We start from the raw sequence: 49,702 nt of genomic DNA, 5'->3' as shown, positions 1-49,702 counted from the left end.
CACTGGTACTAAGCCACCAGCGGACAGCAGACGCACGAAATCGCCCGGCCGGGACCTACCGGCCGGGCGATCGTGCGTATACGGCCGCCTCGCTCGCCACCACGCGAATGAAAATCTTGTCGCCGTACAACCGTGCGCGGTTCTTGTGGGTCCAACGTGTTGATCAACAAGATCCAACGGGGGAAAGGGAACCGCCACATGGGCGTACATGCCCGCAAGCAAGGCCGACTGGCCGCTGCCGTGTCGGCCGTCGCGCTGATCGTTTCCGGGGGCGCCGTCGCCCCCCTGCTCACCGCCGGGACGGCTCATGCCGCGCCGCTGCCGCCCTGGAACGAGCTCGTGAGTGTGGGAGGCGACGAGCACACGGCCCACGACACGGAGCTGGTCGAGCTCCCCGACGGTTCGGCGGTCGCCCTGTGGCGCGAGTACGCCACCGTGCAGGCGGCCGTACGCCCGGCCGACAGCGACCAGTGGGGCCGGCCCCACCAGCTGGGCACGGACACGAGCCCGCGCATCACGGTGCGCCTGGTCGCCGGTGCGGACGGCGTGACCACCGCCCTGTGGGCGGAGTCCGCCGAGGCCGCGCCGGGAGGACCGGCCCCGGCGACCCGCCTGATGACCGCCGCCCTCCGGACGGGCCTCTGGTCGCAGCCGAAGGAACTCCTCGGCATCGATGACGCGGCCCTCGTCGAAAACGCCCAGGTAGCCGCCGGACCGCAGGGAACGGCGACCGCCGTCTGGACCGCGCGCCCCCTGGGCTCCGACGACTCGGCCGTCTACGCCACCACCCGCGGCTCCGACGGCAACTGGTCCGAGCCGGTGCCGGTGGCCGCGGCCACCGCCGAGGGCGAGGCCGTGGACGGGGCGGACGTGGCCGTGGACACCCAGGGCACCGCGGTGATCGCTTACCGCCACAGCACCCCGCACGGCCTGGCCGGGGTCAAGACCGTCACCCGGGCGGGGCTCGACCCCGCCTGGGGCGCGCCCGTCCCGGTGGCCGCGCCGACGAACGGCGTCGAGGCACCGAACATCGGTGCGGGCCCGGACGGCTCGCTGGCGCTGACCTGGCCCGTGACGGACGTGGCGGACGAGGGCACCGAGCAGCTGTTCGCGTCCGTACGGAAGGCCGGCACGGCGGGCTGGAGCACGCCGGCGCCCGTGCCGATCGTCCGCAACGAGACGACGATCCCGGCACCGGAGCCGCTCATCGCCCCGGACGGTGATCTGACGCTGGTCTGGTGGGAGTGGCGCGACCGCGGGGACGACACCGGCGAGGACCTCGTCTCCGCAACCCTGGCCGCGGGCGGCACCTGGAACCGGCAGCAGATCAGCACCGACAAGGTGCGCCGCGAGCACGACGTGTCCATCGGCCCCGACGGCACGGTCCGCGTGCTGTGGACGGCCCAGAGGTCCGGGCAGGGGCGGACCTGGGAGGCGCTGGCCACGGCTGCCCGCACCCCCGACGACAACGCCTGGTCCGCGCCGGCCTGGATCCCGCACGACTGGGCCCAGGGCCCGGCCCTGTATCCGGGACAGGGCCCGGGACAGATCGCGGCCGGACCCGCCCGGTCGGCGGCGGTGCTGTGGAACGCGAGGAACGGCGAGGGCCCGCTGTCCGCCCGGACCGCCTTCCTCCAGCCGCTCGCCGTCACCTCGTCCACCGTGCCCAAGGCGGCCGCGCTGGCCGACACCACCGGCACGAGCGTGGTCTGGGCACCGGCCTGGCAGCTGAACCGGCAGGCGGGCTCCTGGCGGCTGACCCTGAGCGACCCGGCCGGGCGCGTCTTCAAGACCTTCACCGGCCGGTCCACGACCACGATCACACCGAAGTGGAACGGCCGCAGCGACAAGGACCCGAGCGCCCTCGCCCCGAACGGCCCGCTCAGGTGGACGCTCGAAGCCACCGCGGTCGGCGCCCCCGCCGAGGTCGAACTGGCCACGGGCAAAGTGGCGGTGACGGGAGGCGCGGCCGTACGCCGGGACTTCGGCTCCCGCGCCGGCACCCCCGACGGCACGGGCGACATCATGGCCGTGACCGGCACCACCCTGCGCACCGCCTTCGGCAGCACGGCGATCGGCAACTTCAGCGGCTCGGCCGCCAGTACGGGCTGGCCGGCCGGCTTCCGCCCGGTGCCGATGGGCGACATGAACGGCGACCGCTGCAACGACACCCTGGTGCGCCTGGCCACCGGCGAGATGCGCCGCTACACCCCCGCCTGCGGGACAGCGCTGAAGCCCACGAGCCCGTACAAGGTCCTGGGCAAGGGCTGGAACGTCTACGACGTCCTCACCAGCCCCGGCGACGTGAACAAGGACGGCCGCCCCGACCTGATCGCCCGCGAGCCCAGGACCGGCGGCCTGTACCTCTACACGACCACCAGCACCGGGATCCTGAGCGCGCGCATCGAGCTCAGCACGGCCTTCAAGAACTACAAGAAGATCGTCGGCGCCGGCGACCTCAACGGCGACGGCATCGGCGACCTGCTCCTGCACGACAGCGGGAACGAGCTGTGGCGCATCACCGGCACCGGCACCGGCAGGTTCACCGCCAAAACGCTTCTTGCCACCGACTTCAGCGCCTCCTACAACACCCTCGTCGGTGTCGGCGACTTCACCGGCGACGGCCGCGCCGACCTCATCGCCCGCGACACCAGCGGGAACATGTGGCGGTGGCACGGCACCGGCAAGGGCACGTTCACCGCCCGCACCAAGATCGCCACGGGCTGGCAGGTCTACACCGGCGGCCTCCACTGACCGGCGCCTCCTGACCCGGCGGGAGCGGTACTTCGGGGAACACCGCTCCCGGCGGGGCACCCCGCGCTCTGGTCAGCGTGCGCGCTCGTCGATGAGTGCGGCCAAGCCGGCCAGGATGCGTGCAGGCCGAACTCCCATGCCTGATCCCGCTCGTCCCGGGCGGCTGATGCGGGGCCCCGTGAGTGCGGGGAACCGCTCGCCTGTGCCTGCATCAGATCGGCAAGCGCGGTGCCGAGCTGTGCTTCGGGATCGCCTGCGGGGCCGCTGCGCGGGCTTGTTGGGTGATACCGCGTACGTGGCTCACCAGCAGCACGGCCGCGTCCATCCGCTCGGCGCCGCGTATCCAGACCGGCGGCAGCCCGCCGTGCTTCGTCGACAAGCGCGGCGGGACACTGCTCCGTCTGCCGGCCGAGTTCGCCGGCGGTGAGACGGAAGTGCTCCGCGGAGACCTGGTCCGAGTGCTGCACGAACTCACCCTCCCCTACACCGAGTACGTCTTCGGCGACTCGATCGCCGGCCTGACCGGGACCGCTTCCGGCGTGCGGGGCGACTTCCAACGCGGAGCCCCGCGCGAGCGACCTCGTCATCGGCGCGGACGGGCTGCACTCCGACGTCCGTCGCCTCGCCTTCGGCCCGGAAGAGGACTACGTGCCCCACCTCGGCTGCTACGCCGCCGCCTGGCAGCTGTCCAACGATCTGGGACTGGGGAAGGACTCGATCGGCTACAACGTCCCGGGGCGGTCCGCCTCCGTCGGTGCAGACCACCGGGATCCGGCGAAGGCAGGGGCGTTCTTCGTGTTCGCCGCGCCCGAGTTGCAAGGGACTGCCCAGGCCGGACGGCAGAGGCCGCCCGGCCTGGGCGGGCGGGTCAGTGTCCGGTGGACGACCAGTGGTTCTTGTCAGCGGATGCCGGCGAGAAGTGGATCACGCCGTAGGTGCGGCCCACCGCGATGAGCTTGGTGTTCAGGCCGTTGCGCGGGGTGGTGGCGATGGTCACCCGGGTTCCGGAGCGGTTGGTGACCACGATGCTGCGCGCCGACCAGGTGGTGCTCATGTCGATCGCCAGCCTCGGCGTGTGCAGCGTGTTCAGCGACGGTGCCACCTTGTTGCCCGGGTCGATGCCCAGAGCGTCGACGAGGCGCTGCGCGGCGGCCACCGAGGCGGCGGAGTCGAAGGCGCCGTTCGCCTTCGTGTGCTGCCAGCAGATACCGACCTGGGACTGGCCCCTCGCGGGTTTGAAGGCCGGCACCTTGTCGGCGGACACCTTCTTCTTCGCGATCAGCCAGGAGTAGTGCATCATGTACGCCCGCTCCGCCGGCCGGTACGTCGTGACCGGATTGACGGAGATCCCGCCGGCGCGCATGGCCAGGACGAACGAGGTGACCTTCTCGCGGAAGCCCGGTGCCAGGTCCTCCAGCCGCCTGCTGGAGGGGAACTGCCTCGCCCAGGCCGCCCCGCTCAGCGACTTGGTGCTGCAGGTACGGCGGAAGCCGAGGGTGTCCGAGCTGGGGTAGCAGGTGCCCGTCGGGACGGTGACCGACCAGGTGATGCCGTAGGTCTTCGGTGCGACGAAGGGGTTCGGCTTCTTGTACGTGTGGTCCACCGGCGCCAGGACGGTTCCGTCAGGGCCGCCGCTGAACTCGCGGGTGCTGGTGGTGCCGTCGCCCCAGGTGGTCTTCAGCGCGAAGGTGCACCTGCTGGTGTCGCCCCGGCTGACGAGCTGGAACGCCACCTTCGGGTCCGGGCTCACGCAGTTCGGGTACGACTTCTTGAAGCAGGACGCGTCGGCTGCCGGCAGACGGAGGTTGCCGCTGCCCAGAGCGACGGTGCCCGGCTCGGCGCCCGGACGCGCGTCGGCGGATGCGGTCCCGCCGGCGACGACGACGGCACCCGCCGCCACCGCCGCGGCCCACCGGCGCCACGGCGCGCGGCGCGAGGTCCGGTCCTCGCGACGCAGGGTTGATCGAACGATCAAAGGAATCTCCCCCTCTTCTTCGTACGTGCGCAGGCGCCCCAAGGGCTTCACCAACCCCCCAACGGCGGCGAAATCCGGCCAACCGGAGCCCGCAGGGAGCGTACTGGCGTCCCCCCGCCCGCGTCGCCGTAGGCGGGAGATCCGGCGTCCGTACGTGCGCCCCCGCCCGGCCGTGCGCCGCTGTCCCCGCCCACCGGGGTCCGGCGCACGCGCGGAACGGCTCCGACGACCCGGGGGCAGAAAGCGCTGCTGAGCGCGATGGCAGCCGATTGCCCCGACGCCCGGCCGCGCCCGCCGCCGGGCCCGGTGCCTCGGCCGTCTCGCCCATCGGCACGAGGCGGGCACGCACGACCGGGCGGGACGGACTACGGCAAAGCACGTACGGGGCATCGCGCTTCAGCCCCTCGGCCGCACCGTGCCCGTCCAGGCACGGCTGCCCGGATGCACCAGACCCCTCGCCCGGGCACCGGACTACGCCCGACCTGGTCCAGGCGGCTCGGGCCCGGCCGGCGTGCCTCGGGCGGCGCGACGGCCGTCACCGTGGCCGCGACGGTCCTGGCGGTGGCCGGGGCGCCGGCCCTGGTACCGCTGGCCCGCGCGCACGGGCGGTCCGCGGCCGTCGTCCCCGAACCGCCCCGGTGGACGATCAGGGCACGATGCCGCGTTGCGGTCACCCACTGCCTGGTTGGCCCGTTCGCCTGCGACGAATGGCGTAGGCCGAAAGCGGACCGTAACGTAACAAAAAGTGCGCGATCTGTAGCGCGCTGCGACCGACGCGTCCCTCGACACACCCGCGTCGGCGAACGGAGCATTTCATGAACGAGACCATCATGCCCGCGGACATACCGGCTGACGGACGCGGACGACCCCCCGTCCCGGCCGGCGACAAGACGAGTACCGACTCTCTCGACACCCTGCTGCGGACCGTGGCCACACAGCGTCCACTGGAGCAGGTCACCGCTCTCGTGGCCCTGCTGAACCAGGGCGACCAGCACCCCGACCTCGTGCACCAGGCACTGCGGACCGCCGCCGTGGACCGGCCGGTCCACGAGGTGGAGCAGTTGATCGAGCTCCTCAGGACGTCCCCCCGGAAGATGGGCGAGGACGAGATCGCACTGCTGGCGGCCGCGGCCGAGCGGCCCATCGAGGACATCGCCGTACTGGCCGGCATCCTCGCAGGGAAGGCACAGGAGCAGCCCGCCGCGATGGACGGCGCGCAGGACGAGGGGCCGCCGGAGCCACCCGAACCACCGGGACGCCCGCGCCCCCTCGGGATCGGCGGGCCGGGAAAGCCGCTCGAGTGTGACGACGACCTCGAGGCGCGTGCCCCGGCCGGACCGGCGCGGGAGCCGGGTACCGGATCGTCGCCGGCGACGGCACTCCGGCACGGCCTGCGCCTGCCCGTCGTCGCCCTGCTCCTGGTCGCCGCCGTGCTGCAACTGCCTGCGGACACGGCGGCGCTGACGGGAGTGACCGCCGCCGCGCCCGGTCACGTGCTCGCCGTCCTCACCGGCGTCCTGTGTCTGGGGCTGGGCCTGCTGCTGGCGGCCCGGGACACCGCGGCGGTGTGGCGGACGGCCGCGTGCGCAGCTCTCGCCGTCGTCGTCCTGCACGTCCTGGGATACGCGGCCCACGTCGACGCTCTCGCGCGCTGCCTCGGGCACTCCGTGCCCGCAGGGGCGGCGATCGTGACGCTGTGCGCCGCGGCCGCGGCGGTCCTCGCCGCACTGCCGCTGCGCACCGCGGCGAAGCGGCAGAGCGCCTCCGGCTGCTGAACGGCGAGCAGCCAGAGCGGAAAGCCCGGCCGGTGGCGGCATCTGCCCGCCACCGGCCGGGCCCTTGCGCCGCGCGCCCCCTCCCCCGGCCTCCTCGCGTCCCTGGCAGGCACAGCCCCACCCGCGGCGCAAACGCTCCCGAGAATCAGCCGAACGGGTCGGCAGCCGTGCACCGAGGGGGCGGGGATCGCTAGCCTAGGGCCCCGCATCTGCGCGCGGAGGCACGTATGGACGGGGCACGGGATCTGTCGCCCGACGACGCCGGAAGGGCCGGGGGTACGGAGGAGGACGGCGGTTCTCCCGGGGATTTCGGGGCCGCGCTGCGGCGCTCGAGAACGGCCGCCGGTCTGTCGCTGTCCGCTCTCGCACAACTCGTCCACTACAGCAAGGGCTACCTCAGCAAGATCGAGAACGGGACCAAGCCGCCCACGCCCGACCTGGCCCGCCGCTGCGACGACGCCCTGCGGGCAGGCGGTGCGCTCGCCGCGCTGGCCGGGGGCTTGCCCCAGCCGCGGCAGCCGGAGGCCGGGGCTCCCCCGTGCCCGTACCGGGGCCTCGCCGCCTTCGGCTCCGGGGACGCCGCATGGTTCTTCGGGCGCGAGCGGGCCACCTCCGCGCTGCTGGAGCGGCTCGCGGAACGGGCGGGCAGGGGTCCCCTGGCGGTGGTGGCACCCTCCGGCGCGGGCAAGTCGTCCCTGCTGCGGGCGGGCCTGACGGCGGCCCTGCGGCGCGGCGACACCGGGCCGCTCGGTCCGTGGAGCGGGCCGGTGGCGGTGTGCGCGCCGACCGCCTGGCCGCTGACCGAACTGCTGGGCGTCGTCGAGAAGGTGACCGGTCTTCAGTCGCTGCCGACACCTCAGGAGCTGGTCGGCGAGCCGGAGCTGCTGGCGTCCGCGCTGCGTTCCGCGCGGGATGCCGGCCGGCTGGTCCTGGTGGTCGACCAGTTCGAGGAGCTCTTCACGCTCTGCCGGGACGAAGCCGAGCGGCGCGCCTACCTCGCCGCCCTCACGGCGGTCGCCGGCGGCGGCGTGGACGCGCCCGCGCTGGTGGTGCTCGGACTGCGGGCGGACTTCAGCGGCCGCTGCCTGGCGTACCCCGAGCTGGCCGCCGTGTTCACCCACGGGCTGTTCGTCCTCACCCCCATGACGCCGGAGGAGCTGCGCGCGGCGGTGACGCGGCCCGCCGAACGCGCCGGACTGGTCCTGGAACCAGGGCTGGTGGAACTGCTCGCGCGGGACGCGGGCGCCGAGGGCGAGCCTGCGGACGGCAGGGGCGCGGACGGCGGGGCTGCAGACGGCAGGACTGCGGACGGCCACGCCTCCCTCGCCTCCGCGGGTCCGGTGGCGGCCTCCGCGGGGGCTCTGCCCCTGCTGTCACACGCACTGCTCGTCACCTGGGGCGCGCGGGCGGGCCGTACGCTCACCGTTGCCGCGTACGAGGCGACCGGCGGCCTCCGCGGTGCGGTGGCCCGGACCGCGGAGCAGGTCTTCACCGGACTCGACCGGGCCGGTCAGGACGCGGCCCGGCGCATGCTGTTGCGGCTGGTGCACCTCGGTGACGGGGACGTGGTGACGCGGCGCAGGACGGCACCGGACGAGCTGACGGCCGGCCTTCCGGACCCCCGGCGGGCGGCGGCCGCACTCGATGCCTTCGTACGGGCCAGGCTGGTCACGGCCGGGGAAACCGCGGTGCAGATCACCCACGAGGCACTGCTGCGGGCGTGGCCGCGGCTGCGGGAGTGGATCCACACCGACCGTGCGGGGCTCCTGCTGCGGCAGCAGCTCGCCGACGCGGCGGCCGCCTGGGTCCGCGAGGGCCGCGACGCCGGACTCCTCTACCGGAGCAGCCGGCTGGCCGCGGCCGAGGAGTGGGCGGAGCAGCAGGACGGGCGTGATCCGCTCGGTCCGCGGGAGGCGGAGTTCCTGGAGGCGAGCCGTGCCGAGGAGCACGGCAGGCGGCAGCGTGCGGTACGGCAGGCCAGGACGCGCCGGCGGCTGCTGGTGACGCTCGCCGTCCTGCTGGCCGTGGCGGTGGGCGCGAGCGGTGTGGCGTTCCACCAGCGCTCGCGGGCGGTCGAGGAGGGGCGCGTGGCACAGTCGCAGGCCTTGGCCGTGCGGTCCGGCGCGATGGCGGCGGGGCAGCCCGAGGCGTCGATGCTGCTCGCGGTGCAGGCGTACCGGACGGCTGCGACGACCGAGGCGCGCGGTGCGCTGCTGAGCACGCAGGCGCAGGCTTTCGCGGGCAGGCTGTCCGGGCACACGGGTGCGGTGAACGGCGTGGCGTTCGCCCCGGACGGCCGGCTGCTCGCCACGGCCAGCAGCGACGCCACCGTACGGCTGTGGGACGGGCCGGGGCACCGGTCGGCGGTGGCGGTGCTCACCGGCCACGGGGGTCCGGTGCTCGGTGTGGCGTTCGGGCGCGGCGGCCGGCTGCTGGCGTCGGCGAGCACGGACGGCACGGTCAGATTGTGGCGCCTGCCGGAACGCCAGCTGGTGGGCACGCTGTACGGGCACAGCGGCGGGGTGCGTTCCGTGGCCTTCTCCCCCGACGGCCGGTCCGTGGTGTCGGGCGGCATGGACGGGACGGTGCGGCTGTGGGCGGTGGCGGCCCGGCGGCTGACGGCCACGCTGCGGGGGCACACCGACGCCGTGCACGGGGTGGCGTTCGCCCCGGACGGCCGTACGGTCGTCTCGGGTGCGGCGGACCGGACCGTCAGGCTCTGGGAGGCCGGCCGCGGGGTCGGCGCCGACTCCGGCTCCGGCTCCGGCTCCGGCTCCGGCGCGCGGCTCTCGGCGACCCTCGAAGGGCACGGGGACGGCGTCCTGGGGGTGGCGTTCGCACCCGACGGGCGCAGTGTCGCGTCGGGCGGCGCCGACCGGACGGTCCGGATCTGGCAGGCCTCCCCCGGCGGCGTTCGGGCGCATCCGGTCGTGCTCCGGGGGCACAGCGACGACGTCAACTCCGTCGCCTACACCCGGGACGGCACCGCGGTCGTGAGCACCAGCGGGGACGGGACGGCGAAGCTGTGGGACACGGTGAGCCACCGGGTCACCGAGACCCTCGCGGGTCACACCGACTACGTGCTCTCCGTGGCGGTCGGGCCGGACGACGTCCTGGCCACGGGGAGTTTCGACCAGTCGGCCGTGCTGTGGGACCCGGGCCGCAGCTCACTGGTCACGCGGCCGTTCGCAGAGGTGTGGCAGTCGGCGTTCGCTCCCGGCGCGCGGCTGCTGGCGTCGGCCGGCGCCGACCGTACGGTACGGCTGTGGGACCCGGGCAAACACCGGCACACCGGCTCCCTGACGGGGCACCAGGGCTCGGTGTTCTCGGTGGCGTTCTCGCCCGACGGACGGACCCTGGCATCGGCGAGCGCGGACCGGTCCGTGAAGCTGTGGGACGTCTCGCGGCGCAGGCTCCTCGCCACCCTCGTCGGCCACGGCGGGTCGGTGTTCTCGGTGGCGTTCTCGCCCGACGGGCAGACCCTGGCATCGGCGAGCGCGGACCGGACGGTCAAGCTGTGGAGCGTCGGCCGGCGGAGCCTGCTCACCTCGCTCACGGCGCACCAGGACTTCGTGAACGGGGTGGTGTTCAGTCCGGACGGGGGGTTGCTGGCGTCCGGCAGCGACGATCTGACGGTCCGGCTGTGGGACGTCCGGGCGCGTTCCGTGCGCAGTGTGCTGCACGGGCACGTGGGTGCGGTACGGAGCGTGTCGTTCAGCCCGGACGGGAAGCGCCTGGCCAGCAGTGGCAATGACGGCACGGTCCGGGTGTGGGACGTGGCTTCGGGGCGTTCCGGCGCGAGCCTGACGGGTCATACGGGGGCGGTGCGTGCGGTGGTGTTCGGACCGGACGGCCGGACGCTGGCGACGGGCGGGATCGACGGGACGGTCCGTCTGTGGGACGCCGTGCGGCACCGGCCGACCGCCGCGCTGAGCGGCCACGTCGGGGCCGTGTGGGGGGTGGTCTTCGAGCCGGTCGGGGGGCGGGTGGTGAGCAGCGGTACGGACGGCAGGATCCGCCTGTGGTCGCTTGCGCCGGGCCGGCGTACCGCCGGGATCTGCGCGCTGGTCGGCGACGTGGGGCCGGTGCTGTGGCAGCGTCTGCTGCCCGGGCAGCCGTACCGGCCGCAGTGCCGTACCGCGGGCGGTCCCCGGTCGTGAGGGCGTTCTCCACGACTCCGGTGTGTGCTTCACAGTCGTGAGGATGTGAAGCACCGCGGCGGGCGGCGCGCCCCTGCGCCCATCCCCGCCGAGCTGCGGTGACGGCCTTTCAAGAGTGCTGCGGGGCGGGGTTTCCCAGGGGGTTTCCCGTTTCCCGTCGCGATGGGCGACGCGTGTCCCCTCGACTTCCCGGGGCGCCGCGGACGAATCTCGAAGGGCCGGACCAGCCGGTGAACGACCGGTGGTGTCGACCGACACGGGGAGCGGGGAACGGGGATGTACCAGGTGCTGGAGAGGCTGCGGCGGCCGGGGAGAACGGCAACGGGGGGCGGCCGCCGCCGGTGGCGGGTGACCGCCGCGATCGGGGCGGTGGCGGTGGCCGGGTGGGGGAACGTTCTCGCGTCCCCGGCGACCGCGGCCGTCTCGCCTCCGCTCACCGCGGCGGTGCTCGCCGCCGCGCCGGAAGCGGCGGACTCGGGGGCGTGCGGAGTGCTGGCGCCCGGTGCGTCGGCCGCGGCGGAGGCCGCGGTACGGGCGGCCTGCGAGCAGGTCGGCGTCTGGTACACCTGGGGCGGCGGTCACGGGCCGCAGCCGGGACCGACGTACGGCCAGGTCGATCCGAGCGACCCGGCCAGCGAGCACGACCCCGAGCGGCTCGGGTTCGACTGCTCGGGCCTGGTGCGGTACGCGTACGCCCGGGCCGTCGGCGGGGACCCGCTGCCGGGCAACGCCTACCACCAGTTCAACTCCCCGCGGGTCACGGCTCGGTTCGCGGCCTCGCAGGGTACGGCTCCGCTGCTGCCCGGCGATCTGCTGGCCTGGGGGTCGGGGGGCTCCGTCCACCACATCGCCGTGTACCTCGGGGCGGGCAAGATGGTCGAGGCCCGCCAGTCCGGCACCCGCATCATGGTCAGTGACGTACGCCTGGGCGGGGATTACGCCGGTGCGGTCCGCATCGGCGGCGCGGCGACGCAGCCGGGCACGTTCAGCACCTGGGGCACGGACGTGTGGACCCACACGGAGCCGTCGACGGGCAGCCCGCGGGTGCACAGGTTCGCCGGCCCGACCGTGGTGCGCATCCAGTGCCAGAAGCACGCGGAGACCGTGACGGCGGAGGGCTACACCAACGACGCCTGGTCCTACCTGCCCGAGTACGGCGCGTGGATCACCAACATCTACATCAAGGGACCCGCCTGGCTGGACGGCGTGCCCACCTGCCCCTGAGCGGGAGCCGCTGCGCCTCGTCCGCACCACACCACCGGTCACGTCCGACCGGTCGTCCACCATCCGGCCCGATCAGGGCCGCTTCCAAGGAGGAACCATGTCCGCACGCAAGTCGATCGCCCTGGGCTTCGCCACCGTTCTGACCGCAGGGCTCGCCGCCGTCACGGGGCCGGCCGCAGCGGTCCCGTCCACCGGAACGACCGCCGCCGCCGAATGCGGAGTCCGCTCCGACGGCAGGCTCTGGTGCGGCAACCGCTCCGGTGCCAAGGGCTACGCGCACCGCTCCTACAGCTCCGCGGTCCGGGGGCCGCTGAACACCGGCTTCAGCTGGTTCCAGTGCTGGGGGCGCGGCGACAGCCACTCCGGCGGCAACAACGTCTGGTACTGGACCCAGCTGGACAACGGCCAGTGGGGCAACGTCCCGGCCGTGGACGTCCACACGCCGGTCGACCCCGCACCGGGCCTGCGCGAGTGCTGACGCACGCACGCGCGCGCTGACCGCCGGGCCGCTCCCTCCTCCACGGGGAAGCGGCCCGGTCGCGCGGTCCCGGGCCCCGTGCGAGCGTAGTGACGGGACGGGAGGCTGGGAGCATGGGGCCAAAACGGCGAATATCCAGGCGCCGGGCGAGGGACCAGGCCGTCACGACGAGTGCGGCCGTCGTACTGTTCTCCGTACTCGCCTCCGGCTGCGGCAGCGGCGCGGATCCGGCCCGGTCCGCAGCGCGCTCCCCTACGCACGCCGCAAGCAGCCCCGCCACACCGGGCGCCCGCTCCACCACGCCCGCCGCCGGCTCCACCACCCCCGACGCCGCCGCGCCCACGCCGTCCGGCCCGGCCGCCTTGTCCGCCGCCCCGCTCACGGTCCCCGCGGTGCGCCGGCACACCCCGGCCCGCGGCCCGGGATGGCGCCCGGCGCCCGGGGCCCAGGTGGTGGTCGACGCAGGAAGTCCCGTGCTCGCCGACGAGGGAAAGCTGCTGGCCCGCGAGCTGAAGCTCGCTTACGGCGGCACCGGCGCACCCGGACCGGGCGATGTCCGGCTGGCCCTCGCCAAGGGCCGGGGCGACGGGCCGGAGTCGTACACCCTCACCGTCCGCGGCGGGCAGGTCGAGATCGCCGGGCCCGACGAGGCGGGCGTCTTCTACGGAACCCGCACCCTCAAGCAGACCGTGCGCACGGCGGGAACGATGCCCGAGGGCGTCGTCGCGGACCGGCCGGCCAAGCCGCAGCGCGGCCTCAACCTCGACATCGCGCGCAAGTTCTTCACCGCCGCGTGGATCGAGGCCCGGCTGCGCGAGATGGCCGACCTCAAGCTCAACGAGCTGGGCCTGCACTTCTCGGACGACCAGGCGTTCCGCATCGAATCCACGACGCACCCGGAGATCGTCTCCACCCCGCACCTCACCAAGGCGGAGGTCCGCAGGATCACCGCCCTGGCCGCTTCGCTGCACATCGACGTGGTCCCCGAGATCGACTCGCCGGGCCACCTGGGGGCGGTGCTGCGGGCCCACCCGGAGCTGCGGCTGCGCGACGTGAACGGCACGGTGGTGCCGGGTGCGGTGGACATCGCGAACCCGGCCTCCGGCGCCCTGATCGACGACCTGCTCCGGGAGTACATGGCGCTGTTCCCGGCGGGCGCGTGGCACCTGGGCGGCGACGAGTACCAGGCGCTGGTACGCCGCGATCCGGAGAGTTCCTTCCCGCAGCTCGCCAGTGCCGCCCGGGAGCGGTACGACGATCCCGCGGCCCGGGTCCAGGATCTGGCCACCGGCTGGCTCAACGACCGGGCGGACGTCGTGAGGCCGTCCGGCCGGGAGCTCAAGGCGTGGAACGACGGCTTCTACCGCGGCGGGGTGACCCGTGCCGCCCCGGACATCCAGGCCGAGTACTGGACCGGCAAGGAAATCGGCGCCCGGCCGCCGGAGGAGTACCTCGACGAAGGGCGCGAGGTCGTCAACCTCAACGACGAGTACCTGTACTACGTCCTGGGAGAGCCGAACCAGTTCACCTATCCGACCGGCCGCCGGATCTACGAGCAGTGGACGCCGCTGGTGCTGAGGGGCGACGAGGCGGTCCCGGCCCGTCACCAGGACAAGATCTTGGGCGCCCGGCTGGCCGTCTGGTGCGATCTTTCCCAGGCACAGACCCCGCAGCAGGTGGCCGACGGCATCCGGATGCCGCTGGCGGCCCTGGCCCAGAAGGTGTGGGACGAGCGGGCGCCGAAGCTCTCCTGGAGCGACTTCAGCGCCCTGGCGCGCCGCGCCGCGCCCGGCGCCGGGGCCTGACCGGGCGCCTGACCGGGCGCCTGACCGGGCGCCTGACCGGGCGCCTGACCGGGGCGTCAGCAGTGGACGAGGGCCACCACGCGGTTGTCGTGCGGACCGTGCCCGGGGAACGTCGCGTACGCCGACCCGGGCACGGTCCGGCAGTCCGTCCCGGTGCCGTCGCGGTAGAGCACCCGCAGGCCGTACGCCGCGCCGCAGCCGTTGCGGACCGACGTGTAGCGCCAGCTCTCGGACCACTCGATGCACGTCGGCGCCGTGCCGGAGGCAGGCGTACCGGCGGTCGTCCGGAAGGTGTCGTGCGCCGTGAACGAGGATCCCGAGCGCGCCACGAAGAGGCGGTTCGCGCCTGCTTCCCAGGTCAGCGTGCCGTCGGACTTCCTCACGACGTACTTGTACTCGACCGGGGTGTCGACGGCCACGGACGTCCCGGCGGACCAGGTCGGATAGCCGGCGGCGTCCAGCGGCACCGCACGCGCCGGATCCCACGAGCCGAGCGCCGGGACGCTTCCTACGACCAACACCCCGTCTCCCCACTGGGTGACCGCCCCGACATCGAAGCGGACCGGCACGTCCGGCACGTCCGGGAGTTCCGCAGCGAGCGCCGGTGAGCCTCCCGCGCAGAGCAGAACGGCCGGTGCAACCGCCGTGCCGACGACGCGCAGCCACCTCTGAGCACGCAAGAACCCCATGTACGACACCCCTTCACCCCACGGCCAACGCAAGCGACAACGGGAGCATAGCCAGGCCCTGCAAGAACTTGCAGAACTTTTCAGAAAGTTCTTGCCCGTCCCGGCGCTGATCCGACCGGAGGAACATGCTCGGCCCATCGGCCCAAAGGCGCTTCCCGGTTCACGCCCCCCGCCGCCGCCGGTGGTTGCGTGAACCCTCCCTCAGGATGCGCACGCACTGGCGGCTCGCCGACGAGCGGCAGTCGGCCGGAGGTGCACGGCACGCGCCGGAGGCGGACACCCCCTACGGACCGCGGTCCCCCCTCCCCGCCGGTGACGCCCCCGCAGCCGGCGGCGGAGCCGCCCGGCCCGGGGACGGCCGCCCGTGACCGCCGATCTCATCGCCGGCCTCGCCCCCGTCCATGCCGGCTCCGGTTGCGGCTCGTCACCACCCGGACCCTGACCGGACCGGGGACCACTGCCCGCTCAGTCGTGCCGGGCGAGCTTGGCCGCGGCCACGAGCAGGATCACGGCCAGGAGGGGGATGAGGACCAGATCCGGGAAGACGCCGAGGAGCAGCCCGCCCAGCACTGCGCCCGCGATCGAGCCTGCGGCCATGACCGCGGCGAAGCGGAGGTTCGAGCGGAGGACCGCGAAGCTTCCGTCGCGGCTGTAGCGCGCGAAGGCGACCAGCATGGTCGGCAGCGATACCAGCAGGGAGAGGCTTCCGGCGGTTTTGACGTCCTCCCCGAACAGCAGCACGATCGTGGGGATCAGCAGCTCACCGCCGGCCACGCCCATGATCGCCGCAACGACCCCGATGCCGAACCCGGCCACGACGCCGGCAGGCACCTGCGCCCACAGGGGCAGGTCGAGCGTGCCCAGGGGCGTGGTGTGCGTGACCACCAGGGCCGCCGCCATGAGCACCATCAGAGCGGCCAGCACCTTGTAGAGGGTGGCCGAGCGCATGCGTACCGCCCAGGAGGCCCCGGCCCAGGCACCCAGCAGGCTGCCGGCCAGCAGGTTGACGGCGACCGGCCATCGTCCGGCCACCTCCGCGGCCGGGACCGCTGCCATCCTGGCCGGCAGTGCGACCAGGACCACCACCAGGCTCATCGCCTTGTTCAGGATGACGGCGGAGAGCGCGGCGAACCCGAAGAGGCCGATCAGCAGCGGCAGCCGGAACTCCGCGCCGCCCAAGCCGATCATGCCGCCGAGAACGCCGATGGCCGCTCCCGCACCGAACACCACGGACGGCGAGTGGGTCGATCGGAGGGGAAGGAGGTCCTGGTCGGCGGTCACGACCGGCATCCTCGCCGATGGCTGCACCGGCCTGCTACGGCACGGCCCCGGCTTCGGGGGAAGGCACCGGGCCCCCGCGCACGTTTCGTCCGGTCCTCCGAACCGCCCCGCCTGCGCACCTATCCTTCCTGCATGACATGTCGAATCAGCGAGATCGTCATCGACGCAGAGGACCCTGGCCGGCTGGCCGCATTCTGGTGCGATGTCCTCGGTTACGCCGAGCTGGGCCGAGAAGACGACGGCAGCATCCAGATCGGCCCGCCCGGCGCCGGATTCGGCGGAGCGCAGCCCGCCCTCGTCTTCAACGCGGGCCGCGACCCCCGGGTGGGGAAGCTCCCGCTGCACATCGACGTCAACGCCACCGACCGCGACCAGGACGCCGAGCTGGACCGGCTGCTCGCACTGGGTGCCGTGCCCGTCGACGTCGGCCAGACCGGAGAGGAGAGCTGGCACGTCCTGGCCGACCCCGAGGGCAACGAATTCTGTCTCCTGCGCACTCGGCTGCAGCCCGTCTGACGTCCTGGCGGGGCCCGGTCAGCCGGCCGGGACCGTCCACTTCTGATGGGCGGCCCCGGTGCAGGTCCACAGTTGCAGCCGCGTCCCGTTGGCGGAGTTGCCGCCGGTGACGTCGAGGCACTTGTTCGCCTGCGGGTTCACGATGTCCCGGGCCCCGGACACCGCCCAGCGCTGGGCGCCGGTGCCGTTGCACTCGTAGAGCTGGACCGGGGTCCCGTCGGCAGTGCCGCCGCTCGCGACGTCGAGGCATTTGCCGAGCGCCCGCAGTGTCCCGTCGGAGGCGCGGGTCCACCGCTGGGCACCGGTGCCGTTGCAGTCGTAGAGCTGGACCGGGGTGCCGTTGGCCGGGTTCGCCCCGGCCACGTCGACGCACTTGCCCGCGAGCCCGCTGATCTGGCCGGACTGACCGCCGGGACCGCCGTCGTACGAGGTGACGCGGACGTGGTCGACGACCAGCTGCCGGGGGAAGACCGTGCTGCCGTCGGGGTCGCCCGGCCAGTAGCCGCCGACCGCGAGGTTGAGGATCAGGAAGAACGGCTTGTTGAAGGCCCAGCTGCGCCCGCCCAGATCGGCGGGGGTCCGCCGCTGGTAGACGACGCCGTCGACGGACCAGCTGACGGAGTCGGGACCCCAGTCGACGGCGAAGGTGTGGAAGGCGTCGGCGAAGGCCTGGCCGCCGGGGAGGGAGTACGCCGCCCCGATGCCGCCGGAGCCGGAGTAGCCCGGCCCGTGGAGGGTGCCGTGCACGGTCGACGGTTCGAAGCCGACGTTCTCCATCACGTCGATCTCGCCGGAGTCCGGCCAGCCGACCTGGCCGATGTCGTTGCCGAGCATCCAGAAGGCGGGCCACATGCCCTGACCCCGCGGCACCTTGAGCCTCGCCTCGACGTGTCCGTACGTCTGCGTGAAGCGGCCGGCGGTGTTCAGGCGGGCCGACGTGTACTCGCAGCGGCCGTACCAGCAGGTGTAGTCGGCCGGGTTCTCCCGGCGGGCGGTGATGACCAGGTGGCCCTGCCCGTCGAGGGCGGCATTGCGGTTGCCCGCCGTGTAGTACTGCCGCTCGTGGTTGTTGACGTTGTCACCGGTCTCGATCTGCCATTTTCCGGGGTCGACGGCAGCTCCGGCCGGGCCGTCGAAGTCGTCGGAGAAGGTCACGGCCGCCGCGCCCGCCGCAGGTCTGGGGGCGGGCTCGGCGGCGCCGGTGGCCGGGGCGGCCAGGCCGCCCCAGCAGACGAGTGCGAGGGCGAGGACGCATAAGTGCGCGCGCCGGCGCCGGGTGGGGTGCACGGTCATCACATCGATTCGGCTGTGGGGAGACATGCATTCAAAGGCATGGGCATGACAACCTGCCACCACGGAATGAACGCGGAAGCGGGCCGTCCGGGCCCCTTTGTTCACTACTTGATTGAAGGCGCACGGTACGGCCCCGTCAAGATGCCCGCACCCTCCGGCGTGCCCAGATCCCGCGCCGACGGGCTCGCCGGTGCCATGGGTGTGACCCACACTGGTACCGGCACCGCTCGCGCTTCGGCGGTGCCCTCCGGATCCCGGCGAGCGGGAGGCAGACCATGGTCATCACGCACCACATCACCGAGGGCACCCTGCACGTCACGCTTCCCCGGGAGCTGGACATCACCAACCGGGCCGCGGCCGCCCTCCAGATCGAGGCCCTCGTCCACGCACACCGCCCCCGGCAGGTCACGATCGAGCTGCCGACGCACGACCCCTCCCCCATGACCTTCAGCGCCCTGGCCCGCGCCCACCGCATGTGCCAGAGCCTCGGCATCCCCCTCACCACGACGGGGCCCGGCGGGCAACCACCGCTCGACCCCCTCGGCGACACCGCCCGCGCCGCCCCGCCACAGCAGCTGGAGCACGGCGCGCGACACGACCACTGACTTCCCACCGGGTCATCGAGGGCTTGCCGCGGGGCGGACGACGATCTCGTTGACGTCGACCTCCGGCGGCTGGGAGAGCGCGTAGGCGATGGCGTCCGCGATGGCGGAGGCGGGCAGCGCCACGGCCCGGGCCCTGGCCCTGCTCCGTCCCGGCGACGGGTGAGTCCGCGGCCGGTTCCGTACGCTGGCGTCATGCGCATGCGCCCCACACTGAGCTGGACGCCTCCCGAGGACCTGCGGCCCGGCACCACGGATCCGGAGCCGGTCGCGGATGCGCTGAGGACCGGTGGTGTGCTGGTGCTCAGCGGGGCGGGCATATCCACGGAGTCGGGCATCCCCGACTACCGGGGTGACGGCGGGAGCCTGAGTCGGCATACCCCGATGACGTACCAGGAGTTCACCGCCAGTGCTCAGGCCCGGCGGCGGTACTGGGCGCGCAGTCACCTCGGCTGGCGGACGTTCGGCCGAGCCCGGCCCAATGCCGGGCACCGGGCCGTGGCGGCGTTCGGGCGGCACGGTCTGCTGTCGGGTGTGATCACCCAGAACGTCGACGGCCTGCACCAGGCCGCCGGCAGCGACGGCGTGGTGGAACTCCACGGAAGCCTGGACCGGGTCGTGTGCCTGTCGTGCGGCGCCTTCAGCTCGCGCCGGGAACTCGCCCGGCGGCTGGAGGAGGCCAATGCGGGCTTCGAGCCGGTGGCCGCCGGACTGAACCCGGACGGTGACGCCGACCTCAACGACGAGCAGGTCGGGGACTTCTCCGTGGTTCCCTGCTCGGGGTGCGGCGGCATCCTCAAGCCGGACGTGGTGTTCTTCGGTGAGGCCGTTCCGCCGCGGCGGGTCGAGCAGTGCCGCGAACTGGTCGGCGGGGCGACCTCGCTGCTGGTCCTGGGCTCCTCGCTGACGGTGATGTCCGGGCTCCGGTTCGTACGCCAGGCTGCCCAGGCCGGGAAGCGCGTCCTGATCGTGAACCGGGACCCGACCCGGGGCGACCAGCACGCCGTCACCCGGGTCGCGCTCCCCCTCGGGACGACCCTCACCAGCGTGGCCGACCTCCTGGACATCCCGGTGGGCGGCCGGGTGGCGACCGAAGCTGGCAGCGACTGAGGCGGCCGCCTGAGCGGGCCCGCTCAGGCGGCCGTCGGGTCCGCGGGGATCTGGTGCACTTCGACCGGGTCGTTGCCGGGCTTCCCGCCCGGTCCGGGGCAGGCCGACGCCCGTGCGGCGATCTCGATGGCCCGGTCCTCGCTCTCGACGTCGACCACCCAGTACCCGGCCAGGATGTGTCCCGCCTGTCCCGGCCCGTCGGTCACCTGCGGCCGTCCGTCGCTTCCGGCCCGCACCGTCTTGACCAGGGAGGGACCGCCGAGGCCCTCCCCCTCGACCCATTCGCCTTTGGAAGTGAGGTCGTCGTTGAGGGCGCCCATGTGGGCGAACATGGCCTCCATGTCGTCCTTGGAGAACGACGACATGATGGCGTCCCACTCGGCGGCGGGGACGTTCATCTGGATCATGTACTTCATGTTCCTCACCCTTCCGGGGCGGCTGCTCGTCTGCTCGGGCTTACGAAGAGGTAGACAGCCGGGCGCCGCGGAACTCATCGCCGCCCCCAGCACCGTATCGCCGGGACCGGCGGAGGGGCGACCGGAGGGCGGGGCCCGACTCGCGCCGAGCCGCGTCAGGGGCCGTGGTGGGGGCCTGTGAGGAAGGCCGCGATGCGCAGTCCCCAGGTGCGCACGTCGGCGCGGGTACGGGAAAGGTGGAACTCGGCGTCGGGCAGGCAGTCGGCGAGGGCGGCGGCCGTCGACAGGGGGTGGCCGGGGTCGTCCGCCCAGGTCAGGATCAGGGCAGGGCACCGCAGCGCGGCGAGCGTGGCGGGTGGGGGCAGGTCGGAGCGGGCCAGGCCGCGCAGGACGGACGGCAGGATCGGCTCCGGCGGCGTGGGCGGGAACGCGGGGACGTCGGCGACGACGGCGGGACGGTGCGGGTCGCCGGGGTCGCCCCGGGCGGCGAGCCAGTCCCCCGCCCCTTCCCGTTCGATCGTGTCGGCGGCGGCCAGGTTGGCCCGGGCGTATGGCTCCCGGGTCGCCCAGGCGGTCGGCGGGAGCAGCAGGACCAGCCGGGAGAAGCGGTCCGGCGCCCGGACGGCGGCGTGGAGGCAGGTGCCGCAGCCCATCGACGCGCCGATCGCGTCGACGGCCTCCGCCGTGCCCAGGTGGTCGAGCAGGCTCAGCAGGTCGTCGGCGAGCGCGGCGTAGGTGTAGTCCTCATCGACGGGCCGGCCGGTGGAGCGGCCGTGTGCGCGTGCGTCGTAGCGGACCAGGCGCCGCCCCGCCCGGAGGACCGGTGCCCAGTCGAACAGGTCCATCCGCTGCTCGACGGCCTGGCTGACGAACCCGCCGTGTGCGTAGACCGCCAGGGGGCCCGTGCCGGCGTCGTCGTACACCAGCTCGGCCCCGCGGTGGCGGAACCGGCCCTCTGTGACCGGCCGCGTTCCCGGTGTCCTCACAGGGAAGCGCCTTCCCGCCCTCCCGGTCCCCATGCCCGGGCATGGGTGGGCACGGGGTCCGCGCTGCGTCGAGAGGTTCCCTCGTCGTTGTCGACGACCTTGACGCTGCCATTTCGTTCTTCGTCGAACTCGGCATGGAGCTGGAGGGCCGGATGCCCGTCGAGGGACGGTGGGTGGAGCGTGTCATCGGGCTCGACGACGTGCGTCAGGACATCGCGACGCTGCGGGCCCCGGACGGCCTCGTCCGGATCGGCGCCCCCGACGCCGGCCCCGGCCTCAGCGCGCCGAACTGCGCCGGGAGCGGGAGCGGGATATCAAGGAGCGTGACGGCGATCGCGAGGCCCGGCGGTCGCCACCCCTCGGCTGAGGAGCGTCTTGTGGAGTTCGAGGTCAACGGCGCCCGGCGCGCGGTGGACGTGGATGACGACCCGGCCGCCGTGGAGGTGGTGCGCGATCGGCTGGGGCTGACCGGCACCAAGCTGGTGTGCGCGGCCGGGGTGTGCGGGGCGTGCACGATCCAGGTCGACGGTGAGCCCCGGGTGTCCTGCCTGACGCCGGCGGTCCTACTGGCCGGTCGGCGCGTGACGACGGTGGAGGGCCTGTCCGGCCACCCGGTGACGCGTGCCTTCGCGGGCGAGGACGCCCTCCAGTGCGGCTACTGCACCCCGGGGTTCGTGGTCGGGGCGGCGGCGTTCTTCGAGCGGTGGCGGGCGGAGCACGGCCGGTCCCGGCCGGGGCGCGCGCAGATCGCGGACGCGCTGGCGGGCCACCTGTGCCGCTGCGGCGCGTACGCGGGGATCTACCGCGCGGTGGCTGCGGCGTGCGCCGGAGACCACGACACGGCGCCCGCCGCCGGGGAGGCGCCGCCGTTCCCGCGCGTGGAGGCCCCCGAGAAGATCGACGGATCGGCCCGGTACACCACGGACTGGCGCCCCGAGGGACTGCTCGAGGGGGTGATCATCCGCTCGCCGCACGCGCACGCGCACGTACGTTCCCTGGAAGCCGGGGACCACCCGCTGGTACCGCTGCTGCCTCCTGACGGCGTAGTGCGGTACGTCGGACAGCCGGTTGCCGCGGTCGCGGCGCCGGACCGCGCCTCCGCACGGGCGGCCGCGGCGCGCGTCACGGTGGACTACGACGTACGCCCGGCAGCCCTCGACCCGCGCCGGGCCCGGGACGGCGAAGGCCCGCTCGTGTACGAGGACAAGGCGGCGCGCAAAAGGGCACCGGGCTCCGGCGAGACCGCCCAGCTGCTGCCGGCCCGCTGGCGCGGCAACCTGCGGGGCCCGTCCGCCATGAACAAGCGCCCCGCCACGGCCGTACGCCGCATCACCGAGGCCCGCAGCCGGAACCCGGAGCGCGTGGTGGAGGGCGTGTTCACCACAGCGGCGCAGACCCACACCCCCCTCGAACCGCACGCCTGCCTGGCCCAGTGGATCGACGGCGCCCTCCACCTGGAGGTGTCCACGCAGTCGGTGAGGCACGTGGCCGAGCTCGCCGCCCAGCGCTTCGGGGTGCCCGTCGAACGGGTGGTGGCGAAAGCCGTCCACGTCGGAGGCGGTTTCGGCTGCAAGATGGGGCTGACCTCCGATGTGGTCGCCGCGGCGGAGCTGGCCCGGCTGCACGGCGCCCCGGTGCGGGTGGTGCTGGACAGGGACGAGGAGCTCATCGACGGCGGTTACCGGCCCGGCGCCCGGATCCGGCTGGCGATGGCCGCGGACGCGGCGGGCGATCTGAGTGCGCTGGCCATGGACGCGGACAACGACGGCGGCATCGCGGTCGGAGGCAGCGTGGCCGCCCTGGCCCGGTTCATGTACGGCAAGGCCCCCCGCCGGCTCCGCGACTTCGACGCGGTCACCCACCGGCCTCCGGGCGCGCCGTTCCGCGGCCCCGGCGGCCCCACGATGTGCTGGGCGCTGGAGCAGGCCGTCGACGAGATGGCCCACCGGCTCGGCGAGGACCCGATCGCCCTGCGCCGCCGCTGGGACGGCAACGCCAAACGGCACGCCCTGTACGACCGGGCCGCCGCGCTTCCGGTCTGGTCGGGCCCCCGCGGCGGCACCGGGCGCTTCCGCCGCGGCGTCGGCGTCGCGGCGGCCAACTGGCTGTACTTCCTCGATCCCGTCACCGAGGTCGAGCTCACCGTCGAGGACGGGGTCGTCGTCGCCCGCTGCGCCGTGCAGGACATGGGTACGGGCTCGCGGACCGTGCTGCGCCGGGCCGTTGCCGAGGGGCTCGGCGTGCCGGAGGACAGGGTGCGCGCCGACGTCGGCCGCAGCGACGCCGTCCACGGCCCCACCTCCGGCGGCAGCCGCACCACGCCCTCCCTCGTGCCCGCCGCCGCGGACGCCGCCGCACGGCTGCGCGACGCGCTCGGCGGCGGTGACGTGACGGCCCGGCTGGACTCGGCGCACGGCGTACGGGTGACCGGCCGGCGCCCCCGCGACCGCCGGGGCTTCGTCACTCCCTTCACCATGGGCGGTGTGGTGATCGGCCGCGGCTTCACCGGATCGGTGCAGGTCGCCGAGGTCGAGGTGGACACGCGGCTCGGCCGGATCCGCCCGCTGCGCGTGTGGAGCGGCATCTCCGCGGGCCGAATCCACGAGGACCGGCTGGCCCGGAGCCAGTGCGAGGGGGCCGTCATCCAGGGCATCGGTTACGCCCTGTACGAGGAGCGGTGCACCGACCCGGTCACCGGTCGGGTGCTGACCGAGAACCTGGAGGACTACCGCATCCCCGGGATCGGCGACGTCCCCGAGATCACCGTCCACTTCCACCAGGAGGGCTTCGAGCACGTCCCCGGCGGCGGGGTCGGTCTCGGCGAGATCGCCACCCTGCCCACCGCGGCGTGCCTGGCCAACGCGGTCCACGACGCGACCGGCTGGCGACCGTACGACATGCCCATCCGCCCCGACCGGCTCCTGAAAGGACTGGGTACGTGAGCACCGAGCCCGCTCTGGCCGACCTCTCGGCCGCCGTCCTGAACCGCGGCGGGGAGCTGCGCGCCGGTGGCACCGACACCACCGCCCGGCAGCGAAGCGGCATCTCCCCCGGGCCGTTCACCGACCTCGGCGGCGCCGGCCACCTGCGCGGCACCGCGCCGCTGCCCGGCGGCGGGCTGCGGATCGGCGCCCTGACCACGCTCGCCGCGCTCGCCACCGATCCGCAGGTGCGCGCCGGCTGGCCGGCCCTCGCGGTGTCGGCCGGGACGGCGGCCACTCCGCAGATCCGCGCCGCCGGCACCCTGGGCGGCAACCTGCTGCAGCGCAACCGCTGTTGGTACTACCGCAGTCCGCACGTCGGCTGCTTCCAGAAGGGCGGCAGCGGGTGCCCCGCGCTCGAGGGCGACCACCGGTTCGGCGTGGTCAGCGGGGACGGCCCCTGCGTCGCGCCGCACCCGTCCACCCTCGCGATGGCCTTGCTCACGTACGATGCCGAGGCCGAGATCCACGGCGAATCCCCGCGCGGCATCGCCGACTTGTACGGCGACGGCGACCGGCTCTTCCACGCCGACCACCTCCTGCCGCCGGAGCGCATCCTCACCGCGGTCCGGCTTCCCGCTCCGCTGCCGGGCGAACGCGCCGCCTGTCACCGGGCCATCAGCCGGTCCCACGCCGAGTGGCCCCTGGTCGAGGCCACCGCGCGGCTCGCGGTCGACGGCACCACCGTGACGTACGCCGCGGTCGCGGCGGGCGGGGTGGCGCGCGTCCCGCTGCGGCTGACGGAGGTGGAAGACGCGCTGATCGGCCGCGAAGCCACCCCCGGGGTCCTCGCCGAAGCGGCCGCAACGGTACTCGCCCGCTGCCGGCCGCTGCCGCAGACCGGCTACAAGGCCACGCTGTTCCGCGACACCGTGCTGGAAGCCCTGGAACAGGCTGCCGGCCGGTCCTGACGGGCGTGCAGGTGCACCACGGGTGCGGCGAACGGTCGTCCGCCCATGGCCGCCGGCGCCTCAGACCCCCGTGGCGGCCGCTGCCGCCCGTCCGGCCTGCCGGCCGGAGAAGATGCAGCCGCCGAGGAACGTGCCCTCCAGGGACCGGTAGCCGTGCACCCCGCCGCCGCCGAAACCGGCGACCTCCCCCGCCGCGTACAGGCCGGGCACGGGGTTTCCGGCGGCGTCGAGTACCCGGCCCGAGAGGTCGGTCTGAAGGCCGCCGAGGGTCTTGCGGGTGAGTATGTTGAGGCGTACGGCGATCAGCGGGCCGGCCGACGGGTCCAGGATCCGGTGGGCCGAAGCCGTGCGGCTGATGGCGTCCCCGGCGTAGGCGAGGGCGTTGCGGATGCCCATGACCTGGACGTCCTTGGCGTAGGGGTTCTCGATCTCCCGGTCCCGCGCCTCGATCTGCCGCTTGAGGCCGGCGAGGTCGATCAGGTCGTCGCCGGTGAGTCTGTTCATTCCGGCGACGAGGTCGGGCAGGTTCGTGGCGACCACGAAGTCGGCCCCGTTCTTCTTGAACTTCTCGATCGGCTCCGGGCTCTGCCAGATCCGCGACAGCAGTTTCCAGACGTCCTTGTTGGTGAGGTCGGGGTTCTGCTCGGAGCCCGAGAGGGCGAATTCCTTCGCAAGGATCTTCTGCGTGGTCACGAACCACGAGTAGTCGTAGCCGGTGTCCCTGATCGACTTCAGCGTGTGCAGGGTGTCGTAGCCCGGTATGTCCGGGGTGCCGAAGCGCCTGCCCTTCGCGTCGAACCACATCGACGACGGGCCCGGCAGGATGCGGATGCCGTGACCGGGCCAGATCGGGGCGTAGTTGCGCAGCCCCTCGGTGTAGTGCCACATGCGGTCGGGGTTGACGATGCGTCCGCCCGCCTGCTCGGTGATGGCGAGCATCCGGCCGTCCACGTGCGCGGGCACGCCCGTGACCATCGCGGTGGGCGGAGTGCCCAGCCTCGTCGGCCAGTTCCGGCGGACGAGCTCGTGGTTGGCGCCGATGCCCCCGGAGGTGACCACGACCACGGGGGCGCGCAGCTCGAACTCGCCCACGACGGTACGGGAGCTGGGCGTGCCGCGTGGCGCGCCGCTCGGTTCCAGGAGCGCCCCGCGCACCCCGGTGACGGCTCCGGCCGTCGTGACCAGCTCGTCCACCCGGTGGCGGAACTTGAAGGTGACCTTCTTGTTCCCGACGGCGGCCCGTACCTTCTTCTCGAACGGCTCGACGACCGCCGGGCCCGTCCCCCAGGTGACGTGGAACCGCGGCACCGAGTTGCCGTGGCCGTCTGCGAGTCCGCCGCCGCGCTCGGCCCAGCCCACGATCGGGAACCACTGCACGCCCAGCCCGGACAGCCAGGACCGTTTCTCCCCGGAGGCGAAGTCGACGTACGCCTCGGCCCACTTGTACGCCCAGTGGTCCGGTCCGGCCGGGTCGTCGACGCCTCGGTCGAAGCCCGCCGTGCCGAGCCAGTCCTGCCAGGCGAGTTCACGCGAGTCCTTGATGCCCATGAGGCGCTGCTCGTGGGAGTCCGCGAAGAAGAGACCACCGAAGGACCAGAACGCCTGCCCGCCGATGCTCGCCTCCGGTTCCTGGTCCAGGAGCAGCACCTTGCGCCCTGCGGCCGCGAGTTCGGCGGTGGCGACCAGGCCGGCCAAGCCGTGTCCGACGACGATGGCGTCCGCGTGGTACGACTCTGCGGCGAAGGCGGGGAAGGCATGGGCGGCGAGCGCGGCCCCGGCGAGCACCCCGCCGGTGACGGTGAGGGCCCGGCGGCGCGTCACGCCGGGCGGCTCCCCGGGATTGTCCTCGCGCCGTGCTGCGGACGTGTCTCCGGCGTTCACCATGGCTGCCTTTCATCCCGGGGCGAGGGTGGGGCGTGGGAACGGCAAGGACCGGACGGCAGAGCCCTACCGACCGGTATTACCGACGGTAGCCCACGGGCATCCGGGCGTGCCAGACCCCTGCGACACCGGCTGCGGCGGGCAGGGCACGTCGTCTTCCCCTGCGTTCCTGCCGTGCCTACGGGTGACGGCGGAGGGCCGACCGCGGTTCGCCCGACAGGAGCTCCCGGAACACTCGCGCGGACCGCGGGTTCCGGCTGCACTGCCACACGCCGTGCGGGCAGTAGTCGGTGATGCTGTGGTAGAGCGGCCTGTGCTCGGCGATCCACTCCAGCATGCGCCCCATGTACTCGGGGTTGTCCCCGTGCCGGAACAGCCCCCACTCCGGGTACGAGATCGGCTTGCCGTGCGCCTTGGCGAAGTCGACGTGGAACCGGAGGCCGTACGGCTGGCTCACCTGCTCGTCGAAGGTCCGGCCGGGCGCCTGGTCGTACGAGTCCATCCCGATGATGTCGACCACGTCGTCGCCGGGGTAGCACCTGGTCCAGGCGATCGCGTCACTGCCGCGGTTGGGGGCGAAGTCGAAGCGGAACCGCTCGCCCTCCACGGAGCGCATGGCAGCCACGATCCGCCGCCAGTACCTCTTCCAGTTCTCGGGGTCGGGCCGGCACCGGTGGGTGTAGTTGAAGCCGTTCATCTCCCAGCCGAGCACGATCACCGTGTCCGGCACCCCGAGGCCGACCAGCCGCTCCGCCAGCCGCTGGAAGTGGTGGTCGTACTCGCCCCGCGCGCCGGAGCGGAGGAGCTCGGCGACCCGGCCGTCGGGGACGCCGGCCTCGTTGCGCTCCAGCATGGGCACGTTCAGGACGAACAGCCGATCGGCCCTCTCGTTGCGCCACCGTGCCCAGCTGTGCAGGGAATCGGGCCCCTCGATGTTCGCCCAGGTGTCGCCGGGCAGGTAGGTGTGTCCGGCGCGCAGCTCGGCGCCCCCGAGCCAGCGCGAGAGTCCCTGCATCCTGTCGACGCCGGGTGAGCCGTAGTGGAGATAGGCACCCACGGCGATTTCCCCGGTACGGGCGTCTCTGCCGGAGGCGTCTTGCGGCGGCGGGGCGGGGGTGCCCGCTGTGGCGAGCAGGGCGGTGGCGGCGACCGTACTGATGCAGGCGCCCGCCAGCCAGCGGCGTCGATGGGACATGAGTCTCCCCACGCTTCGCGAACGGATGTGTCTGGCTGCGACGTTAGGCATCTCATCCGCCTCATGGCCTGCCCGGTGCCCCGATGCTGGGCCATTCGAGGCAGCCGCCGCCCGAGCTTGGCCCGCCCGGGTGAAGGACACGGGGGAAGGCGGCCCGGCGGACTGCCCCCAGAGGTGGGCGCCGGGCCTCACCCGCACACACCACATCGGCACGGGCTACCCCGACCCTATCCCCGCCCCCACCACGCGCCACTCGCCACGGAGCGGCTGCGGCCGTCCTCGGCGCGTGCGCGACCCCGTCCTCAGTGCGGCGCCACCAGCTTGATGCCGACACCGCGCACGGTGCGCAGGTAGCGGGGCGCGGACGCCCGCTCGCCGAGCTTGCGGCGCAGCGCGGACACGTGCACATCGATGGTCTGGTCCTCGATGTACGCCTCGCGCCACACGTCGGTGAGCAGGCGGCGCCGGGAGACCACGGCCCCGGCGTGCCGGGCCAGGAAGGCAAGGAGGTCGAACTCCCGCCGGGTGAGGACCAGCTCGCGCCCTGCCAGGTGGGCCGAGCGGGCCACCGGGTCCACGGCCAGTTCGCCGACGGTCACCGGGCTCATCGGGTCGGCTGCCGGGGGCTGTCCGGCGGCCGGGCCGGGGGCCGCGGTGCGCCGCAGGACCGCCGAGAGCCGGGCGACGAGCTGGGCCCCGGAGAACGGCTTGACCAGGTAGTCGTCGGCTCCTGCGTTCAGCAGCTTGACGATCTCGTTCTCGTCGTCGCGGGCGGTGGCCACCACGACGGGTACGTTCGATATGCCCCGGATCATGCGCAGGGCGTCCCCGCCGTCCAGGTCGGGCAGGCCGAGGTCGAGTACCACCGCGTCCAGCGCACCCTGGGTGACCTCCCGGAGCGCCCCGAAGCCGTCGCCCGTACTGCGCACCGTGTGGCCGTGCTCCGAGAGGATTTCCATCAGGGAGGCACGGATGCTGGGGTCGTCTTCGACCACGAGTACGCACGGCATGGCGGACACCCTACAGCGGCCTTTTCCGAGGTCCCGGCCGGGCCGGAGGACGGCCCTCCGCACCGCGTGGACTCAGGCGGGTGTGCCGAAGTTCTGGGTCCACCAGGGGCCGCCGTCGGTGTTGACGCCGACTCCGATCTCGGTGAAGCCGCAGTTGAGGATGTTCGCCCGGTGGCCGGAGCTGTTCATCCAGGCGTCGACCACGGCGGACGCGTCGGCCTGTCCCTTGGCTATGTTCTCGCCGGACCGGGACCAGTCGTACCCGGCCGCCTCGATGCGGTCCTGCGGCCGGGAGCCGTCCGTGCCGGTGTGGGAGAAGTTGCCGGTGGCGGCCATGGTGTCGCTGTAGTCCTGGGCGGCCCGGGCCAGGTCCGCGTCCACCGTCAGGGCGTTGCACCCTGCCTTCGCGCGCTCGATGTTCACCAGGCGTACGACCTCCTGGGCCTGGCTGCCTCCCACGGGCTGCGCGCCGGTGCCGGGCTTGGTGGCCGACGGCTTTCGAGCGGAGGTCTTGCCCGGGCCGGGTGCCGGCTGCCGGGCCGTGCGGGACGGGCCGGCCTTCGGGGCGTTCGTGGTGGACGGGGACGCCGTGGCCGGCGGTGCGGTGGTGACGGGGGTCGTCGGGCGGGACGGCGCGGGCGGGGTGGCCGATGCCGGTGCGGGAGCCGAGGAGGACGAGGGGGAAGCGGCGTCGGCGGTGCTCGGCGTCCCGGTGTCGAGGGCGATGGAGCCGGCCTTGTCGGCCGGGGATCCGATCAGCCCGGCCCCGGCCGTGCAGGCCGCCGCGACGACCAGGGCTCCCACACCAGCCACGGCTGCCCTGACGCGCAGGGTCCGGGGGGCACGGTGTCCGCGTCGTCTGCGGGCGGCACGGGGACGACTCATCTCGGGGACCTCCGGGGGTGCGGGCCGGGCGCGGGCGGACCGCGCCCCGGGCAGGAGGGCAGCGGAGTGCGGTCCGCGGCCTGTCGTGACCGGATCGTAGGCGGGCTCGGACGGCCGGAACCCCGTCCACGGCTTCCCCTCAGGAGGACCTAAGCATCCCTTCAGGTTTGCTCACCCGCCGTTCGGGGCCACCGCACGCACGGGTACGGCTACGGGTACGGGTACGGGTACGGGTACGGGCCGTACCGGATGCGGCGGGGCGGGGGCAGCGCGAGCGGCCCGGCGGAGGTCGGCCACACTGATGCGGTGCCCCGCCTCCCGCGCTACCTCCTCATATGGCTGTCGTGCACCGCAGCCAGCGTCACCGCAGTCATGCTCACGGTGCACTTCGTCATCGGCTTGACCCGGCCGACCCCGCCCGCCGCGCGGTCGGTCCAGGCGGTATACCCCTCACCGTCCGTCCTCGTGGGCGCACCGGCCTCGTCCGCCGCCCCCACCCCGCCCCCGCCGTCGACCGCCCCCGCCCGGCCGTCCGTACAGGCGCCCCCCGCCCCGCGCACGCCCTCGCCCTCGCCCTCGCCCTCGCCGAGCCGGGTACCCGCCGCTCCCACGCCCCGTCCGTCGCCGAAGTGCAGCGGCGGGCCGGGACTGCACACGGTCCCGTCCGAGGGCGGGAAGGTCACCGTGCAGTACGGGCGGACCAGCGTGTGCTTCGTCTCCGCCGTGCCCGCCCCGGGATTCCGGACGACCACTCAGCAGGCCGCTCCGGACACCCTGGTGGTCGTCTTCACCAGCGACGACCACCGGTCGCAGATCACGGCGACCGTCACGCCGACCGCGAAGGCCAGTGTGCGCGAAACCCGGCTGTGAGCGGGTGCGGACCACCGGCACCCCACACCGCACGACCTGGTCCGCGGCCCCGGTGCGCCCAACCTGAGCAGTTCCTTAAGCATTCCTGATGAGAGGCGTCAGGACGGTTCCGGGCGCCCCGTCCGCCCCTATGCTCACGGCGGTCAGAACGATCTCTCCACCTCGGCGGACCTGCCGCCGGGCGGCGTTCTGGCCCCGCTCCGGCACCGGTCGTCTCAAGGCCCCGGAGATCCCACCGACACAAGGGGTTGATTCGCCATGTCCGCACACCGGCGTCCACGCACCTCCCGCATACAGGGGTTCGTCCGCTTCTCCGCCGTCTCCCTCACGGTCGCGACCGCGGCCGTGGCCACCGCGTACGCCGTCGGCGGCGAGAAGAGCGGGGACGCGCAGAGCGCCTCGGTGGCCATGGCCCCGGAGGCTCCCGCCGCGCAGGGCCCGGCCGGTGCCGAGCCCACGGCCGCCTCGGCCGCCGCCGCGTCCGCCGCGTCCGCCTCTGCATCTCCCTCCGCCTCCGCCTCCGCTCCGGCCGCCCCGGTGGCCCGCCCTGCCGCGCCCGCTTCCTCCTCGCCCGCCGAGCGCACCGAGAGACCCACCCGGGCGCCGCGCCCGGCGAAGCCCGCCAAGCCCGCCGCCTCCCCCACGAAGGACGGTTCGGGATCCGGCTCTTCGGGCTTCACCACCGGGTACCCCGCCGGCGCCGACGCCCGCCAGGCCGTCAAGGCGGCGGTCGCCGCGGCCAAGGCCGACGGGAAGAAGGTGCTGATCGACTTCGGCGCCAACTGGTGCGGCAACTGCAAGGCCGCGGACAAGGTGTTCGCCACGGGCACCGTGGGCGCGCTGCTCGACGCCTCCTACCGTGTCGTCAAGGTGGACATCGGCAGCCAGAACTCCGACAACTTCGACCTGCTGCGCAGCTACTGCTCCGGCAACGGGGCGTACAAGATGCCGGTCCTGGTCGTCCTGGACGGCAACGGCAACGTCGTCACCGAGACCCACTCGACCGGCAACCCGGACCTCACCGCCGACGGCCTGAGTGCGTTCCTGCGGCAGTGGGTCTGATGGCGGCGCACCACCGGGGCCGCCGGGGCCGCCGGGGACCTGCGGCAGCGGCCCTGCTCCTGCTCGCCTTCGCGGCCGCCGGCTGCGGCGGCGCCACCGCGGCCGGGGCCGACGGCTCCGGCGCCGGTACGGCCACGGGCCCGGGCCCGGCGGCGGCCGGATCCGGTACGGCCGCGACAGCCGCGATCATCCCCGCCCCCGAGCGCCGGCCCGCGCCCGACACCGCCGGCACGGACCTCGCCGGCCGGGACCTCGGGCTGCGCTCGTACCGCGGCGAGGTCGTCGTGCTCAACGTGTGGGGCTCCTGGTGCGCCCCCTGCCGGGCGGAGGCCTCCGAGCTGGAGGAGCTGCGCAGCGCCCTGGAGCCGCGCGGCGTGCAGCTGCTGGGCATCAACGTCCGCGACCGCTCGACCGGGCCCGCCCGGCAGTTCGAGAAGACCTACGGCCTGCACTACCCGAGCATCCACGATCCCGACGGGAAGCTCCTCCTGGCCTACCCGCCGGGGCTGCTCAACCCGCAGGCCGTCCCCTCCACCCTGGTCGTCGACCGGCAGGGCCGGATCGCGGCCGCCGTCTCCGGGCCGGTCACCCGCGCACAGCTGGAGCCGCTGGTGTCCCGTGTCGCCGAGGAGCGGCCGTGACCGGACCCGTGACCGCCCACCACGCGTGGGCGGAACTCGCGGCGGGCCTGGACTCCGGCGCCGTGTCGGGCACCCTGCTGCTGGCCGTTCCGGTGGCCGTGGCGGCCGGCCTGGTGTCCTTCCTCTCGCCGTGCGTCCTGCCGCTGGTGCCCGGCTACCTCAGCTACGTCACCAGTCTGTCGGTGGCCGATCTCGCCGAGGCGGACGGCGGCAGGCGCGGCCGGATGGCTGCCGGAGCCGCCCTGTTCGTGCTCGGATTCAGCGCCGTCCTGGTGTCCGGCGGAGCGCTGTTCGGCTACGTCGGACGGAACCTGATCGCCTACCAGGACGCCGTCTCGCTGGTCCTCGGTCTGTTCACCATCGCCATGGGCCTGGCCTTCGCGGGATGGCTGCCCGGGTTCACCCAGCGGGAGCTGCGCAGCCGTCACCGGCCCGCCCTCGGGCTGGCCGGCGCCCCCCTGCTGGGCGTCGTGTTCGGGGTGGGCTGGACCCCGTGCATCGGGCCGACCCTGGCGGCCGTACAAGCGCTGGCATGGAACGAGGCGAGCGCGGGGCGGGGCGCGCTGCTGATGGTCTGCTACTGCCTCGGGCTCGGGGCGCCGTTCCTGCTCACGGCACTCGCGTTCAGGCGGGCCCTGGGGGCGTTCCGCTGGGTCAGGAGCCACCACCGGACCGTCATGCGGGCCGGCGGCGCCCTGCTGGTCCTGGTGGGCGTCCTGCTGGTCACCGGCATCTGGTCCGACCTGGTGTACGCCCTCCAACTGCGGCTGGCCGACACGGGCGCGGCCCTCTGAGCAGCGCCGCCGCACGGCCGCGCACCCCGTATTCCACCCGGCTCGGCGGTGCCCACACACGAGCCAACCCCGGAACAGAAGAAGGACGAAGAACGACATGACACGACACGCACCTGAGGGGTACCCGGCCGCCGCGGCCTGCCGTACCGCGCGCCCACGCCTGGCCTGGGCCGCGGCCGCGCTGCTGGCGGCCACCGCGGTCACCGGATGCGGGGAGGAGCCGGAGCCGGAGCCGCAGGGTCCCGCCGCGGTCGCACAGTTCAACGAGAACGGCGTCACGGTCCGGCTGAGCGTCTCCGACTGGAAGTCCTCCGCGGGCACCCTGGTCGCCACGTTCACCCCCGACGAGGCCGGGTTCCACCTCTACAGCACCGACCTTCCCGCGCAGGGCGTCGAAGGGGTGGGCCGGCCCACCGAAGTCCGCCCCGCCGGCACGGTCACCGCAGCCGGCGAGCTGACCGTGGACGCGCCCGTCAAGACCATCAAGGTGCCCGGGGTGCGCAGCGCCGTACCGGTGTATCCCGACGGTCCGGTGACGGCCACGCTGCCGATCCGCGCGACCGCTTCCGGCGAGGCGAAGGTGCTGATCGGGTATGCGAGCTGCAGTTCGACCGAGGGGTGTACGATCCCCGTGGCCGACCGGGCCGTTACCGTGCACACCACCGAGGGCCGACTCACACTCGACGCCGGCTGACGGCCCGTCGCCGCCGCGGGGCCGGTGGCAGCGGCCGGCTCCCCGGCCGACCCCGAGCCGGACGCCGTACCGGACACCCGGCCGGTGCCCGCGCATTCGCTCCGGGCGCCGTACCCGCCGACACCCTGCCCGTGCCGCTGCCGCGCGGCCCACCTGTTGGAGCGCTGTCCCGTGACCCGAGGGCCCCGAAGACCCGGCAACGAGCGCGGAGCCGCGTGGTGAGGCGCTCCCTGGCGGGGGTGGCCCTGGCAGTCACCTCGATGGTCGCCCTCTCGTTCCTGATCCCGCTCGGGCTGCTGGTGATGTCTCTCGCCCGCGAGCAGAGCGTCACCGCGGCCGAGCAGAGCGCCGCGGCGATGGCGCCGATCCTGGCGCTCACCACCGACCCGGCCGAGCTGCGGGAGGCCGGGGCCGGCCTGCGGGCGGCCGAGCACATGGTCATCCATCTGCCGGACGGCAGCGCGGTCGGCGGCCCGGGGCACGCGCCGCCGGACCTGCTGGGCCGGGCCGGGGAGGAACGCGAGTCCATCTCGCGGGACGTGCCCGGCGGCTGGATCTACCTGCAGCCGGTGATCCTGCCCCAGGACCGGGTGGCGGTCGTGGAGAACTTCGTTCCCGACGACGAACTGACGCGCGGCGTAGCCCTGTCGTGGAGCGTCATGGCCGGGCTGGCCGTCGTCCTGCTCGCGGGTTCCGTACTGGTCGCCGACCGGCTGGGGTCGGCCGTCGTCACCGCCGCCAAGCGCCTGGCCGAGGCCTCCCGCAGGCTGGGGGCGGGGAACCTCGACTCCCGGGTGCAGCCCAAGGGTCCGCCCGAGCTCAAAGAAGCCGGTACGGCGTTCAACACGATGGCCGACCGGATGACGGACCTGCTCGCGGTGGAACGGGAACTGGTCGCCGACCTGTCGCACCGGCTGCGCACCCCGCTGACCGCGCTGCACCTGGCGGTGGAGCGGATCGCGCCGAGCGCCGAGACCGGCCGCATCCACTCGGCGGTCGCCGAACTGGAGAAGGAGCTCAACGCGATCATCGCCGAGGCCCGCACCCCCCTGGCCGTCGGCCCGATGGGACGGGCGCTGCGCGGGGATGCCCAGGAGGGGTCCCCCGCCGGCCTGGAACGCTGCGAGGTCGCCGACGTCGTCCGCAGGCGGGCGGCGTTCTGGGCCGTGCTGGCCGGCCAGCAGGGGCGCCCCTGCGAGGTCCAGGTCACCGAGGAGCCGACCCCGGTCTGCCTGCCGGAATCGGACATCACGGCCGTCGTCGACGCACTCGTGGGGAACGTCTTCCGCTACGCCCCCTGGGGCGCGGCCCTGGAGATCTCCGTGAGCCGCACCGCGCACACCGTGGAACTGACCGTCCACGATGCGGGCCCGGGCATCGCCGATCCGGACGGCGCCCTCGCGCGCGGCGGCAGTACGGGCTCCACCGGGCTGGGCCTCGACATCGCGCGCCGGGCGGCGCTCGCCGCCCACGGCGCGGTCCTCATCACCCGCGGTCCGCTGGGGGGTGCGCACGTCGCCGTGACGTTCGGCCTGTCCCCTTCGCCGCCGCACGACCGGCCGCGTTCGCGCCGGCGGGCCGGGCGGCGATGAACGCCTGCGTTCAGTGGCGCGTTGCGGTCCTTCCCGGCCACGCGCACGTCTTCACCGGGAGAACCCGTGCCCGCGCACTAAACTGACGGGTTGTTCGGCACCGGACCGGAACAACCCGGGTGCCCCCGGGCTCCACCGGGGACCCGGGACGCTTCCGGGAGCGAGACGCGAGGGCCGATGGCAGCCACACCTGAACGCGGTGAACTCACTCTGCTCGACGACGGGGGAACGGCCCGGGAGTCCGGGAAGTCCGCCCGGTTCTCCGCGGGGCCCGCGGCCCCGCCGCGCACCCTCGTCGACATCTTCGAGGCCTCGGTACGTGCGTATCCGGACGAGCTCGCCCTGGACGACGGCACCGGCCGGCTGACGTACCGGGCACTGGCCGGCGAGGTCGAGCGTCGGCGGCGTTCGCTGGTGGCCGCCGGGGTGCGGCCCGGCGACCGGGTCGGCGTCCGCGTGCCGTCCGGGACCAACGACCTGTACGCGGCCGTCCTCGCCGTCCTCGCCGCAGGCGCCGCCTACGTGCCGGTCGACGCCGAGGACCCGGACGAGCGGGCCCGGCTGGTCTTCGGCGAGGCCGGGGTGAGGGCGGTGCTGGGCGCCGGGCGGCACATCGAGGTCATGGACGTCACCGAAGCCGCCCGTGCCGCCGGTGGCGCCGCTTCCGGCGTGGGCGATGCCGCGGATGCCTCTGCCCCCGCCGGGCGGCCCGGCCCCGGACACGACGCGTGGATCATCTTCACCTCCGGCTCCACCGGGACGCCCAAGGGCGTCGCCGTCAGCCATCTCAGCGCGGCGGCCTTCGTGGACGCCGAGGCCGCGCTGTTCCTCGCCGAGGACCCGATCGGCCCCGGCGACCGGGTCATGGCCGGCCTGTCCGTCGCCTTCGACGCCTCCTGCGAGGAAATGTGGCTGGCCTGGCGCCATGGCGCCTGCCTCGTGCCCGTCCCCCGCTCGCAGGTGCGCAGCGGCGCCGACCTCGGCCCCTGGCTGGTGGAACAGGAGATCAGCGTGATCTCCACGGTCCCGACCCTGGCCGCGCTCTGGGATCCCGAAACCCTGAGCGATGTCCGGCTGCTGATCTTCGGCGGCGAGGCCTGCCCGCCCGAGCTGGCCCGGCGCCTGGTCACCGAGGGGCGCGAGGTCTGGAACACGTACGGCCCCACCGAAGCCACCGTCGTCGCCTGCGCCGCGCTCCTGACCGGTGAGGAACCGGTCCGGATCGGCCTCCCGCTGAACGGCTGGGAGCTCGCCGTGGTCGACGAGTCCGGTGAGCCGGTGCCGATGGGCGGCAGCGGCGAACTCGTCATCGGAGGCGTGGGCCTGGCCCGCTACCTCGACCCGGAGAAGGACGCCGAGAAGTACGCACCCTCGGCAGCCCTGGGCTGGCAGCGCGCCTACCGCAGCGGTGACCTCGTCCGCGCGGAACCGGACGGCCTGGTCTTCCTCGGCCGCGCCGACGAACAGGTCAAGCTCGGCGGCCGCCGGGTCGAGCTGGGCGAGCTGGACGCCGCACTCCAGGCGCTGCCCGGCGTCGCCGGCGCAGCCGCCGCCGTACGCACGGCGCGCGGCGGAAACCAGCTGCTCGTCGGCTACCTGGTCACCCAGGAAGGCTGGGACCGCGCCGCGGCCGTGGAGCGGCTGCGCGCCGAACTGCCCGCCGCCCTCGTGCCGCTGCTCGCGCAGGTGGACGAGCTGCCGACGCGCACCTCCGGCAAGGTGGACCGGAACGCACTGCCCTGGCCTCTGCCCGAGCAGGAGGCCGCCGGCCCGGCCGAGCAGCTGTACGGCACCGAGGCCTGGCTCGCCGAGCAGTGGGGCGAGATCCTCGGAGTGCCCGTCACCGGCGCCGACGACGACTTCTTCGCGATCGGCGGGAACAGCCTCGCGGCCGCCCGGCTCACCACCCGGCTGCGGACCCGCTACCCGTCCTCGGCCGTACTCGACATCTACCAGCAGCCCACCCTGCGCAGGCTGGCCCGGCGGCTGGAGAAGTCCCTCCCGGACGACGCCGTGGCCCGGACCGTCGCGCCGGTGCCCTTGCGGGCCAAGGTGACGCAGTGTCTTCTGCTGCTCCCGCTGTTCACCCTGGTCGGCCTGCGCTGGACGGTCGCTCTGGCGGCCCTGGGGAACGTACTGCACTGGTTCGGGCCCTATCCGTGGGCGCCGACCGCTTCCTGGTGGCTCGTCGCCGCCGGTGCCGTCCTGCTGTTCAGCCCGCCCGGCCGCCTCGCGCTCGCGGCCGGCGGCGCCCGGCTGCTGCTGGGCGGGGTGCGGGCGGGCGTGCACCCGCGCGGCGGGAGCGTGCACCTGAGGCTGTGGACGGCCGAGCGACTGGCCGAGTACACCGGCGCCACGTCGCTCACCGGCTCCTGGCTGGAGCGGTACGCGCGGGCCCTCGGGGCCAAGGTCGCCGCCGAGGTCGACCTGCACGCGCTGCCTCCGGTCACGGGCATGCTCAAACTCGGCCGCGGCTGCGCCGTCGAGTCCGAAGTGGACCTGTCCGGGCACTGGCTGGACGGCGACCGTCTCGTCATCGGCCCGGTCAGGGTCGGTGCGGGAGCGGTGGTCGGCACCCGCAGCATGCTCTTCCCGGGCGCCCGGGTCGGCAAGCGGGCCGAAGTGGCACCCGGCTCCGCCGTGGTCGGACAGGTCCCCACCGGCCAGCGCTGGGCCGGAGCGCCCGCGGCCAAGGTGGGCAAGGCCAAGCACAACTGGCCCAAGGAACGCCCGCCGCGCGGGATGGGCTGGCGCGCCATGTACGGAGCCACCGGCTTCTGCCTCACGGCCCTGCCCGTGCTCGCCGCCCTGCCCGCCCTGCTCCTGGTGGGCCGGTTCGTGCCCGCCGACGCCGGCCTCTCCCGGGCACTGGGCGGAGCGCTGCTCGCCGTGGTGCCCGGTGCGCTCGCCTTCGGGTGCGCGTACGCCGCGCTGCTGCTCATCGCCGTACGGCTGCTCAGCCTCGGGCTGCGCACGGGAAGCCATCCGACGCACAGCAGGGTCGCCTGGCAGGCCTGGACGGTCACGCAGCTGATGGACCTGTCCCGGGAAACGCTCTTCCCGCTGTACGCCGGGCTGATCACACCGGTGTGGCTGCGGCTGCTCGGCATGAAGGTCGGCCGGGGGGCGGAGGTGTCGACCGTGCTCGCCCTGCCGAGCCTCACCACCGTGGGTGACGGGGCGTTCCTCGCCGACGACACCCTGGCCGCCCCGTGTGAGTGGGGCGGCGGCTGGGTGCGGATCGGGCACTCCGAGATCGGCCGCCGGGCGTTCCTCGGCAACTCGGGAATGACCGCGCCGGGCCGCACCGTGCCGGACGACGGACTGGTCGGGGTGCTGTCCGCCACCCCCAAGAAGGCCAAGAAGGGCAGCTCCTACCTGGGGCTGCCGCCGGTCCGGCTGCCTCGATCGGCCGCGGCTGCCGACCGGAGCCGCACGTACGAGCCGCCCGCCCGCCTGCTCTGGGCGCGCGGCACGGTGGAGCTGTGCCGGCTCGTCCCGGTCTTCGCCTCGGCCGCGCTCGCGGTACTGACGGTGGCGGCCCTCAGCGCACCGGCCACGACGAGCGGCGTGGGGATCTGGGCCGCTGCCCTGCTGTCCGGAGTGGTCCTGCTCGCCGCAGGAACGGCCGCGTGCGCGGTCTCCACGGCCGCGAAGTGGCTGCTCGTGGGCCGGCACCGGGCGGGAGAGCACCCACTGTGGAGCGGATTCGTATGGCGCAACGAGCTGGCCGACACCTTCGTCGAGGTGCTGGCCGTGCCCTGGCTCGCCGGATCGGTGCCCGGCACGCCGGTGCTGGTCCTGTGGCTGCGCGGGCTCGGCGCCCGGATCGGCCGGGGAGTGTGGTGCGAGACCTACTGGCTGCCCGAGACGGACCTGGTCGCCCTGGGCGACGCGGTCAGCGTGAACCGCGGCTCCGTGTTGCAGACACACCTCTTCCACGACCGGATCCTGAGGACGGACACTGTCATCCTCAGTGAGGGTGCCACCCTGGGCCCGGGTGGCATCGTCCTGCCCGGGAGCACGGTCGGTGCCCGCAGCACACTGGGTCCCGCCTCCCTCGTGATGGCCGGGGAGTCGGTCCCCGCCGATTCCCGCTGGCTGGGCAATCCGATCGAGGCGTGGAGGTCGTGAAAGGGCGGAGCCGAGGACGGCGCAGGGAGCGGAAGCGGCAGTGAGCGGGCACCAGACAGCGGGTTCGGACCCGTACTTCCCGGCCAACGGCGACCCCCGTTACCGCGTGCACCGGTACGAACTCGACCTGGAATACCGCCCCGGCCCCAACCGGCTGGCCGGGACGGCCCGGCTCAGTGCGATCGCCGGGCGGGCACCGCTCACCGAGTTCCACCTGAACCTGGCCGAGTTCAGGATCGGCCGGGTGCTGGTGAACGGACGGCAGCCGCGCTACGCCCACCGGGGCGGCAAGCTCAGCATCCGGCCGGTCAAACCGCTGCCCGCCGGCGCCGCCTTCACCGTGGAGGTGAACTGGTCGGGCAACCCCAAACCGGTGCGCAGCCCCTGGGGAGGAATCGGCTGGGAGGAGCTCACCGACGGCGCTCTGGTGGCCAGCCAGCCGGTCGGCGCGCCCTCCTGGTACCCGTGCAACGACCGCCCCGCCGACAAGGCCTCGTACCAGATCTCGATCAACACGCCGTCCCCCTACACCGTGGTGGCCGGCGGCCGGCTGCTGACCCGGACGACCCGGGCCAGCACCACCACGTGGGTGTACGAGCAGTCCGCGCCGACCTCCAGCTACCTGGTCGGCCTGTCCATCGGTACGCACCAGACCCTGCTCCTCGGCGACCCGGGCCTCAGCGGCGTACCGCAGAGCGCCCACGTTCCGTCACACCTGCTGCCGAAGTTCTCCCGCGACTTCGCCCGCCAGCCCGCCATGATGCTGCTGTTCGAGGAGCTGTTCGGGCCGTACCCCTTCGGCGAGTACGCGGTGGTCGTCGCGGACGAGGAACTGGACGTCCCGGTGGAAGCCCAAGGCCTCTCCTTGTTCGGCGTCAACCACGTGGACGGCGCCCGCGGCTCGGAGCGCCTCGTCGCCCACGAGCTGGCCCACCAGTGGTTCGGCAACAGCGTGAGCATCGCCGACTGGCGGCACATCTGGCTGAACGAGGGCTTCGCGAAGTACGCGGAATGGCTCTGGTCCGAGCGCTCCGGCGGCCGCGCGGCGCACGAGATGGCGGCCGGCGCGCACCGACTGCTGGCCGGGCAGGCGCAGGATCTGCGGCTGGCCGACCCGGGTCGCAAACTGATGTTCGACGACCGACTGTACGAGCGGGGTGGTCTCGCGCTGCATGCGATCCGGTGTGCCATGGGCGACCCGGCGTTCTTCGCCATGTTGCGCAACTGGGCCACCGTGCACCGCCACGGCGTGGTCACCACCGCGGGCTTCACCGCCCACGTCGCCCGCCACGCGAGCGGACCCGTGGACGAGCTGCTCGCGGCCTGGCTGTACGAAATGCCCCTCCCGCCGCTGCCACAGCCCACGCCGGGCACCGCCGTGTCGACGTAAGGGCCTCACCTGCGCAGAAGGTCACAGGTCGGCCTGAGCGTCACAGGTCTGCCGGGAACCTGTCCCAGGCCCGGTGCGCGGCCAGCGCGCCGATGGTGTGCCCGACGGCAGCAGCAGCGCTGTCGGCCGCGGCGATACCGGGTTCGTCCGGTCCGATGCCGGCTGCGCCGAGGACTGCCCGGTGGGACCGACCGTCTCCGGCCCGTTCTGGTCAGCCTTCGGGGGCAGGGGCTCCGTCGGTTCCGTCGGCTCCGTCACCTGTGGTGAGGCGGCGCCGGGCTTCCCCGGCAATGCGCCGGGCGTGTCTGCGGGTGCCTCCTCGGCCTTCTCGGCGCTTTTGACGTTCTCGGCGCTCTTGGCGTTCTTGGCGTCCACGACTTCTCCCTGGGCTGTCGGCGGGCATCACAGCCATGACCTGAAGCCCGGCTGCGCCTGCTCCCTGCCACCTCGTCCTCGTCCGCCTACCCACTGCGCCGCAGGGAACCCTCTGCGAGTGCACCCAGGCCGCGCGCCCGACGGTTGCTGTGATCCTTCGGGCGTGTCCGGGTAGGGGTCCGGCATGGACGAAAAGCGGCCGGAGAGGAACTCCGACGATCTGCTCGCCGGGCTGAGGGTGGATGCGAGCCGCCCGGAGCAGCCCGTGCTGCTCGACGCCGCCGGTGCTGCGATCCGTACCTGGCAGCAGAACTACCCGTACGACCGGAAGATCCAGCGGGCGGAGTACGAGCGGGCCAAACGGATCCTGCAGATCGAATTGCTCAAGATGCAACGCTGGGTGAAGGCCACCGGGGCCCGGGTCGTGGTCGTCTGCGAAGGCCGGGACGCGGCCGGAAAAGGGGGCACGATCCAACGGTTCACCGAGCGGCTCAACCCCCGCGGCGCCCACATCGTGGCCCTGGACAAACCCACCGACCGCGAGGCCGGGCAGTGGTACTTCCAGCGCTACGTCGCCCACCTCCCCGCCCCGGGGGAGATCGTCTTCTTCGACCGCTCCTGGTACAACCGCGCCGGTGTCGAGAAGGTCATGGGCTTCTGCTCCGACGACCAGTACGAGCTCTTCCTCCATCAGTGCCCGACCTTCGAGGCCATGCTCGTGGAGGACGGCATCCTCCTGGTCAAGTTCTGGTTCTCCGTCTCCCGCGCGGAGCAGCGCACCCGCTTCGCGATCCGCCAGGTCGACCCGGTGCGCCAGTGGAAGCTCTCCCCCACCGACCTGGCTTCCGTGGACCTGTGGGACGCCTACACCCGCGCCAAGGTCGCCATGTTCCGCGCCACCGATAGCGCCCACGCTCCGTGGACGGTGGTCAAGAGCAACGACAAGCGGCGCGCCCGGCTGGAGGCGATGCGCAGCCTGCTGTGGCAGACCGACTACGACCACAAGGACGAGCGTGCCGTCGGCCGGCCCGACCCGCTGATCGTGGGTGCCGCCCACACCCTGCTGGAGGCGGGTGAAGAGCTGGCCGACCTCTCCCCCACCCCCTTCGCCGGACCGGCCTCCGGCCCGGGCCAGCACCCCGCCCCACCGGCCCGCCCGACCGGCACGGGCCAGTGATGTCCGGGCGGAGGCGTACGGCGTAGCCGCGTCGCCATTCCGGGCCAAACCCGTCCTCGGACCGGGTGCGCGACCCCGCATCGGGTACACGAGGTCAAGGTGGCCGCCCGCGCCACTGCAACGTACGGCGATGCCGAGGAGGCGCTGGTGGACGGGATCGTGCTGCTCAAGGAAGACCACAAGACGGTCGAGAAGCTGTTCAAGCAGTTCGAGAAGGCCGGTGACCACGCGCACGCGGAGAAACGGAAGATCGTCGACCGCGTCATCGACGAGCTCACCACCCACACCTGGATCGAGGAGAAGATCTTCTACCCGGCCGCCCGGGAGGCCGACCCCGACACCAGGGACCACGTCCTGGAAAGCATCGAGGAGCACCACGTCGTGCTGTGGATGCTCTCCGAGCTCAAGGACCTCGACCCGGCCGACGAGCGGTTCGACGCCAAGATGAGCGTCCTGATGGAGAACGTCCGCCACCACGTCGAGGAGGAGGAGAAGGAGTGGTTCCCCGACGTCCGCAAGGCCATGGGGCGCAACCGCCTCACCGCACTCGGCGAACAGATGGAGAAGGCGAAGGAGCGGGCTCCGGGCGAGCCCCTCTCCGTCCCCAGCGCCAAGCAGTGACCCTGCTCACCACGGCGGCGATCCCTCCTGCCGCGCCCCGGCCCGGATGGCGCATCTGAACGCGCGCGCGACCCGTCCGCGGGCTCGACTGAGGACCGAAAGGGTTCCCCAAGGCCCACGAGCGGGACGGAGCGGCGATGGCCATCATCGTGGTGTTCGACATGCCCGGCATGACCCAGGCCCAGTACGAGGAGGCCACGAACGCGATGAACGAGGGGCGCGGCCTGTTCAGGACCCGCGCAGACTGGCCCGTACCGGGGCTCGTCGCCCACCTCGCCGGGCCCAGCCCCACCGGTTGGTTCGTGGCGGACGTCTGGGATTCGCAGGAGTCGTTCGACCGGTTCGGAGAGGTCGTCGTCCCGGTCCTGCAGGACCTCGGATTCACCGACGCGCAGCCGAAGATCTACCCGGCGTACAACGTCGTGACCGCATAGCCGACCCTCAGCCCCGGGCGAGCGGGCCCGTCCGCGGACGAGGCAGACGGGGGGAGACCCGCCGCAACCGCCTCACCGCCCGGACCGCAGGGCAACCGGGGGTCCGGCCCACGGCCCCCATGCGTTGCCCCGTGTCCGCGAGTACGCCGGGCGGCCAGCCCCCCGGCGGTCAGCCCCCCGGCGGTCAGCCGGGGGCGTTCCAGGCGGTTGTCAGACCGTCCAGCCACGCCGGCGGCAGCTCCGCGGCGTCCCATTCCTCCCGCAACTCCTGCGGCGCGGCGACGAGCCGCTCCAGTACGGCGATGCTCGTGGTGGAGTGGAGGAGCGAATACCGGCCGTGGATCGCGATGGCGCTGTCCGGTCCGAACTCCGCGAACAGCCGCTCCAGCCGGGTCCGGTGGCCAGCGGCGAAGGCCGTCAGTCGCCCGGCGTACCCGGCTCGCTGCCGGGGGGTCATCGTGGCGAGGACGGCGGCGAGCACTTCCTCGGTCACCTCCGGGTCCAGTTCCGAGACCGCGGTGAACGACAGGTACACGGGTGTCAGCGCCACCCGCGTCCGCTCCACCTCGATTCGCCCGGCCCGCGGGCGCTCCGTGTCCGCGCCCGGCTGCCCGTCCTCCCCCACGGCACGTACCAGGGTCCGCTCGGCGACGGCGCCGAGCTCCTCCAGGAGGCCGGCGGCCCCGTCGAGCCAACCCGACTCGTACGCTGCGCCCTTGTCCCCCGGCGCGCTGCGGATGCCGCCGCTCAGCTCCCCGTGCGCGAGGGCCAGCGCCCCCGCCTCCACGAGCCCGATCAGTTGACGCGCATCACCGGGAGAGACCCCCGCCCGCGCGAGGAGCTGCACCAGCGTCGTCCTCGCGTTGTCGGCACTGACCTCGTCCGGCCACTGCCGTCCCTCACCGGCCGTGCTCATCGGTCCTCCTCATCACTCGGGTAGTGCGGTGCGTGCAACGAGATCGCACCCCGCGACAGTCCAACGCCCGACGACCGGGTTGTGCTCCCCGGCGGCGCAACCGTTCACGGGGACGTCTGCGGGGGCGTCCAGCCCGGATCGCGTCCGCTCAGCCCGACTGCCCGGTCCAGCAGCGGGGCGTCGTCCGGTACGGCCACAATGGGGCCGAAGATGCCCCCGCCCCGGGTCTCGTCCTCGGCGGCCGCCACGAGGAATGCGTGCGAGGCGCCCAGTGCGGCCTGGTCGGGTGCGTACGCCTGGCCGGTGGCCCGGGCGAGGTCCCAGCCGTGGATCACCAGTTCGTTGACAGCCACCGCACCCGCGATGTCGCCGGGCATTTCCATTCCGCCCGCGCGGGTCATGCCGGTCCGGGCCGCCGGGTCCCCCCAGGCCTCGGCCAGTTCACCGAGGACGCGGGGCAGTTCCTCGCGCCAGCCGGCGGGCAGGGAGGGCGCGGCTGCCGTGGGGTCCGTGTCCGTGGTGGGGCCCAGGTCCTTGCGGGCGGCGTCGCGGAAGGCGACGGCCAGGCCCGTGAGGTGGCCCAGAAGGTCGCCGACCGCATACTCGGGGCAGGGCGTCGGGTCGCCGAGCCGGGCGTCCGGGACGCCCGCCGCGAGACGGGCCACGATCCGAGTTTGCGGTGCGAGGTCGAGAGTCGTCGTGTCGGTCATCTGTCGCTCCTCCGGGTCAACGGGTCTGAAGGGTAGACCGGCGGCGGAGCCCGAACTCAGTGCAACGCGGGCCGCAGACCCACCCGCTGACAGAGGCCGTCCGGTTCCCGCCGCTTCCGCGGATAGTCTGGCTGCATGACTGTGCTCGTGTACGAAGATTTCGGTACCGGACGCCACCGCGAGGCCTCCCTGATCCGGCACGCCCTGGGCAGTGTCCACAGCGAAGAGCTCGTGGCCGGGTTGGCCGGGGGCATCGGCTTCATGTACTTCGTCTTCGAGTACGAGGGCCGGCCGCCCATCGCCACGATCGTGGCCCAGGCCCACCCCGAGCCGTGGGTGCAGGTCGCACTCGGCCGACTGGGAATCCCGTACGACGCCACGCGCGCGATGAAGCCCCGCTGGGGCAGGGTCCGGGCCGCGCTCGACGAGGGGCAGCCCGCCTTCTGCGTGGTCGACCGCTCCTCGCTGCCCTGGCACGTGGCCGACCCGGACGCCGAGATGACCGGTGCCGATCCGTACACCGTCGTCATCGCCGGGTACGACGGAGACGACCTGCTGATCGAGGACGGGGCCGAGACGCCGTACCGCATCGACCGCGAGGAGTTCGGTGCTGCCTGGACCGCGCACCGCAACGGCCGCCACCAGCTGATCGTGCCCACCGGGCCGGCCGAGGGGGAGCCGGACGTGGCAGGGGCGATCACCTCTACCGTCACGCACCTCACCGGACCGGTTCTGGGCAACCAGTTCGACGTGAACTTCGGCTTCAGCGGGATGGAGAAGCTCGCCGCGCAGCTGCGCGACAGCACCACCCGGGAGGGCTGGGAGCGCCGGTTCGGCAGCTCGCCCGAGGCCTTCCGCACCGGCACCGGGCGGCTGTACGCCTGCCTGGAGGAGGAGTGGACCGCCCCGGGCGCGACCCGGCCGCTGTACGCGGACTTCCTCGACCTCGTCGAGCGCCCGGAGGCCGCCGGACTGTTCCGGGAGTCCGCTCGGTACTGGTCGGAGCTGGCCGTGCTCGCCCGGGACACCGACCCGGATGCCGGCGCCGAGGAGCGGCGGGCGCTCTTCGACGCGTGCGCGGAACGGGTGGACCGCTGCCTGGACCTGGAGCGGCAGGCGGTGCGGGCGCTGGAGAAGTAGTACCCGGCTCTCCCGAGCCCCGGTCCCCGCGGCCGGGGCCGGGCCGGCCCCCTGGCGCGGGGCACCGGGCTTCCCGTACAACGAACCATGGCCAATCGCCGACAGCCCGACGACCTGGCACCGCCGGCAGACTGGAGTGACGCCGAGCGCCGTCTGTGGTCGGCTTTTCGTGACGGCAGCATGCTGGACCTGCGTGCGGGAGAGCCCGCCGCCGACGATCCCTCGAACGGCGCGGGGTGGGGCCATGAGCGGAGCATCAGCGCCCACGTGATCGCCGTTCTGCTTCTCGACGGCCCGCCCCCGCGTCCCGGAAGGGTACGGGCGCTCCGCATCGCCGGCGCACGCGTGACGGGTGGACTGGACCTGACCGCAGCGACCGTCGGCTGTGAGATCGAGCGTGCAGATCAACGGCGAAGCCGTCCTGTCGAACGCCGTGGTGCACCACGTCCCTTCGGACGAGCCGGCGATCCGCCTCGACGAGAGTCACGCGCGACGCCTGGACATCGGCATGGCACGGGCCGATACGGGGTCCGTCTCGCTGCGGGGATCCACCCTCGGCACGCTCGTCGACCGTCCTCAAGGAGGTCCGCTCCTGGAGCTGGACGCCCTCGTCTACGGGCGACTCGAACCACTCCCACCGCGCTCGACCGGCGTACGGCTTGCCTGGCTCCGGGAAAGCCTCGGCGGTCACTACTTACCACAGCCCTACGAGCAACTCGCCGCGGCCTACCGCCTCCTCGGCCACGACGGCGAAGCCCGCAGAGTCCTGCGCGCCAAACACCGTCACCACCGCTCGACCCTGCCGTGGACGACCAGGATCTGGGACTGGATGCAGGACGCCGTCGCGGGCTACGGCTACCGCCCCGCGCTCGCCGGCGGATGGCTCCTCGCCCTGACGCTGCTCGGCACGCTCGTGTTCGGCATCCACGAGCCACAGCGCTCCGAGCCGGGCAAGGGACCGGCCTTCAACCCCACCGTCTACACACTCGACCTGCTGCTGCCGATCATCGACTTCGGCCAGGAAAAGGCGTTCGTGGCGGCGAACGGGCAGCAGTGGCTTGCCTATGCCCTGATCGCCCTGGGGTGGATCCTCGCGACCACGCTCGTTGCCGGCCTCACCCGTGTGCTCGGGCGCTCCTGACAGGACGAGGCCGCCCCCGGCACCCCCGCCCGCTGACATGGTGTCAAGACCGGCAGCCGACTGCTGACGCGCCTGCCGGGGCCGAGAGGAGTTCCTCGGCCGCGAGGGTGGTGCGGGTGGAGATGCGGCACAGGTGTGCGATCCATGTCTGCGGGTCGAGGGCGAGTACGCCGACGGCCGAACGGCGCAGGCGCCCTGCGAATCGCCTGGCCTCCACGGCCCCGGCCGATCCGGCCAGCGGGAAGTCGACGAGCACCGCGCGAGGTCATGTCACGGCCGCCTCGTTCCCGGATCGGGAGCTTCAGGCGTCGTCATCGTCGTCATCGTCATCGTCTGACGCCGCGACGGCGGCGAGGGTGGTGAGGCGGGCTTCGGGGAGCGTCGTCCCCAGGGCCAGGGCTCCGGCGATCCTGGCCCACCGGGTGTCCACGGCGGTCTTTTCGTCGCGGGGCTCCGGAAGCGGTGAGGTTTTCCTTCCGGGGAATCCGAACTTCGACTTTCTGGGCCGGGCTTCCAACCTGATGGCGTAGATGAGGTTTTCCCGGGCAGTCCGCTCGTCCGCAGCCGAGATGTCGGCGTACGTGATCGCGGACAGTACTGCGGGAACGGTGCAGCGCTCGACCATCACCGGCAGGAGCGAGGAGCGCGCCATTCCCGATGTCCACTCGGTCGTGCACCACTTCGACGCGAAGTAGGCCGGGGAGTATATGGGCATCACCCATCGCGCCCGGGACAGCTGTTCATTGATCCACGTGACGAAGTTGCCGCCGGCCAGCGAGTCCCATTCCTGCAGGACGCAGGTCCGTTCGGCGGCTTCCACGACCTCGCCGATCCAGGTGGCCCATCCGACGTCGCTCTCGGTGTAGGAGACGAAGATGTCATCCACGCCCGCGCACCTCGAAGACGCCCGGGAAGACCAGCTGCTTGCTGGCCATGTCGTAGTATCCGTGGTCGTCGTGGTGCAGCGCCTTTCGGGTCCAACTGGCGATCAGGTTGACGAGCTTGTCGTTGAGGTTGTGCTTCGAGGCCCACAGCGCGAAGTGCTCGGGCCGCGCCATCCCCTTGCTGGAGATGTACTTTCCTTCGACCACTATGAGTCCGTACAACATGCAGATCTTCGCGATCTTTTCGACCCGGTCGTAGGCGTCCTCCCCATGGTGGTCGAGGAGGTAGTTCCCTCCGGCGGAACCGTCGGAGCGAGCAACGCTGAACTGCAGGATCGTCCCGTCCTCCCGCACGAAGGCGCACCCCGCCGGAATGTACAGCTGGACGCTCCTGCCGTCGGCACGGCGGGCGTCGACGGTCAGGTCATTCTGGCTGATGTACACGTGTTCCTCCCCCTGTCGTGACTCGTTCTTGCCAGCCCTCGTGATCCTTAATCCCACTCTGTGTGCGGCCGTTGGACGCAGGAGACGGGTGCCTCGTACAAGGTCTTCCGGCCCGGTGACAGCCGTCGTGCCCCGCCTTTACGATGCGCCCACGTGACTTCACTCGAGGGAGGAAGCAGCGTCGGTGACGACACCTCCGGAGCCGAACCAGCGGGCAGAGGTCCTTGAGCTGTACAAGCTCGCCGTGGAGATGGCCGACCGCGTCTCCGCGCGCCGCGGGACCGCCAACGCCTTCTTCCTGTCGGTCCAGACCGCATTCGTCGCCCTCATCGGAATCGGCTTCCCGGAGCCGGCCGGGTCCCCCTGGTGGGCGGCGCTCGCCGTGGCCCTCGCCGGTGTCACCCTGTCGGCCGCCTGGTGGCTGCAGCTCCGGAGCTACCGGGACCTCAACACCGCCAAGTTCGAGGGCATCAACAAGCTTGAGGAACGTCTCCCGGTCAAGGTCTTCGCCGACGAGCGGGAAGCTCTGAGGAGCGGTCCGGTTCCCGGCCGGCGCAGGCACTACGCCGAGCTGGGTACGTCGGAACGCATCGTGCCCCTCGTTTTCGTCGCGGCGCACCTGCTCCTGTTCGCGGGCACCCTGACCGGGTGACCTGCCCGCGCGGGGTCGGCGAGTACGGGTTCCGGGGCCGTGGCCCCGGAACCCGTCCCCGCCCCCAGAGCGGCGTTACCCCCTTTTGGAGTTTCCATTGTCCT

The 49,702-nt window shown here is 73.3% G+C and carries 43 protein-coding genes and 1 pseudogene; 26 read left to right on the top strand and 18 right to left on the bottom strand.

The genetic code is table 11. The features are described 5' to 3' along the window. Positions 1-198 precede the first annotated feature (198 nt). Positions 199-2,754 carry an FG-GAP repeat domain-containing protein gene (locus tag ACZ7H1_RS27730; RefSeq protein WP_470790505.1) on the top strand — a complete coding sequence of 852 codons (2,556 nt, stop codon included), beginning with the start codon at positions 199-201 and terminating at the stop codon, positions 2,752-2,754. A 211-nt stretch (positions 2,755-2,965) separates the two neighbouring features. Here ACZ7H1_RS27730 and ACZ7H1_RS27725 read toward each other — a convergent pair whose 3' ends face one another. Both ACZ7H1_RS27725 and ACZ7H1_RS27720 read right to left on the bottom strand, forming a co-directional pair. Further along, a complete protein-coding gene (locus ACZ7H1_RS27725) occupies positions 2,966-3,133 on the bottom strand; it encodes a hypothetical protein (RefSeq protein ID WP_470790504.1) in 168 nt (55 codons plus the stop codon). Between the two features lie 489 nt (positions 3,134-3,622). Further along, on the bottom strand, positions 3,623-4,729 hold the full coding sequence (locus ACZ7H1_RS27720; protein ID WP_470790503.1) for a hypothetical protein: 1,107 nt from the start codon (positions 4,727-4,729) through the stop codon (positions 3,623-3,625). 815 nt (positions 4,730-5,544) lie between these two features. On the opposite strand from ACZ7H1_RS27720, the gene ACZ7H1_RS27715 reads away from it, so the two are divergent. From ACZ7H1_RS27715 to ACZ7H1_RS27695, 5 genes are all read left to right on the top strand, one after another. Then, complete coding sequence (locus ACZ7H1_RS27715) at positions 5,545-6,504, top strand: hypothetical protein (RefSeq protein WP_470790502.1); 960 nt, start codon at positions 5,545-5,547, stop codon at positions 6,502-6,504. 227 nt (positions 6,505-6,731) lie between these two features. Next, positions 6,732-10,664: an nSTAND1 domain-containing NTPase gene (locus ACZ7H1_RS27710; protein WP_470790501.1), complete on the top strand. Its 3,933-nt coding sequence runs from the start codon at positions 6,732-6,734 to the stop codon at positions 10,662-10,664. Positions 10,665-11,012: 348 nt separating this feature from the next. Next, positions 11,013-11,888, top strand: a complete 876-nt coding sequence (locus tag ACZ7H1_RS27705) for a C40 family peptidase (protein WP_470790500.1) — start codon at positions 11,013-11,015, stop codon at positions 11,886-11,888. Positions 11,889-11,985: 97 nt separating this feature from the next. Beyond that, entirely contained in the window at positions 11,986-12,366 is a 381-nt protein-coding gene (locus tag ACZ7H1_RS27700) for a hypothetical protein (protein ID WP_470790499.1), read from the top strand. Between the two features lie 113 nt (positions 12,367-12,479). After that, positions 12,480-14,171, top strand: coding sequence for a beta-N-acetylhexosaminidase (locus ACZ7H1_RS27695; RefSeq protein ID WP_470790498.1), 1,692 nt, complete (start codon positions 12,480-12,482; stop codon positions 14,169-14,171). Positions 14,172-14,227: 56 nt separating this feature from the next. Here ACZ7H1_RS27695 and ACZ7H1_RS27690 read toward each other — a convergent pair whose 3' ends face one another. Continuing rightward, complete coding sequence (locus ACZ7H1_RS27690; protein ID WP_470790497.1) at positions 14,228-14,860, bottom strand: carbohydrate-binding module family 20 domain-containing protein; 633 nt, start codon at positions 14,858-14,860, stop codon at positions 14,228-14,230. A gap of 206 nt (positions 14,861-15,066) precedes the next feature. Between ACZ7H1_RS27690 and ACZ7H1_RS27685 the strand changes: the two genes are divergently transcribed. Continuing rightward, complete coding sequence (locus tag ACZ7H1_RS27685) at positions 15,067-15,228, top strand: hypothetical protein (RefSeq protein WP_470790496.1); 162 nt, start codon at positions 15,067-15,069, stop codon at positions 15,226-15,228. A 97-nt stretch (positions 15,229-15,325) separates the two neighbouring features. Here ACZ7H1_RS27685 and ACZ7H1_RS27680 read toward each other — a convergent pair whose 3' ends face one another. Beyond that, the gene (locus ACZ7H1_RS27680; RefSeq protein WP_470790495.1) at positions 15,326-16,141 is read right to left on the bottom strand and encodes a sulfite exporter TauE/SafE family protein; all 816 of its coding nucleotides are present in this window, start codon (positions 16,139-16,141) and stop codon (positions 15,326-15,328) included. A 132-nt stretch (positions 16,142-16,273) separates the two neighbouring features. Here ACZ7H1_RS27680 and ACZ7H1_RS27675 point away from each other — a divergent pair, with 132 nt between their 5' ends. Next, on the top strand, positions 16,274-16,657 hold the full coding sequence (locus tag ACZ7H1_RS27675; RefSeq protein WP_470790494.1) for a VOC family protein: 384 nt from the start codon (positions 16,274-16,276) through the stop codon (positions 16,655-16,657). Positions 16,658-16,675: 18 nt separating this feature from the next. Here the strand turns inward: ACZ7H1_RS27675 and ACZ7H1_RS27670 are convergent, their stop codons facing one another. Continuing rightward, positions 16,676-17,950 carry a lectin gene (locus ACZ7H1_RS27670; RefSeq protein WP_470790493.1) on the bottom strand — a complete coding sequence of 425 codons (1,275 nt, stop codon included), beginning with the start codon at positions 17,948-17,950 and terminating at the stop codon, positions 16,676-16,678. 275 nt (positions 17,951-18,225) lie between these two features. On the opposite strand from ACZ7H1_RS27670, the gene ACZ7H1_RS27665 reads away from it, so the two are divergent. Beyond that, the gene (locus ACZ7H1_RS27665) at positions 18,226-18,555 is read left to right on the top strand and encodes a hypothetical protein (RefSeq protein ID WP_470790492.1); all 330 of its coding nucleotides are present in this window, start codon (positions 18,226-18,228) and stop codon (positions 18,553-18,555) included. 12 nt (positions 18,556-18,567) lie between these two features. On the opposite strand, the pseudogene ACZ7H1_RS27660 reads toward ACZ7H1_RS27665, so the two are convergent. Continuing rightward, positions 18,568-18,684: pseudogene (locus ACZ7H1_RS27660) on the bottom strand (oxidoreductase); the annotation flags it as partial. A 63-nt stretch (positions 18,685-18,747) separates the two neighbouring features. On the opposite strand from ACZ7H1_RS27660, the gene ACZ7H1_RS27655 reads away from it, so the two are divergent. Continuing rightward, positions 18,748-19,662 carry an NAD-dependent protein deacetylase gene (locus ACZ7H1_RS27655; protein WP_470790491.1) on the top strand — a complete coding sequence of 305 codons (915 nt, stop codon included), beginning with the start codon at positions 18,748-18,750 and terminating at the stop codon, positions 19,660-19,662. A 23-nt stretch (positions 19,663-19,685) separates the two neighbouring features. Here the strand turns inward: ACZ7H1_RS27655 and ACZ7H1_RS27650 are convergent, their stop codons facing one another. Further along, positions 19,686-20,078: a YciI family protein gene (locus tag ACZ7H1_RS27650; RefSeq protein WP_470790490.1), complete on the bottom strand. Its 393-nt coding sequence runs from the start codon at positions 20,076-20,078 to the stop codon at positions 19,686-19,688. Positions 20,079-20,233: 155 nt separating this feature from the next. Further along, a complete protein-coding gene (locus ACZ7H1_RS27645; protein ID WP_470790489.1) occupies positions 20,234-21,064 on the bottom strand; it encodes an alpha/beta fold hydrolase in 831 nt (276 codons plus the stop codon). 41 nt (positions 21,065-21,105) lie between these two features. Between ACZ7H1_RS27645 and ACZ7H1_RS27640 the strand changes: the two genes are divergently transcribed. Beyond that, positions 21,106-24,006 (top strand): molybdopterin cofactor-binding domain-containing protein, encoded by a 2,901-nt coding sequence (locus ACZ7H1_RS27640; protein WP_470790488.1) that lies wholly within the window; start codon positions 21,106-21,108, stop codon positions 24,004-24,006. Continuing rightward, positions 24,003-24,956 carry an FAD binding domain-containing protein gene (locus ACZ7H1_RS27635; protein WP_470790487.1) on the top strand — a complete coding sequence of 318 codons (954 nt, stop codon included), beginning with the start codon at positions 24,003-24,005 and terminating at the stop codon, positions 24,954-24,956. Before ACZ7H1_RS27640 ends, ACZ7H1_RS27635 begins: the two co-directional genes overlap by 4 nt. Positions 24,957-25,016: 60 nt before the next feature. Here the strand turns inward: ACZ7H1_RS27635 and ACZ7H1_RS27630 are convergent, their stop codons facing one another. From ACZ7H1_RS27630 to ACZ7H1_RS27615, 4 genes are all read right to left on the bottom strand, one after another. Further along, positions 25,017-26,840, bottom strand: a complete 1,824-nt coding sequence (locus ACZ7H1_RS27630) for an FAD-binding dehydrogenase (RefSeq protein ID WP_470790486.1) — start codon at positions 26,838-26,840, stop codon at positions 25,017-25,019. A 175-nt stretch (positions 26,841-27,015) separates the two neighbouring features. Beyond that, positions 27,016-28,032 (bottom strand): glycoside hydrolase family 26 protein, encoded by a 1,017-nt coding sequence (locus tag ACZ7H1_RS27625; RefSeq protein WP_470790485.1) that lies wholly within the window; start codon positions 28,030-28,032, stop codon positions 27,016-27,018. A 302-nt stretch (positions 28,033-28,334) separates the two neighbouring features. Beyond that, entirely contained in the window at positions 28,335-29,042 is a 708-nt protein-coding gene (locus ACZ7H1_RS27620) for a response regulator transcription factor (protein WP_470790484.1), read from the bottom strand. Positions 29,043-29,114: 72 nt separating this feature from the next. Next, a complete protein-coding gene (locus ACZ7H1_RS27615; RefSeq protein ID WP_470790483.1) occupies positions 29,115-29,855 on the bottom strand; it encodes a CAP domain-containing protein in 741 nt (246 codons plus the stop codon). Positions 29,856-30,233: 378 nt separating this feature from the next. Between ACZ7H1_RS27615 and ACZ7H1_RS27610 the strand changes: the two genes are divergently transcribed. From ACZ7H1_RS27610 to ACZ7H1_RS27575, 8 genes are all read left to right on the top strand, one after another. After that, positions 30,234-30,797: a hypothetical protein gene (locus ACZ7H1_RS27610; protein ID WP_470790482.1), complete on the top strand. Its 564-nt coding sequence runs from the start codon at positions 30,234-30,236 to the stop codon at positions 30,795-30,797. A 258-nt stretch (positions 30,798-31,055) separates the two neighbouring features. Continuing rightward, positions 31,056-31,859, top strand: coding sequence for a thioredoxin family protein (locus tag ACZ7H1_RS27605; RefSeq protein WP_470790481.1), 804 nt, complete (start codon positions 31,056-31,058; stop codon positions 31,857-31,859). Continuing rightward, the gene (locus ACZ7H1_RS27600; RefSeq protein ID WP_470790480.1) at positions 31,859-32,500 is read left to right on the top strand and encodes a TlpA family protein disulfide reductase; all 642 of its coding nucleotides are present in this window, start codon (positions 31,859-31,861) and stop codon (positions 32,498-32,500) included. The genes ACZ7H1_RS27605 and ACZ7H1_RS27600 overlap by 1 nt, the downstream gene beginning before the upstream one ends. Continuing rightward, entirely contained in the window at positions 32,497-33,294 is a 798-nt protein-coding gene (locus tag ACZ7H1_RS27595; RefSeq protein WP_470790479.1) for a cytochrome c biogenesis CcdA family protein, read from the top strand. The genes ACZ7H1_RS27600 and ACZ7H1_RS27595 overlap by 4 nt, the downstream gene beginning before the upstream one ends. Positions 33,295-33,391: 97 nt before the next feature. After that, positions 33,392-33,988 (top strand): hypothetical protein, encoded by a 597-nt coding sequence (locus tag ACZ7H1_RS27590; RefSeq protein WP_470790478.1) that lies wholly within the window; start codon positions 33,392-33,394, stop codon positions 33,986-33,988. A 218-nt stretch (positions 33,989-34,206) separates the two neighbouring features. Further along, on the top strand, positions 34,207-35,580 hold the full coding sequence (locus ACZ7H1_RS27585; protein ID WP_470790477.1) for a sensor histidine kinase: 1,374 nt from the start codon (positions 34,207-34,209) through the stop codon (positions 35,578-35,580). Between the two features lie 177 nt (positions 35,581-35,757). After that, a complete protein-coding gene (locus tag ACZ7H1_RS27580) occupies positions 35,758-39,714 on the top strand; it encodes a Pls/PosA family non-ribosomal peptide synthetase (protein WP_470790476.1) in 3,957 nt (1,318 codons plus the stop codon). A gap of 40 nt (positions 39,715-39,754) precedes the next feature. After that, positions 39,755-41,104, top strand: a complete 1,350-nt coding sequence (locus ACZ7H1_RS27575; RefSeq protein WP_470790475.1) for a M1 family metallopeptidase — start codon at positions 39,755-39,757, stop codon at positions 41,102-41,104. A gap of 21 nt (positions 41,105-41,125) precedes the next feature. Here the strand turns inward: ACZ7H1_RS27575 and ACZ7H1_RS27570 are convergent, their stop codons facing one another. Beyond that, positions 41,126-41,479 carry a hypothetical protein gene (locus tag ACZ7H1_RS27570; RefSeq protein WP_470790474.1) on the bottom strand — a complete coding sequence of 118 codons (354 nt, stop codon included), beginning with the start codon at positions 41,477-41,479 and terminating at the stop codon, positions 41,126-41,128. 184 nt (positions 41,480-41,663) lie between these two features. Here ACZ7H1_RS27570 and ppk2 point away from each other — a divergent pair, with 184 nt between their 5' ends. From ppk2 to ACZ7H1_RS27555, 3 genes are all read left to right on the top strand, one after another. Further along, the gene (gene ppk2, locus ACZ7H1_RS27565) at positions 41,664-42,656 is read left to right on the top strand and encodes a polyphosphate kinase 2 (protein WP_470790473.1); all 993 of its coding nucleotides are present in this window, start codon (positions 41,664-41,666) and stop codon (positions 42,654-42,656) included. A 147-nt stretch (positions 42,657-42,803) separates the two neighbouring features. Next, on the top strand, positions 42,804-43,277 hold the full coding sequence (locus tag ACZ7H1_RS27560; protein WP_470790508.1) for a hemerythrin domain-containing protein: 474 nt from the start codon (positions 42,804-42,806) through the stop codon (positions 43,275-43,277). A 137-nt stretch (positions 43,278-43,414) separates the two neighbouring features. Further along, entirely contained in the window at positions 43,415-43,711 is a 297-nt protein-coding gene (locus ACZ7H1_RS27555; RefSeq protein ID WP_470790472.1) for a hypothetical protein, read from the top strand. A gap of 184 nt (positions 43,712-43,895) precedes the next feature. On the opposite strand, the gene ACZ7H1_RS27550 is transcribed toward ACZ7H1_RS27555, so the two are convergent. Continuing rightward, positions 43,896-44,627: a hypothetical protein gene (locus ACZ7H1_RS27550; protein WP_470790471.1), complete on the bottom strand. Its 732-nt coding sequence runs from the start codon at positions 44,625-44,627 to the stop codon at positions 43,896-43,898. Positions 44,628-44,731: 104 nt separating this feature from the next. Continuing rightward, positions 44,732-45,337 (bottom strand): TIGR03086 family metal-binding protein, encoded by a 606-nt coding sequence (locus ACZ7H1_RS27545; protein WP_470790470.1) that lies wholly within the window; start codon positions 45,335-45,337, stop codon positions 44,732-44,734. 135 nt (positions 45,338-45,472) lie between these two features. Between ACZ7H1_RS27545 and ACZ7H1_RS27540 the strand changes: the two genes are divergently transcribed. Together ACZ7H1_RS27540 and ACZ7H1_RS27535 are read left to right on the top strand one after the other, a co-directional pair. Then, positions 45,473-46,477, top strand: a complete 1,005-nt coding sequence (locus ACZ7H1_RS27540; protein WP_470790469.1) for a BtrH N-terminal domain-containing protein — start codon at positions 45,473-45,475, stop codon at positions 46,475-46,477. A 397-nt stretch (positions 46,478-46,874) separates the two neighbouring features. Beyond that, positions 46,875-47,618, top strand: coding sequence for a hypothetical protein (locus ACZ7H1_RS27535; RefSeq protein ID WP_470790468.1), 744 nt, complete (start codon positions 46,875-46,877; stop codon positions 47,616-47,618). Between the two features lie 43 nt (positions 47,619-47,661). Here the strand turns inward: ACZ7H1_RS27535 and ACZ7H1_RS27530 are convergent, their stop codons facing one another. Genes ACZ7H1_RS27530 through ACZ7H1_RS27520 form a run of 3 tightly spaced genes read right to left on the bottom strand, consistent with a single transcriptional unit; the run spans position 47,662 to position 48,946 of the window. Then, positions 47,662-47,874 carry a hypothetical protein gene (locus tag ACZ7H1_RS27530; RefSeq protein WP_470790467.1) on the bottom strand — a complete coding sequence of 71 codons (213 nt, stop codon included), beginning with the start codon at positions 47,872-47,874 and terminating at the stop codon, positions 47,662-47,664. 45 nt (positions 47,875-47,919) lie between these two features. Then, the gene (locus tag ACZ7H1_RS27525; protein ID WP_470790466.1) at positions 47,920-48,504 is read right to left on the bottom strand and encodes a toll/interleukin-1 receptor domain-containing protein; all 585 of its coding nucleotides are present in this window, start codon (positions 48,502-48,504) and stop codon (positions 47,920-47,922) included. Further along, positions 48,497-48,946 (bottom strand): hypothetical protein, encoded by a 450-nt coding sequence (locus tag ACZ7H1_RS27520; RefSeq protein ID WP_470790465.1) that lies wholly within the window; start codon positions 48,944-48,946, stop codon positions 48,497-48,499. The genes ACZ7H1_RS27525 and ACZ7H1_RS27520 overlap by 8 nt, the downstream gene beginning before the upstream one ends. Before the next feature lie 184 nt (positions 48,947-49,130). Between ACZ7H1_RS27520 and ACZ7H1_RS27515 the strand changes: the two genes are divergently transcribed. Then, the gene (locus tag ACZ7H1_RS27515; protein WP_470790464.1) at positions 49,131-49,598 is read left to right on the top strand and encodes a RipA family octameric membrane protein; all 468 of its coding nucleotides are present in this window, start codon (positions 49,131-49,133) and stop codon (positions 49,596-49,598) included. The last annotated feature ends 104 nt before the right edge of the window (positions 49,599-49,702 follow it).

The organism is Streptomyces sp. NPDC037401, from assembly GCF_055602345.1.
Note: the sequence above shows the minus strand (reverse complement) of the source record. Positions and strands in the feature narration are given on the sequence as shown.

What these genes read in the sequence shown, in the direction of transcription:
- ACZ7H1_RS27730 (WP_470790505.1), top strand. Translation starts at nt 199, where the DNA reads ATGGGCGTACATGCCCGCAAGCAAGGCCGACTGGCCGCTGCCGTGTCG.
- ACZ7H1_RS27715 (WP_470790502.1), top strand. Translation starts at nt 5,545, where the DNA reads ATGAACGAGACCATCATGCCCGCGGACATACCGGCTGACGGACGCGGA.
- ACZ7H1_RS27710 (WP_470790501.1), top strand. Translation starts at nt 6,732, where the DNA reads ATGGACGGGGCACGGGATCTGTCGCCCGACGACGCCGGAAGGGCCGGG.
- ACZ7H1_RS27700 (WP_470790499.1), top strand. Translation starts at nt 11,986, where the DNA reads ATGTCCGCACGCAAGTCGATCGCCCTGGGCTTCGCCACCGTTCTGACC.
- ACZ7H1_RS27695 (WP_470790498.1), top strand. Translation starts at nt 12,480, where the DNA reads ATGGGGCCAAAACGGCGAATATCCAGGCGCCGGGCGAGGGACCAGGCC.
- ACZ7H1_RS27690 (WP_470790497.1), bottom strand. Translation starts at nt 14,860, where the DNA reads ATGGGGTTCTTGCGTGCTCAGAGGTGGCTGCGCGTCGTCGGCACGGCG.
- ACZ7H1_RS27685 (WP_470790496.1), top strand. Translation starts at nt 15,067, where the DNA reads ATGCGCACGCACTGGCGGCTCGCCGACGAGCGGCAGTCGGCCGGAGGT.
- ACZ7H1_RS27675 (WP_470790494.1), top strand. Translation starts at nt 16,274, where the DNA reads ATGACATGTCGAATCAGCGAGATCGTCATCGACGCAGAGGACCCTGGC.
- ACZ7H1_RS27670 (WP_470790493.1), bottom strand. Translation starts at nt 17,950, where the DNA reads ATGACCGTGCACCCCACCCGGCGCCGGCGCGCGCACTTATGCGTCCTC.
- ACZ7H1_RS27665 (WP_470790492.1), top strand. Translation starts at nt 18,226, where the DNA reads ATGGTCATCACGCACCACATCACCGAGGGCACCCTGCACGTCACGCTT.
- ACZ7H1_RS27655 (WP_470790491.1), top strand. Translation starts at nt 18,748, where the DNA reads ATGCGCATGCGCCCCACACTGAGCTGGACGCCTCCCGAGGACCTGCGG.
- ACZ7H1_RS27650 (WP_470790490.1), bottom strand. Translation starts at nt 20,078, where the DNA reads ATGAAGTACATGATCCAGATGAACGTCCCCGCCGCCGAGTGGGACGCC.
- ACZ7H1_RS27640 (WP_470790488.1), top strand. Translation starts at nt 21,106, where the DNA reads ATGGGTGGGCACGGGGTCCGCGCTGCGTCGAGAGGTTCCCTCGTCGTT.
- ACZ7H1_RS27630 (WP_470790486.1), bottom strand. Translation starts at nt 26,840, where the DNA reads ATGGTGAACGCCGGAGACACGTCCGCAGCACGGCGCGAGGACAATCCC.
- ACZ7H1_RS27625 (WP_470790485.1), bottom strand. Translation starts at nt 28,032, where the DNA reads ATGTCCCATCGACGCCGCTGGCTGGCGGGCGCCTGCATCAGTACGGTC.
- ACZ7H1_RS27620 (WP_470790484.1), bottom strand. Translation starts at nt 29,042, where the DNA reads ATGCCGTGCGTACTCGTGGTCGAAGACGACCCCAGCATCCGTGCCTCC.
- ACZ7H1_RS27605 (WP_470790481.1), top strand. Translation starts at nt 31,056, where the DNA reads ATGTCCGCACACCGGCGTCCACGCACCTCCCGCATACAGGGGTTCGTC.
- ACZ7H1_RS27600 (WP_470790480.1), top strand. Translation starts at nt 31,859, where the DNA reads ATGGCGGCGCACCACCGGGGCCGCCGGGGCCGCCGGGGACCTGCGGCA.
- ACZ7H1_RS27590 (WP_470790478.1), top strand. Translation starts at nt 33,392, where the DNA reads ATGACACGACACGCACCTGAGGGGTACCCGGCCGCCGCGGCCTGCCGT.
- ACZ7H1_RS27580 (WP_470790476.1), top strand. Translation starts at nt 35,758, where the DNA reads ATGGCAGCCACACCTGAACGCGGTGAACTCACTCTGCTCGACGACGGG.
- ppk2 (WP_470790473.1), top strand. Translation starts at nt 41,664, where the DNA reads ATGGACGAAAAGCGGCCGGAGAGGAACTCCGACGATCTGCTCGCCGGG.
- ACZ7H1_RS27555 (WP_470790472.1), top strand. Translation starts at nt 43,415, where the DNA reads ATGGCCATCATCGTGGTGTTCGACATGCCCGGCATGACCCAGGCCCAG.
- ACZ7H1_RS27550 (WP_470790471.1), bottom strand. Translation starts at nt 44,627, where the DNA reads ATGAGCACGGCCGGTGAGGGACGGCAGTGGCCGGACGAGGTCAGTGCC.
- ACZ7H1_RS27545 (WP_470790470.1), bottom strand. Translation starts at nt 45,337, where the DNA reads ATGACCGACACGACGACTCTCGACCTCGCACCGCAAACTCGGATCGTG.
- ACZ7H1_RS27540 (WP_470790469.1), top strand. Translation starts at nt 45,473, where the DNA reads ATGACTGTGCTCGTGTACGAAGATTTCGGTACCGGACGCCACCGCGAG.